The sequence below is a fragment of the Oceanicola sp. S124 genome (assembly GCF_000220565.1).
Lineage (GTDB): Bacteria > Pseudomonadota > Alphaproteobacteria > Rhodobacterales > Rhodobacteraceae > Pseudooceanicola.
Genome location: NZ_AFPM01000335.1, coordinates 1 through 55,450, shown reverse-complemented (window position 1 = coordinate 55,450; position 55,450 = coordinate 1). Strand labels below are relative to the sequence as shown.

General features: G+C 68.1%; 52 protein-coding genes and 2 pseudogenes. 23 read left to right on the top strand and 31 right to left on the bottom strand.

The window, feature by feature from the left end; all coding sequences use genetic code 11:
- Window positions 1-22: 22 nt before the first annotated feature.
- Window positions 23-1,192: an alpha-D-ribose 1-methylphosphonate 5-triphosphate diphosphatase gene (locus tag OS124_RS0123125; RefSeq protein WP_050900955.1), complete on the top strand. Its 1,170-nt coding sequence runs from the start codon at window positions 23-25 to the stop codon at window positions 1,190-1,192.
- A gap of 161 nt (window positions 1,193-1,353) precedes the next feature.
- Window positions 1,354-3,840: a heavy metal translocating P-type ATPase gene (locus OS124_RS0123120; RefSeq protein WP_010142431.1), complete on the top strand. Its 2,487-nt coding sequence runs from the start codon at window positions 1,354-1,356 to the stop codon at window positions 3,838-3,840.
- Between the two features lie 660 nt (window positions 3,841-4,500).
- Here the strand turns inward: OS124_RS0123120 and OS124_RS0123115 are convergent.
- The 8 genes from OS124_RS0123115 to OS124_RS0123075 form a co-directional block, all read right to left on the bottom strand.
- Window positions 4,501-5,070: a pseudouridine synthase gene (locus tag OS124_RS0123115; RefSeq protein ID WP_010142430.1), complete on the bottom strand. Its 570-nt coding sequence runs from the start codon at window positions 5,068-5,070 to the stop codon at window positions 4,501-4,503.
- A gap of 423 nt (window positions 5,071-5,493) precedes the next feature.
- Window positions 5,494-6,402 (bottom strand): hypothetical protein, encoded by a 909-nt coding sequence (locus tag OS124_RS0123105; RefSeq protein WP_010142429.1) that lies wholly within the window; start codon window positions 6,400-6,402, stop codon window positions 5,494-5,496.
- 432 nt (window positions 6,403-6,834) lie between these two features.
- Window positions 6,835-7,029 (bottom strand): hypothetical protein, encoded by a 195-nt coding sequence (locus tag OS124_RS0123100; protein WP_010142428.1) that lies wholly within the window; start codon window positions 7,027-7,029, stop codon window positions 6,835-6,837.
- A gap of 263 nt (window positions 7,030-7,292) precedes the next feature.
- Window positions 7,293-7,760 (bottom strand): NUDIX hydrolase, encoded by a 468-nt coding sequence (locus OS124_RS0123095; RefSeq protein WP_010142426.1) that lies wholly within the window; start codon window positions 7,758-7,760, stop codon window positions 7,293-7,295.
- Between the two features lie 99 nt (window positions 7,761-7,859).
- Complete coding sequence (locus OS124_RS0123090; protein WP_010142424.1) at window positions 7,860-9,086, bottom strand: PQQ-dependent sugar dehydrogenase; 1,227 nt, start codon at window positions 9,084-9,086, stop codon at window positions 7,860-7,862.
- Between the two features lie 135 nt (window positions 9,087-9,221).
- The gene (locus OS124_RS0123085; protein WP_010142423.1) at window positions 9,222-10,760 is read right to left on the bottom strand and encodes a tripartite tricarboxylate transporter permease; all 1,539 of its coding nucleotides are present in this window, start codon (window positions 10,758-10,760) and stop codon (window positions 9,222-9,224) included.
- Window positions 10,761-10,770: 10 nt separating this feature from the next.
- Complete coding sequence (locus OS124_RS0123080) at window positions 10,771-11,202, bottom strand: tripartite tricarboxylate transporter TctB family protein (RefSeq protein WP_010142422.1); 432 nt, start codon at window positions 11,200-11,202, stop codon at window positions 10,771-10,773.
- Between the two features lie 62 nt (window positions 11,203-11,264).
- On the bottom strand, window positions 11,265-12,251 hold the full coding sequence (locus OS124_RS0123075; RefSeq protein WP_010142421.1) for a Bug family tripartite tricarboxylate transporter substrate binding protein: 987 nt from the start codon (window positions 12,249-12,251) through the stop codon (window positions 11,265-11,267).
- Window positions 12,252-12,397: 146 nt separating this feature from the next.
- Between OS124_RS0123075 and OS124_RS0123070 the strand changes: the two genes are divergently transcribed.
- The 4 genes from OS124_RS0123070 (at window position 12,398) to OS124_RS0123055 (ending at window position 16,650) form a co-directional block, all read left to right on the top strand.
- Window positions 12,398-13,069 carry a response regulator transcription factor gene (locus OS124_RS0123070; protein WP_010142420.1) on the top strand — a complete coding sequence of 224 codons (672 nt, stop codon included), beginning with the start codon at window positions 12,398-12,400 and terminating at the stop codon, window positions 13,067-13,069.
- Window positions 13,047-14,477, top strand: a complete 1,431-nt coding sequence (locus tag OS124_RS0123065; RefSeq protein WP_010142419.1) for a sensor histidine kinase — start codon at window positions 13,047-13,049, stop codon at window positions 14,475-14,477. The genes OS124_RS0123070 and OS124_RS0123065 overlap by 23 nt, the downstream gene beginning before the upstream one ends.
- A gap of 146 nt (window positions 14,478-14,623) precedes the next feature.
- Window positions 14,624-15,631 carry an ABC transporter substrate-binding protein gene (locus tag OS124_RS0123060; protein WP_010142418.1) on the top strand — a complete coding sequence of 336 codons (1,008 nt, stop codon included), beginning with the start codon at window positions 14,624-14,626 and terminating at the stop codon, window positions 15,629-15,631.
- 89 nt (window positions 15,632-15,720) lie between these two features.
- On the top strand, window positions 15,721-16,650 hold the full coding sequence (locus tag OS124_RS0123055) for a LysR family transcriptional regulator (protein WP_010142417.1): 930 nt from the start codon (window positions 15,721-15,723) through the stop codon (window positions 16,648-16,650).
- Here OS124_RS0123055 and OS124_RS25785 read toward each other — a convergent pair.
- From OS124_RS25785 to OS124_RS0123025, 7 genes and pseudogenes are all read right to left on the bottom strand, one after another.
- Window positions 16,647-17,981, bottom strand: a complete 1,335-nt coding sequence (locus OS124_RS25785) for a lyase family protein (RefSeq protein WP_010142416.1) — start codon at window positions 17,979-17,981, stop codon at window positions 16,647-16,649. The genes OS124_RS0123055 and OS124_RS25785 overlap by 4 nt on opposite strands.
- Window positions 17,978-18,382: an ATP-binding cassette domain-containing protein gene (locus OS124_RS28240; protein WP_010142415.1), complete on the bottom strand. Its 405-nt coding sequence runs from the start codon at window positions 18,380-18,382 to the stop codon at window positions 17,978-17,980. Before OS124_RS28240 ends, OS124_RS25785 begins: the two co-directional genes overlap by 4 nt.
- On the bottom strand, window positions 18,352-19,119 hold the full coding sequence (locus OS124_RS28235; RefSeq protein WP_202799087.1) for an ATP-binding cassette domain-containing protein: 768 nt from the start codon (window positions 19,117-19,119) through the stop codon (window positions 18,352-18,354). The genes OS124_RS28240 and OS124_RS28235 overlap by 31 nt, the downstream gene beginning before the upstream one ends.
- Before the next feature lie 118 nt (window positions 19,120-19,237).
- Window positions 19,238-19,609: pseudogene (locus tag OS124_RS28130) on the bottom strand (ATP-binding cassette domain-containing protein); the annotation flags it as partial.
- Window positions 19,606-20,514, bottom strand: a complete 909-nt coding sequence (locus OS124_RS0123035) for an ABC transporter permease (RefSeq protein WP_010142411.1) — start codon at window positions 20,512-20,514, stop codon at window positions 19,606-19,608. The gene OS124_RS0123035 and the pseudogene OS124_RS28130, both read right to left, overlap by 4 nt.
- A complete protein-coding gene (locus OS124_RS0123030; RefSeq protein WP_010142410.1) occupies window positions 20,511-21,428 on the bottom strand; it encodes an ABC transporter permease in 918 nt (305 codons plus the stop codon). The genes OS124_RS0123035 and OS124_RS0123030 overlap by 4 nt, the downstream gene beginning before the upstream one ends.
- A 62-nt stretch (window positions 21,429-21,490) precedes the next feature.
- Window positions 21,491-23,020, bottom strand: a complete 1,530-nt coding sequence (locus tag OS124_RS0123025) for an ABC transporter substrate-binding protein (RefSeq protein ID WP_010142409.1) — start codon at window positions 23,018-23,020, stop codon at window positions 21,491-21,493.
- Between the two features lie 300 nt (window positions 23,021-23,320).
- On the opposite strand from OS124_RS0123025, the gene OS124_RS0123020 reads away from it, so the two are divergent.
- From OS124_RS0123020 to OS124_RS0123005, 4 genes are all read left to right on the top strand, one after another.
- Window positions 23,321-24,175, top strand: coding sequence for a metal ABC transporter substrate-binding protein (locus OS124_RS0123020; RefSeq protein WP_272941962.1), 855 nt, complete (start codon window positions 23,321-23,323; stop codon window positions 24,173-24,175).
- A 77-nt stretch (window positions 24,176-24,252) separates the two neighbouring features.
- Window positions 24,253-25,167: a manganese/iron ABC transporter ATP-binding protein gene (locus tag OS124_RS0123015; protein ID WP_010142407.1), complete on the top strand. Its 915-nt coding sequence runs from the start codon at window positions 24,253-24,255 to the stop codon at window positions 25,165-25,167.
- A complete protein-coding gene (locus OS124_RS0123010) occupies window positions 25,164-26,027 on the top strand; it encodes a metal ABC transporter permease (RefSeq protein ID WP_010142406.1) in 864 nt (287 codons plus the stop codon). Before OS124_RS0123015 ends, OS124_RS0123010 begins: the two co-directional genes overlap by 4 nt.
- Entirely contained in the window at window positions 26,024-26,866 is an 843-nt protein-coding gene (locus OS124_RS0123005) for a metal ABC transporter permease (RefSeq protein ID WP_010142405.1), read from the top strand. The genes OS124_RS0123010 and OS124_RS0123005 overlap by 4 nt, the downstream gene beginning before the upstream one ends.
- A 20-nt stretch (window positions 26,867-26,886) precedes the next feature.
- Here OS124_RS0123005 and guaD read toward each other — a convergent pair whose 3' ends face one another.
- Genes guaD through OS124_RS0122985 form a run of 4 tightly spaced genes read right to left on the bottom strand, consistent with a single transcriptional unit; the run spans window position 26,887 to window position 31,455 of the window.
- Window positions 26,887-28,251 carry a guanine deaminase gene (gene guaD / locus OS124_RS0123000; RefSeq protein ID WP_010142404.1) on the bottom strand — a complete coding sequence of 455 codons (1,365 nt, stop codon included), beginning with the start codon at window positions 28,249-28,251 and terminating at the stop codon, window positions 26,887-26,889.
- 3 nt (window positions 28,252-28,254) lie between these two features.
- The gene (locus OS124_RS0122995; protein WP_010142403.1) at window positions 28,255-28,893 is read right to left on the bottom strand and encodes a glutathione S-transferase family protein; all 639 of its coding nucleotides are present in this window, start codon (window positions 28,891-28,893) and stop codon (window positions 28,255-28,257) included.
- A 3-nt stretch (window positions 28,894-28,896) separates the two neighbouring features.
- Window positions 28,897-30,582, bottom strand: coding sequence for a Rieske 2Fe-2S domain-containing protein (locus tag OS124_RS0122990; RefSeq protein ID WP_010142402.1), 1,686 nt, complete (start codon window positions 30,580-30,582; stop codon window positions 28,897-28,899).
- A 15-nt stretch (window positions 30,583-30,597) separates the two neighbouring features.
- Entirely contained in the window at window positions 30,598-31,455 is an 858-nt protein-coding gene (locus tag OS124_RS0122985; protein ID WP_029375679.1) for an aromatic ring-hydroxylating oxygenase subunit alpha, read from the bottom strand.
- Window positions 31,456-31,600: 145 nt separating this feature from the next.
- Here OS124_RS0122985 and OS124_RS25770 point away from each other — a divergent pair, with 145 nt between their 5' ends.
- The 11 genes and pseudogenes from OS124_RS25770 (at window position 31,601) to OS124_RS0122935 (ending at window position 42,394) form a co-directional block, all read left to right on the top strand.
- Entirely contained in the window at window positions 31,601-32,299 is a 699-nt protein-coding gene (locus OS124_RS25770; protein WP_010142397.1) for a GntR family transcriptional regulator, read from the top strand.
- A 55-nt stretch (window positions 32,300-32,354) separates the two neighbouring features.
- The gene (locus tag OS124_RS0122975; protein WP_010142396.1) at window positions 32,355-33,437 is read left to right on the top strand and encodes a BMP family ABC transporter substrate-binding protein; all 1,083 of its coding nucleotides are present in this window, start codon (window positions 32,355-32,357) and stop codon (window positions 33,435-33,437) included.
- A 41-nt stretch (window positions 33,438-33,478) separates the two neighbouring features.
- The gene (locus OS124_RS0122970; protein ID WP_010142395.1) at window positions 33,479-34,990 is read left to right on the top strand and encodes an ABC transporter ATP-binding protein; all 1,512 of its coding nucleotides are present in this window, start codon (window positions 33,479-33,481) and stop codon (window positions 34,988-34,990) included.
- Between the two features lie 3 nt (window positions 34,991-34,993).
- Window positions 34,994-35,410 (top strand): annotated as a pseudogene (locus OS124_RS28400) (ABC transporter permease subunit); the annotation flags it as partial.
- A gap of 76 nt (window positions 35,411-35,486) precedes the next feature.
- Window positions 35,487-36,080 carry an ABC transporter permease subunit gene (locus tag OS124_RS28120; RefSeq protein ID WP_010142393.1) on the top strand — a complete coding sequence of 198 codons (594 nt, stop codon included), beginning with the start codon at window positions 35,487-35,489 and terminating at the stop codon, window positions 36,078-36,080.
- Complete coding sequence (locus OS124_RS28115; protein ID WP_010142392.1) at window positions 36,077-37,000, top strand: ABC transporter permease; 924 nt, start codon at window positions 36,077-36,079, stop codon at window positions 36,998-37,000. The genes OS124_RS28120 and OS124_RS28115 overlap by 4 nt, the downstream gene beginning before the upstream one ends.
- Window positions 37,001-37,564: 564 nt before the next feature.
- Entirely contained in the window at window positions 37,565-38,515 is a 951-nt protein-coding gene (locus OS124_RS0122955; RefSeq protein ID WP_029375678.1) for a Bug family tripartite tricarboxylate transporter substrate binding protein, read from the top strand.
- A complete protein-coding gene (locus OS124_RS0122950; protein WP_040607879.1) occupies window positions 38,512-38,973 on the top strand; it encodes a tripartite tricarboxylate transporter TctB family protein in 462 nt (153 codons plus the stop codon). The genes OS124_RS0122955 and OS124_RS0122950 overlap by 4 nt, the downstream gene beginning before the upstream one ends.
- A 39-nt stretch (window positions 38,974-39,012) precedes the next feature.
- Window positions 39,013-40,488, top strand: coding sequence for a tripartite tricarboxylate transporter permease (locus OS124_RS0122945; RefSeq protein WP_010142388.1), 1,476 nt, complete (start codon window positions 39,013-39,015; stop codon window positions 40,486-40,488).
- Entirely contained in the window at window positions 40,485-41,261 is a 777-nt protein-coding gene (locus OS124_RS0122940) for an amidohydrolase family protein (protein ID WP_010142387.1), read from the top strand. The genes OS124_RS0122945 and OS124_RS0122940 overlap by 4 nt, the downstream gene beginning before the upstream one ends.
- A complete protein-coding gene (locus OS124_RS0122935) occupies window positions 41,261-42,394 on the top strand; it encodes an alpha-hydroxy acid oxidase (RefSeq protein ID WP_010142386.1) in 1,134 nt (377 codons plus the stop codon). Before OS124_RS0122940 ends, OS124_RS0122935 begins: the two co-directional genes overlap by 1 nt.
- A gap of 13 nt (window positions 42,395-42,407) precedes the next feature.
- On the opposite strand, the gene OS124_RS0122930 is transcribed toward OS124_RS0122935, so the two are convergent.
- The 11 genes from OS124_RS0122930 to OS124_RS0122880 all read right to left on the bottom strand — a co-directional run bounded on the left by OS124_RS0122930 (window position 42,408) and on the right by OS124_RS0122880 (window position 52,926).
- Complete coding sequence (locus OS124_RS0122930; RefSeq protein ID WP_010142385.1) at window positions 42,408-43,358, bottom strand: SMP-30/gluconolactonase/LRE family protein; 951 nt, start codon at window positions 43,356-43,358, stop codon at window positions 42,408-42,410.
- Window positions 43,355-44,647 carry a TRAP transporter large permease gene (locus OS124_RS0122925; protein ID WP_010142384.1) on the bottom strand — a complete coding sequence of 431 codons (1,293 nt, stop codon included), beginning with the start codon at window positions 44,645-44,647 and terminating at the stop codon, window positions 43,355-43,357. Before OS124_RS0122925 ends, OS124_RS0122930 begins: the two co-directional genes overlap by 4 nt.
- Window positions 44,648-45,166 (bottom strand): TRAP transporter small permease, encoded by a 519-nt coding sequence (locus OS124_RS0122920; protein WP_010142383.1) that lies wholly within the window; start codon window positions 45,164-45,166, stop codon window positions 44,648-44,650.
- Window position 45,167: 1 nt separating this feature from the next.
- On the bottom strand, window positions 45,168-46,136 hold the full coding sequence (gene dctP, locus OS124_RS0122915; RefSeq protein ID WP_010142382.1) for a TRAP transporter substrate-binding protein DctP: 969 nt from the start codon (window positions 46,134-46,136) through the stop codon (window positions 45,168-45,170).
- Between the two features lie 80 nt (window positions 46,137-46,216).
- Window positions 46,217-47,158, bottom strand: a complete 942-nt coding sequence (locus tag OS124_RS0122910; RefSeq protein WP_010142381.1) for a tripartite tricarboxylate transporter substrate binding protein — start codon at window positions 47,156-47,158, stop codon at window positions 46,217-46,219.
- Window positions 47,155-48,195 carry an amidohydrolase family protein gene (locus tag OS124_RS0122905; RefSeq protein WP_010142380.1) on the bottom strand — a complete coding sequence of 347 codons (1,041 nt, stop codon included), beginning with the start codon at window positions 48,193-48,195 and terminating at the stop codon, window positions 47,155-47,157. The genes OS124_RS0122910 and OS124_RS0122905 overlap by 4 nt, the downstream gene beginning before the upstream one ends.
- Window positions 48,192-49,691, bottom strand: a complete 1,500-nt coding sequence (locus OS124_RS0122900) for a tripartite tricarboxylate transporter permease (RefSeq protein ID WP_010142379.1) — start codon at window positions 49,689-49,691, stop codon at window positions 48,192-48,194. The genes OS124_RS0122905 and OS124_RS0122900 overlap by 4 nt, the downstream gene beginning before the upstream one ends.
- Window positions 49,692-49,694: 3 nt before the next feature.
- Window positions 49,695-50,156, bottom strand: coding sequence for a tripartite tricarboxylate transporter TctB family protein (locus OS124_RS0122895; protein WP_010142378.1), 462 nt, complete (start codon window positions 50,154-50,156; stop codon window positions 49,695-49,697).
- Between the two features lie 94 nt (window positions 50,157-50,250).
- Window positions 50,251-51,204 carry a Bug family tripartite tricarboxylate transporter substrate binding protein gene (locus OS124_RS0122890; RefSeq protein ID WP_010142376.1) on the bottom strand — a complete coding sequence of 318 codons (954 nt, stop codon included), beginning with the start codon at window positions 51,202-51,204 and terminating at the stop codon, window positions 50,251-50,253.
- 27 nt (window positions 51,205-51,231) lie between these two features.
- Complete coding sequence (locus OS124_RS0122885) at window positions 51,232-51,912, bottom strand: RraA family protein (protein ID WP_010142375.1); 681 nt, start codon at window positions 51,910-51,912, stop codon at window positions 51,232-51,234.
- A 3-nt stretch (window positions 51,913-51,915) separates the two neighbouring features.
- A complete protein-coding gene (locus OS124_RS0122880) occupies window positions 51,916-52,926 on the bottom strand; it encodes a hydroxyacid dehydrogenase (RefSeq protein ID WP_010142374.1) in 1,011 nt (336 codons plus the stop codon).
- A gap of 188 nt (window positions 52,927-53,114) precedes the next feature.
- On the opposite strand from OS124_RS0122880, the gene OS124_RS0122875 reads away from it, so the two are divergent.
- Window positions 53,115-54,014 (top strand): LysR family transcriptional regulator, encoded by a 900-nt coding sequence (locus OS124_RS0122875; protein WP_029375676.1) that lies wholly within the window; start codon window positions 53,115-53,117, stop codon window positions 54,012-54,014.
- A gap of 201 nt (window positions 54,015-54,215) precedes the next feature.
- Window positions 54,216-55,223 carry a tRNA dihydrouridine(20/20a) synthase DusA gene (gene dusA / locus OS124_RS0122870; RefSeq protein WP_010142372.1) on the top strand — a complete coding sequence of 336 codons (1,008 nt, stop codon included), beginning with the start codon at window positions 54,216-54,218 and terminating at the stop codon, window positions 55,221-55,223.
- Here the strand turns inward: dusA and OS124_RS27700 are convergent.
- The coding region (locus OS124_RS27700) for a hypothetical protein (protein ID WP_010142371.1) at window positions 55,220-55,450 on the bottom strand (231 nt) is incomplete at its 5' end. The genes dusA and OS124_RS27700 overlap by 4 nt on opposite strands.

The window sequence follows — 55,450 nt, the reverse complement described above, 5'->3', positions numbered from 1 at the left end:
CGGAAGCGATGGGACAGGTGGAATGAAGGACGGAACGGGGGCTGCGGCCCAACAGGGTGAAATCGTGCTGGCCAATGCCCGGCTGGTGCTGCCGGACGAGACGCGCGAGGGCCATGTGGTGATCCGCGACGGGCAGATCGCCGAGCTGGGCAGTGGCGCCGTGCCGCGCGGCGCGGTGGACTGCGAGGGTGACTACCTCTCGCCCGGGCTGGTCGAGCTGCACACCGACAACCTCGAACGCCACATCACCCCGCGCCCGAAGGCGCACTGGCCGCATCATGCCGCCATCGTCGCCCATGACGCCGAACTCTGCGGCTGCGGCATCACCACGGTCTTCGACGCGATCCGCGTCGGCTCGATCGTCGAGGGCTCGAAGGGCGATTATCGCCGCTACGCCCGGCCCATGGCCGACGAGATCGCCGTGATGCGCCGGGCCGGGGCGCTGAAGATCAGCCACAAGCTGCACCTGCGCGCCGAGACCTGCTCCGAAACCCTGATCGAGGAGCTGTCCGAGTTCGGACCCGACGACAATGTCGGCATCGTGTCCCTGATGGATCACACGCCGGGGCAGCGACAGTTCAGCGATATCAGCAAGTTCGAGGACTATGTCTGCGGCAAGCATGGCCTGTCCAAGGAAGGTTTCGGCGAGTACTGCCAGTTCCTCTACGACCTTCACGACCGGCTGGGCGCACGCCACGAGGCGGCCTCGGTCGAGGCGGCGGCGCGCTATGGTGCGGTGCTTGCCAGCCATGACGACACCACCCGTGCCCAGGTCGAGACCTCGGCCGGGCATGGCATCCGCCTGGCCGAGTTCCCGACCACCGTCGAGGCGGCGCGGGCCTGCCACGACCATGGCATCAGGGTGATCATGGGCGCGCCCAACCTGATCCGGGGCGGATCGCACTCGGGCAATGTTTCGGCGCTGGAACTGGCAGACCTCGGCCTGCTGGACATCCTCAGCTCGGACTACGTGCCGGCGGCGCTGCTGCAGGCGGCGGTGATGCTGGGCGAGCATTGGGGCGACATGGCGCGCGGCCTCGCCACGGTGACGCTGGCGCCGGCACGGGCCTCGGGCCTTGCCGATCGCGGCGCGCTTGAGGTCGGTCAACGCGCCGACCTGATCCGCTTTGCCAAGCGCGGCAATGTCCCGGTGGTGCGCTCCGTCTTCGTCGAGGGCGCGCGGGTCGGCTGAGGTCGCAGGCACCGCGAAAGGGGGGGCATCCTGTCGCAGGCCCTCCCCGAAAGCGCCTTGCAGGCCCTGCAAGGCAGGGGGGCACCGGCCTGGCCGCCGGGCGCGCCCCTTGACCTTTCCGTCGGGGAAGGACCATCTGGCATCCTGAAAGGCGGTGCAAGATGGACCAGACAGTCGCAGGGGCTGAGCGCCCCGCCCCCCTCGATGCTTCCGAAACGCTGACGCTGGAAGTCACCGGCATGACCTGTGGCGGCTGTGTCCGCCGGGCCGAAGGCGCCCTTGCCGGGCTGCCCGGCACCGTCGCGGCGCGGGTCAACCTGGCGACGCGCAAGGCCGAGATCGACCACGACGGCAGCCTGACCCCTGCCGCCGCCGCGACACGCCTGGCCGAGGCGGGCTATCCCGCATCCGAAACCACCCTGGTCCTGCATGTCGAGGGGGCCACCTGCGGCTCTTGCGCGGCGCGGATCGAGGCGGCGCTGGCGGCGGTGCCGGGCGTGACCTCGGCCAGCTTCAACCTGGCGAACGGCACGGCGCGGGCCCGAGTGCTGACCGGCGCGGTGACCGTCGCGGCGCTGATCGCGGCGGTAGAGGCGGCGGGCTACGGCGCCAGCGAGGCGCTGACCGGCACCAGCGCCGCCGAACAGGCCGAGGCGCGCCAGGCCGCCGAGACCGCCGGGCTGCGCCGCGACACCCTGATCTCGGCCGCGCTCTCGCTGCCGGTGGTGATCCTGGCCATGGGCGCTCACCTCGTGCCGGGCTTCCATCACTGGATCGCCGGGACGATCGGCATGACCACCTCGAACGTCCTGCAGTGCGTGCTGACCACGCTGGTGCTGGCCTGGCCCGGGGCGCGGTTCTTCCGCCTCGGCCTGCCCACCCTGCGCCACCTGGCGCCCGACATGAACGCCCTCGTGGTGCTCGGCACCTCGGCGGCCTGGATCTATTCCACCGTCGCCACCTTCGCCCCCGCCGTCCTGCCCGAGGGCGCGGCCCATGTCTATTTCGAGGCGGCGGCGGTGATCGTCACGCTGATCCTCGCGGGGCGCTGGATGGAGGCACGCGCCCGCGGGCGGGCCTCGGCGGCGATCCGGAGGCTGGCCGGGCTGCAGGTGCGCGAGGCGCTTCTGGTGGCCCCGGACGGCAGCACCAGCGCGGTGCCGGTCTCGGCCCTGCAACCGGGCGACCTGATCGCGCTGCGCCCCGGTGACCGCCTGCCGGTGGACGGGGTGGTGACCGAAGGCGTTTCGGACATCGACGAGAGCATGGTCACCGGAGAGCCCATTCCCGCGACCCGTCGCCCTGGTGATGCGGTGATCGGCGGCACGGTGAACGGTGCTTCGGCGCTGGTGATGCGCGCCACGGCGACCGGCGCCGACACCATGCTGTCGCGGATCATGGCCGCGGTGGACGAGGCGCAGGGCGCCAAGTTGCCGGTGCAGAACCTGGTGGATCGGGTGGCGCAGGTCTTCGTGCCGGCGGTGATCGCCATCGCGGCGCTGACCTTCGCGCTCTGGCTGGCGCTTGGCGGAGGGCTTGGCGCGGCGGTGGTGGCGGCGGTCTCGGTGCTGGTGGTGGCCTGCCCCTGCGCCATGGGGCTGGCGGTGCCGGTGTCGATCATGGTCGGCACCGGGCGCGCCTCCGAGCTGGGGGTGCTGTTCCGGCGCGGCGATGCGCTGCAGCGCCTGCGCGAGGGGCAGGTGGTGGCCTTCGACAAGACCGGAACGCTGACCCTCGGCAAACCGCGGCTGACCGGGTTCCTGGCCCTTGTCGAAGAGGACCGTACCCTGGCCCGGCTGGCGGCGCTGGAAAGCCGGTCCGAGCATCCTCTGGGCCGTGCCGTTGTTGCGGCTGCCGCCGAACGCGGCCTGGATCTGCCCGAGATGGAGGGGGTGAAAGCTGTTGTTGGAGAGGGGCTTGCGGGTCGAAGTGAAGGTATTGCCTTACGCATCGGCAACCGCGGTTTCGTCACCGCAGAGCTGCCCGAAGCGCTGGCTCGCCAGGCCGAGGCATGGGAGGCGACCGGCGCCACGGTGCTCTTTGCCGAGGCCGACGGGGCGGCGCTGGCGGTCCTTGCGGTCTCGGATGTGATCCGCGACGAGGCGCCCGGCGTCATCGCCGCGTTGAAGGCCGAGGGGCTGCGACCGGCGATGATCACCGGCGACAGCCAGGCCGCCGCAGCCCATGTGGCGGGACAGCTGGGCATCGACCTGGTGCGCGCCGAGGTGCGCCCGACGGACAAGGCCGAGGCCGTGACCGCACTGCGTGGCGAGGGGCCGGTGATCTTCGTCGGCGACGGCATCAATGATGCGCCGGCGCTTGCGGCGGCGGATGTGGGCGTGGCCATGGGCTCGGGCACGGATGTGGCCATGGAGGCCGCCGACGTGGTGCTGATCGGTGGCGCGCTGCAGGGCGTTCCGACAGCTTTGACGCTGTCGCGGCGCACCATGGCCAACATCCGGCAGAACCTCTTCTGGGCCTTCGCCTACAATGTCGCCCTGATCCCCGTCGCGGCCGGAGTGCTGGCGATCTGGGGGGGGCCGATGCTCTCGCCGATGCTGGCATCTGCCGCCATGGCGGCCTCTTCGGTGCTGGTCGTGGGCAATGCGCTGCGCCTGCGACGGGTAGCTCATCACCAGGAGGCTTAAGATGCATGATGTTGGCAAAGTGAAGGCATGAAGACTTATCCACAGGTTTTCTGGGGGTCTCCTGTCTGAAATAGTCAAGTGTTCGGGGCCGTCCTTCCGCATGCCCCTTTGACCTGGCCGTGGGTTCTTTTTGCTCGCTCAGGCTGCGCTCTTGGGTCCTTGTTCCGATGATGACTGGTCACCCGGACGTTCCCAGTTGGCCTGGCGACGAGCTGCGAGAGCCGGGTCGGGGGCCCGACCTGGAGCTGTTGCCGAGGCGACCTCAGCGGAGTGAGACCTCGTGGCAATAGTCCCCCGGACGTGCCGGTCGGTCTCAAGTCGAAGGTGGTAGTCGCCGGACCCCGGCCCTGGCATGGCCGGATGGGGTACGGCATGATGTTCGCTGCGCTGAGTTAATTGCGTGGCGTAATAATTTGTAATTATTGTATTTTTGAGTCTCCCTGCGAGGCTTTGACGCTTGTGATCTCCATCCCGCCCTCGGGATCCGGCAGGGGCAGTGGCCTGCGGCTGGCGAAGAAAAGCCACGTGCGGAAAGTCACATCTGTTGAATCGCATCAACAAGCGCCCGGCGCGGACCGGCTCAGGGGCCTTGCCTGACTTTGGCTGCAGGCATTGTCCTGCACCGGCCCGGCCGAGCTGCGGCAACGCAGGCTATCGGGATCAACCGCGCAGGGGCCGGTCGGGGGCGTCGCGCCATTCGCCGGGTTGCAGACCGTCAAGGTGCCATGGCCCGATGGCGGCCCGGATCAGGCGCAGGCAGGGGTGCCCCACATGGGCGCACATCCGACGAACCTGGCGATTGCGCCCCTCGCGCAGCTCGAGAGCGATCCAGCTGTCAGGAACCGATTTGCGGACCCGGATCGGCGGGTCACGCTGCCAGAGCCCCTCCGGGGCGTCGATCCGCCGGGCTTCGGCGGGTCGGGTCGGGCCATCCTTCAAGGTCACCCCATTGCGCAGCGCCGCGAGTGCGGCATCGTCCGGAAGCCCCTCGACCTGGACCCAGTAGAGCTTGGCCAGCTTGTGCTTGGGGTCCGCGATCCGTGCCTGCAGTCGCCCGTCCGAGGTCAGCACCATCAGCCCCTCGCTGTCGCGGTCCAGTCGGCCGGCGGGGTAGACGCCCTTCACCTGAACGTGGTCCGAGAGGGTCGCCCGGGGACTGCCCTCTGTCCCGCGGTCGGTGAACTGGGGCAGGGTGCCGAAGGGTTTGTTGAAGAGAAGGGTGCGCGCCATGGCGCCTGCCTAGCTGTTGCCCGGACGGAAATCCAGTAGGCCCGTGCCGAACCAGGGCGGGGTAAGGCGGTCGCGGTTGGGGGGGCCGCCAGAGCGGGTGCATCGCCCGGCCGAAGGTCCGGGTGCATCGCCCGGCCGAAGGTCCGGGTGCGGCGGGCGAGGCCCTCCGTGGGCCGAGACCGGCGCTGCCGCCGGAAAGAGCGCCGACCCGTGGGTGGGCGCGTCACATCCCTGTCATCGCGCCAGGATAGGTCTGCGACCAGTCAGACCATGGATCGGGGGATACCATGACCGAACTTTCGCCGCTGCGCTTCGTCCTGCATTGCCTCATTGCGCCCAGAAAGGGCGGCTACACGGAATGGCTGCTGCTGCGGTCGGGCCTCCTGCGCGGCTGAGGCCGGGCTCAGACCCAAGGCGCGACGATCAGCGGGTGGCGATCTGTCGAGGTGTCGGCAGCTGTTGCGCCGACCAGGGAAGCGCGCAGCCGGGCTTCCCGTTGCCCAGGCTGCAGTGCAACACCCGCGCGCCGCGCCGCCCGGCGATCCGGCGGCCGTCCAGCACCGCACATCCCGCGCGGCGGGCCTCGGAAGACAGTCGGGTCTCGGCGCCCGGGCTCGCCAGGTCGATCAGCCAGAGCGGCGGCGCCAGCCCCGCGATCACGGGGATCCTGCGGTCAGGCGCTGGGGCATGGACGATGCCGTCGATCCAGCCGCGGGTCATGCCTGGGCGCGAGAACTCGTGGAAGATCCCGTCGGTCGAGGCCAGCAGCGCACAGCGAAGTCCCGTCCCCGCCTGCATCAGATTGGCCAGCGTGGCGGCGCGGCTCATGTCCGGGTCGTGAAAGGTCAGCCTGGTGATCCCCCGGGCCGCCAGCGCCAGGGCAGCCGAATGTGCCTCGGAGCCGGCGCCCAGGATCAGGACGTGATCCGCGGACCGGGCGCGCAGGAATTCCGGCAGGGCCGCAGCAAGGGACCAGGTGCCGGCGTCGCAGCCACGCAGAGGGTACTGGCTGTCCAGGAAAATCGTGTCGAACAGACCGCCGCTGGTCGCCTCGGGCGCGCTGTCGTTGATCATCTCTGTCAGTTCGCCAAGCAGGGGTGCGGTGACGTGCAGGGTGTCGAAGCGGGCCTTGCGGGCGGCGGCGATCAGCCGGGCGACATCGCCGGGCCGATAGGGGCCCTCCAGCTCGAAGCGCCGGATCCGCAAGGGCAGGTCGCACCGCTGCGCCTCCCGTTCGAGGGCTTCGGCCACCGGCACCAGCCGGTCATCCTCCCCGGCCAGCCCGATACGGGTCGCTTGCGGGGGCCCTGGTATCGCGTTCGCAATCGCCATTTCTGTAACTGGGGACACTCTTACAACAACAGATCACAGCGTAGCTGGCTGAGGCGGGACGCAAATGGGACCATGGAAGGGCTTGTGGGCCGAGCCTTCGCGTGGCTGTCTCGCGAAACTGCTCGGCGCCGCTACGAAGTGCGCGCATCTGATGCCGCGTAGCGTCAACTTCGAGCCCGGGGCCACCTGTCCCGCGTTCACCTTTTCGTCATGCCTTCCGGGCTGGCCCTTGGCCGGAGCAGTGCGTTCCCTGCCGCAGGAACGGCAAAAGGCAGCCCCGGAGGGCTGCCTTGTCCTGCCATCCCGAAGGTGGCAGGCAGGTCTTTCGGATGGGGGCCGGGCTTGCGTCCTTGCTGGCCTGCGGAACGCGACCGGGTCGCGATGGGATGTCCGCGGCTGGCTTGGGGGCGGGCTGGGACCCGTCCGGAAGGTTTATTCCGCCGGGAAGGCGTTGGCGAACTTGCCGCACCAGTCGCTGGACTGCACCACCGGCCAGAAGCCGCGGCTGTCGGCGTCCTTCTGGGTCACGGGCGGGTTGGCGCGGCACAGGCCGGCGTCAGAGAGCTGGCTGGCGGAGTTGGCTTTGTGGTCCTCGTAGAAGGCGCAAGAGCTGCAATGCGTGGACATGGGCTGATCCTGTCGAGCTGGCGTTTCACGGATAGCTGGCTGGCGGGTCGCTTGCTTGCTGTCTTGCACCCTGTATAGGCCGCTGGTTTCGGGGGTGCAATAAAAAAATAAATAAAAACAAATAGTTGAGTGATTCTCTCGGGTGTTGAAAGCCCAGTTTTTCGGTCGGATTTGGCCCCCCGACAGCAAGCATTTCGCTCGGGAACCCGCGCAGGCCCCCCAGAGAGGTGCATAAATTGCAGCAGGACAGGGGCTTGCCGGGATCAGTCGGTCGCGCGGCCAAGAGCCTGACGGGCCAGGGTCTCGACACCCTCGCTGCAGCTGAGGGCGGCGATCTCGTCCACGGCAACCCAGCGGGCCTCAAGCGCGTCGTCGGCGGCCTGAGGCGGCGGGGCATTTTCCGGCAACTCGCAACGCAGGGCGATCAGCACGTAGTGGAAAAGCGGAGGAGGCGGGGACGAGCCCTGCGACTCATCCGGCGAGCCGGTCAGCGCTTCGCCGGGAACGATCACGTCCTGCGCGCCCAGCACCGGCCCGGCAGAGAGCGCCGTCAGGCCGGTCTCTTCCTTCAACTCGCGCAGGGCGGCCTCTGCGAGGGTCTCTCCGAGGTCCAGCTTGCCGCCGGGAAAGCCCCAGAGCCCGGCATCGGGGGGATTGGCGCGACGGACCAGCAGCACCTCGTTGCCGCGCAGGGCGACGGACAGGACTGCGGGGCGGGGATGGGTCAGCATGGCGATCTCCGGTGGGGTTGCCGGGGACCCTAGCCAGATGGGCCGTTCTGCGGAAGCCTTCCCGCCCGCCCGCTGGCCCTGTCGGGGGCAGGCAGGGTGTCAGGGTGTCACGCGCACCAGCGCCCCGTTGCCGCTGTCGGTCAGCACCATGACAGCGCCGTCGCTGGCCACGGCGACGTCACGGATGCGTCCCTGTCCCTGCAGGTAGCGCGCCTCGCCGGTGACGCGCCCGTCTTCCAGCGTCAGCCGCACCAGCGCCTGGCCGGCCAGCCCGCCGATCAGCACCGAGCCGCGCCAGCCGGGGAACATCGCGCCGTCGTAGAAGGCCATGCCCGAGGGGGCGATCACCGGATCCCAGTAGTAGACCGGCTGCTCCATCCCCGGCGCCTCGGTGCGGCCCTCGCCGATGGGACGGCCCGAGTAGTCCTGGCCGTAGGTTATCACCGGCCAGCCGTAGTTCAGGCCCGCTTCGGGGCGGTTCAGCTCATCCCCGCCGCGCGGTCCGTGCTCGACCGTCCAGAGGCGGCCATCGGGCGCCAGGGCCGCGCCCTGGATATTGCGGTGACCCAGAGACCAGAGCTCGGGCACGGCGCCCTCGGGGCGGGGATTGCCCTGCGCCGGGCCGCCAAGGGGTGCGATGCGCAGCACCTTGCCGAGGTGCGTCGCGGGATCCTGGGCCAGCTGGCGCGGCTCGGGGTTCGAGCGTTCCCCGGTGGTGACGAATAGCGCGCCATCCCGGTCGAAGACCAGCCGCGAGCCATAGTGCAGCGTCGAGGCCCAGGCCGGGGTCTGGCGGAAGATCACCGCCACATCACTCATCTGGCTGGCGTCGTCCGAGAGCACTCCGGTGGCGACCGAGGTGCCGTTTCGGCCGCCCTCGCGGGGTTCGGCATAGCTCCACCACACCCGGCGGGTCTGGTCGAAGTCGGGCGCCACGGTGACATCCAGCAGCCCGCCCTGACGGCGGGCGTCGACCTCGGGCAGGCCACGGATCGGGGCCGAGACGGTTCCGTCGCGCGACACCAGCCGCATGCGGCCGGGGCGCTCGGTGACCAGCCAGTCACCGGAGGGCAGTTCCTCCATGCCCCAGGGATTTTCCAGCCCGCTGGCGATGACCTGGCGGGTCAGCGTCACGCCCCGGTCCACCACCGGGGCGCGTGTCTGATCGGGGAAGGCGGGGCGCTGGTCGGGCGCATTGGGCGGGTCGGCGTTGAAGTCCTGCGACAGGGCAGGGGTACTGAGCAGCAGGGCGGCTATGGCCGCCACCGCCGCGATGGCGGCAATGCGGTCGGCGTGTTTCATGATGGCTCCGGTCTGGTGTCTCATGTTACGTTTCCTCGCCTATAGGTAGATCACTCCGGCAGAGGTCCAAACCACAGTGGCGCAAGGCCGCCCATGCGCAAAGCAAAACGCCCGGCGCGGGGCCGGGCGTTCTGTAACCTTGTCGTCAGGCGCGCGTGATCAGTCCGAGGTCGAGCCCTCGGCGTCGCGGCGGGCGCGCATCCGGCCCTTGACCAGCTTGCCGACGAAGATCGGCAGGATGAACCCGACGATGGCGACGGTCCACAGGCCGATGGACAGGGGGCTGTCGATCAGGGTCATGTAGTCGCCGTTCGAGATGGTCACGGCGCGGCGCAGGTTGTTCTCCATCGTGTTGCCGAGCAGCGTGCCGAGGATGATCGGCACCAGCGGCACGTCGAGCTTGCGCAGCACCCAGCCACCGACGCCGAAGGCGATCATCACCAGCAGGTCGAACGAGCTGCCCGAGATGCCGTAGATGCCGACGAAGCTGACCATGGCCACGATGGGCATCAGGATCCGCGGCGGGATCATCAGCACGCGGGTGAACAGGCCCACCATGGGGATGTTCATCAGAAGCAGCATGATGTTGGCGATGAACAGCGCCGCGATCAGGCCCCAGACCACGTCGGGGTTGTTCTGGAACAGTAGCGGCCCCGGCGTGATGTTGAGCGCCAGCAGCACCGCCAGCAGCACGGCGGTCGTGCCCGACCCCGGCACCCCGAGCGAGAGCATGGGCACCAGCGCGCCACCTGCGGCCGCGTTGTTGCCGGCCTCGGGCGCCGCGACGCCGCGCGGATCGCCGGTGCCGAAGGTGCCCTTCTTGTCGACCAGCTTCTTCTCCATGGAGTACGAGATGAACGAGCCCAGAGAGGCCCCCGCACCGGGCAGCACGCCTGCCACGAAGCCCAGCACCGAGGTGCGCAGCATGGTCGGGGTGCAGTACTTCAGCATTGCCCAGGACGGGGTCAGGCGGCCGACCTCGATCTTCTTGCTGTCCGCATCGGCTTCGCCGTGGCGGTGTTCGAGGAAGATGAAGACCTCGGAGAGGGCGAAGAGGCCGACGATGGCGACGAGGAAGTCGAGACCGTCATAGAGGTGGACCTCGCCGAAGGTCAGGCGCGGCACGCCGGTCTGGGTGTCGACGCCGACGACGGCCAGGCCGAGGCCCAGCATGGCGGCAAAGGCCGATTTCGCCTGGTTGGTCGACGAGACCCCGCCGAGGGTGGCGAAGGCCAGGGCGAAGAGGGCGAAGTATTCCGCCGGGCCGAAGAGCAGGGCGAACTTGACCAGCTGCGGGGCCAGGAAGATCAGGCCCCAGGTGGCCAGGAAGGCGCCGACGAAGGAGGCAACGCCCGAGAGCGACAGCGCCTCGCCGGCGCGGCCCGCCTTGGCCATGGGGTGGCCGTCGAGCACGGTCATCATGGCGGGCTCATCGCCGGGAATGCCCAGCAGGATCGAGCTGATCCGCCCGCCGTACATCGCCCCGTAGTAGACCGAGGTCAGCAGGATCAGCGAGGGCGTGGCGCCCAGCCCCAGGGTGAAGGCCAGCGGGATCAGGATGGCGACGCCGTTGGACGGCCCGAGGCCGGGCAGGGCGCCCATGATGGTGCCGAGGAAGCAGCCCAGCACCGCAAGGCCGAGGTTCTGCCAGGTGAGGGCGATCAGGAAGCCGTCGCCGAGGGAAGACATGATGTCCATCGGGGTCTCCTCAGAAGCCGAGCGGGCCGCGGGCCAGCGAGAGCCCCAGCACGAGATGGAAGATGACGTAGATGCCGACCGAGGTGCAGACGCCGACCAGCAGCGATTGCAGCGGCCGGGTGCCGAGGCGCCAGGTCAGGTAGGCGGCGGCCAGCGCGGTGGCGATGACAAAGCCCACCTCGGGCAGGAATTCCGCGTAGAGGATCATCACCACGACCGCGGCGCCGATTTCGGCCAGGCGGCTCAGCGGCGGCCAGACGGGGTTCTCGTCGGGGCGCAGCGCGATGACGGCGGACGACAGGCCGAGGATCACCGCGATAACCAGCGGGAAGGTCTTGGGGCCGACCTCGTCCGACAGGAAGCTTTCCTCGATCTGCAGGGTGGCCCATGCGTAGAACAGGGCAAGAAGAAGCCCGAAGGCTCCGAAGATACGGTCGCTCATTCTGACCTCCCGGAAAGAAGCGCGCGCGGCAGGGGGATGCCCTCCGCGCGCGCGAGCCTGGTTTACTTGATGATGCCGATCTCGCGAGAGATGTCCTGGATCTGGGTCACGCTGTCCGACACGAAGGTCTCGAACTCGGCGCCCTGCAGGTTCAGCGGGGCCAGGCCGTTGGCGGCCATGATCTCTTTCCACTCGGGCGAGGCGTAGAGTTCGCCGATCATCGAGACCCATGCGTCATAGGCCTCATCGGTCATGCCGGCGGGGGCGTAGAAGCCGCGCCAGTTGGCACCGATGGCGTCGACGCCCTGTTCCTTGGCGGTCGGGAAGGCGGCGAATTCACCTTCCAGGCGCTCGGGGGCCAGCACGGCGATGACCTTGATGTCGCCGCTGTCGACAAAGCCCTTGGCTTCGGAAAGGTCGCCGGTGAAGGCCTGGACCGAGCCGGCCAGCAGCTGGGTCACGGCCTCGCCGCCGCCGTCGAAGGCGATGTACTTGACGGTGCGTACGTCCTCGACGCCATAGGCGTTGGCGGCGATCAGCACCTTCAGGTGATCCCAGCCACCCACGGCAGAGCCACCGGCCACCGAGACCGAGCGGGGGTCATTCTTGATCATGTCCAGCAGCTCGGGCAGGGTCTCGATATCGCTGTCGGCGGCGACGGCGATCACGCCGTAGTCGGCGCCGATCGAGGCCAGCCAGCGGACCTGGTCCATGGTGTTGCCCGGGTAGGCGCCCTGGGCGAGGCGCGTGGCGGTCGCGGTCGAGGCGGCGACGATCAGGTCGCTGCTGTCATTGCGCTTGTTGACCACCTCGGCATAGGCGACACCGCCACCGCCACCGGCCAGGTTGACGACCTGCATGGTCTTCGAGATCAGGCCGATGTCCTGCATGGTCTTGCCCACCTGGCGGCAGGTGAAGTCCCAGCCGCCGCCGGGGTTGGCGGGGGCGATGCACTCGGGCTGCTCGGGGGCGAACTGGGCCGAGGCGCCGGACGCGGTCAGGGCCAGGCCCGCAACGGCCAGCGCCGTGCGAAGATGTTTGAAAGCCATTCGATTTCCTCCTCATGGGTCGCGGGCCTTGCTGCCCTGCGACCGGTATCGCGTGATATAGCGGTTGAACCTGTCACCAAGCTGTCACAGGGTCGGGCCTTGCGGCCCCGCCGGACGGTGGCGAGTCAGCCGTTAAGGAGGCGTAAATGCGGATCTTGCTGGTCGAGGATACCCAGGACCTGGCCGATGCCACCCTGGCGCGCCTGCGCGCCGGCGGAATGGCCTGCGATTACGCGATGACCCTGGCCGAGGCGCGCGACTGCCTGCGGGTGCAGGCCTATGACGTGGTGGTGCTGGACATCACGCTGCCCGACGGCTCCGGCGTCGACCTGCTGAAGGAGATGCGGGCCGCGGGGCAGAAGATGCCGGTGCTGATGCTGACGGCGCATTTCTCTGTCGACGACAAGCTGTCGGCCTTCTCCTTCGGGGCCGACGACTACCTGGTGAAACCCTTCGATCAGCGCGAGCTGGAGGCGCGGTTGCATGTGCTGGCGCGCCGCGAGGCCGCCGAGCGGGCCGGAGAGATCAGCCTGGGCGGGCTGAGCTACGATCCGGTGGCGGGAATGGTCTCGGCCCATGGCCAGCGGCTGGACCTGACGCGGCGCGAGTTCGCGCTGCTGTCGATGCTGCTGCGCGGGCGCGGCCAGGTGCATTCCAAGGACCGGCTGCTGGAGGGGCTCTATTCCTTCGACGACACGGTGGTCGGGGTGAATGCCATCGAGCTTTACGTGGCGCGGCTGCGCAAGAAGATCGCCGGCTCCGGCGCGGTGATCCGCACGCTGAGGGGGCTGGGCTATGTCCTCGATTCCGAAGACTGAGGGCCCGAAGAGTGGGGGCCCGAAGAGTGGGGGGCCGCCGGCGGGGGACGCCGGGCTGCGGCCGACGCTGTCGCTGACGGCGCGGCTGGTGGCGGGGCTGGGGGCGCTGCTGCTGGTCGGTGGCGTGGTGCTGGCGCTGGCGGCCTTCGCCTACGGGCGCACCGCCGCGCGCGAGGCCTTCGACCGGCTGCTGGTCGGCGCCGCCAACGATATCGCCAGCACCGTGGCGATCCGCGACGGCCAGCCCGTGGTCGACCTGCCGGCCTCGGCCTTCCAGCTGCTGGCCCTGGCCCCGGAGGACCGGGTCGCCTACCGGATCAGCGGCCCCGGCGACCAGCTGCTGACCGGCTACGAGGGCCTACCCGCCCCGCCCGAGGGCGGCGACACCCGCTTTTACGACGCCGAGTTCATGGGGGAACCCGCGCGCTACATCCTTGTCTCGCGCCGCTTTGCCGAGCGCAGCTTCTCGGGGCAGGTCGACGTGGTGGTCGGCCAGACCCTGCGGGCGCGCAACGACCTGGCGCGCGACATCACCGGCAAGGCGCTGGTGGTGCTGGCCATCGGCGGGCTGGCGGTGCTGCTGCTGGCGGTGCTGATCGTGCGCGGTGCGCTCGGGCCGCTTGGCCGTCTTGCCGCGCGGCTCGAGGCGCGCGATCCGCAGGACCTGACGCCGCTCGACGGGCGCATCCCGCGCGAGGTGCTGCCCATGGTCGTCGGTCTCAACGGCTTCATGGGGCGGCTGGACCGGCAGTTCGGCACCATGCGGCGGCTGATCTCGGATACCGCGCACCAGCTCAGGAACCCCGTCGCCGCCCTGCGCGCCCAGGCCGATCTTGCCGGGCAAGAGAGCGACCCCGAACGCCAGCGCCTGCTGGTCGGCCGCATCCATGCCCGCACCAAGAGCCTTGGTCACCTGCTGGACCAGATGCTGTCGCGGGCGATGGTGGTGCACCGGGGCGATTCCGCCCGCCGCGCCCTGCTGGACCTGCGCGACGTCGCGCTTGAGGCGGTCGAGGCCGATGACCCGCAGCTCTTGGCCGGTGGCGCAGCGGTGGCGCTGGTGATCGGAGAAGACCCGGTGATGGTGCGCGGCGATGCGCTGTCGCTGACCGAGGCGGCGAAGAACCTGCTCTCGAACGCCCTGCGCCATGGCCGGGCGCCGGTGGTGGTCGGCGTCGGGGTCGGTGCAGAGGACGGGCTGGCGCGGCTCTGGGTCGAGGACGCGGGGCCGGGGCCTGCCGAGGAGGTGCGCGCGCAACTGGGCGACCGTTTCGTCGCCGGTGCCGCGCAGGGCAGCGGGCTTGGCCTGTCGATCGCCGGTGCCGTGGCCGAGGCCTTCGGCGGCCGGCTGGAAATGAGCGGAGGCCATCCCTTCCGCATGGCCCTGGTGCTGGAGGTGGCGCAATGAGGTGGTTCCCGCGACGCGCGCGCGCCGCGCGCCCGGCAGGGGCGTGCGAGCGGCAAGGGGCGGCCCTCGGCGGAGGGCTGCGGTCCGCGAGACAGGGGGGCGCTCGCGCTCTGCTGCTGGCGGCGGCGCTCTGCGGGATCGGCCCCGTGGCGGCCCGTGCCGAGCCCGCCCCCGAGGCCGTGCGCAGTTTCGGCGCGGGGCGCGAGATCGTCCTGCGCACCACCACCGATATCGACGTCATGGCCCCGGCCATCGCGCAGTTTCTCGACAGCCGCCCGGGGCTGGCGATCCGCTATGAGCAATGGGGCTCGAACAACCTCTATGACCTGACCCTGGCCGAATGCGCCTCCGGTCAGCCCGGCGCCGGGCTGGTGATCAGCTCGGCGGTGCATCACCTGGTCAAGCTGGTCAACGACGGCTGCGCCGCGCCCTGGGTCTCGGCGGCCACCGCGGCGGTGCCTGACGCCCTGACCTGGCGCAACGAGATCTGGGGCATCACCCGGGAACCCGCCGTCATCGTCTACAACCGCGCGCTCGTGCCCGCCTCCGAGGTGCCGCGCTCGCGCTTCGACCTGCTGGACCTGCTGCGCCCGGAACGCACGCCCTACGCGGGCCGCGTGGCAACCTACGACATCGAGGCCTCGGGGCTGGGCTTCCTCTTTGCCTTCATGGACAGCCAGGAGGCGACCACCTTCGGCGCCCTGATGGAGGCCTTCGCCCGCACCGAGGCCGTCGCCACCTGCTGTTCCGCCGAGATCATCGAGGGGGTGCAGCGCGGGCACTACCTGATCGCCTACAACGTGCTCGGCTCCTACGCCCAGACCCGCGCCGCCGAGGATCCCATGCTGGGGATCGTCGCGCCGTCGGATTACACGCTGGTGCTGAGCCGCGCGGCGATCCTGCCGGGTCGTCAGGCGGATGCGGATGCCGGGGCGCTGCTGGACTACCTGCTGGGTCCCGAGGGGCAGCTGGTCATGGCCCGCAACCGGCTGGTCGGGCTGGATCCGCTGGACGCCGACCCCGACGATGCCGAAGAGGCGGGCCGGCAGGTGCCCATCGGGCTGGGACTGCCGCTGCTGCTGGCCATGGACCGCGCCAAGGTGGCCCAGTTCACCGCCCGCTGGCGGGATGCCTTCGGCCCCGGACAGCCCTAGCTCTCTGTTGCTCTTTCCGCACTGAACGCGCAGAATGTTGCGGATCCGGCAGGGGAGAGCCGGCGGCCGGAGGGCTGGGGGAGGGACAGATGAACCTACGCGGATTGCGCCTGTTCCGGGCGGTGGTGGCGACCGGCTCGCTTGCCGAGGCGGCCGAGCGGCTGAACCTCTCGGCCTCGGCGGCCAGCCGCTTGCTGTCGCAGCTGGAAGGGCAGTTGCAGATTGCGCTCTTCTCGCGTGACCGGCGCAACCTTCAGCTGACGGAAGAGGGGGCGCTGTTCTACCAGCAGATCTCGAACACGCTGGACGGGCTGGAAGAAATCCCCCTGATCGCCCGTGACCTGCGCTCGCGCTCGCGCAGCTGGCTGTCGGTGGTGACGGCGGCGCCGATGGCGAACGGGCTGGTGGTGCCGACCATCGCCCGGCTGCGCCGCGAGGGGGTCGAGCTGGAATGCACCGTCCACGTCGAGAACCGCTTCGAGATTGAAAGCAAGGTGGCGGCGCGGGGCTACAACATCGGCCTGATCTCCCTGCCGGTGGAAAACGAGATCATCCCCATCGACATCATGCCCCTGCTGCGCTCGCGCCTGTCGGTGCTGATGCCCGAGGGCCATGCGCTGGCGGGCGTCGAGGAAGTGACACTGGCGCAGCTGGCCGAAGAGCCGCTGGTGACGCTGGCGACGGGGCAGCGCTGGCGCTACCGGCTGGAAGAGGTGATGGGCGAGGCGGGCCTGCGTCCGAAGATCGCCTTCGAGACCGGCTCGACGCTGGTGACGGTCGAGATGGTGCGGCAGGGGCTGGGGCTGACGCTGATCGACCCGGTGGTGCTGCCGGCCTCGGCGATGGCGGGGATGGTGATGCGCCCGATGGAGGGCGATCACTGGATCACCTATGCCAGCGTCCATGCCAAGGGGCCGCGTGCCGACCTGTCCGAACTGTTCCTTGATGGTCTTGCCGCCCATGTCGAGGCGCGGCGGCGGGACGAGCCCGGGGTGGCCGGGCTCGTCTACCTGATCTAGCCGGCGATGGCGCGGGCCGTCTCGCGTGCCAGCCCCGCCGCATCGCGCGAGATCCGGGCGCTGTCGCCGCAATAGGCGGCGGGGTCCAGCGCGTTGCGGATCTCGGTCTCGGACATATGCGCCAGCAGGGCGGGCGAGGCGACCAGCGCCTCGGTCGGGCTGTCGCCCGGGGCGCGGTGATCCAGCGCGTGGTGGATCAGGTCATGCGCCTCGGCCCGGCCGGTCAGCGGCGCGAGGCGCATCATCAGCCCCTCGGTGGCGATGGCCCCACCCGACAGCGCGGCATTCTCGGCCATCTTCGGCGCCTTCACCTCGATCCGGCCCAGCAGGGCGTCGAAGCCCTCGGCCATCTCCCATGCCAGGGGCACGGCGCGATCCAGCAGCGTGGACAGCATCTGGTTCTGCGCCGAATCCCCCTCATGGCTTGAGCGGCCCGTTTCCATCGCCGGGCCGGCGAGGCCGCGCAGCTCTCCGGTCTGGGCCAGTACCCGCACGACGTACTTGGGGTTGACCTTGTGCGGCATGGTGGACGAGCCGACGGTGCCCGCGTCCAGCCGCTCGGCGATCTCGCCGATCTCCTGCGTCATCAGCAGGTAAAGCTCTGCCGCCACCCGCTCAAGCGTCATCGCCAGCAGGGACAGCTGGGTGATGTAGTCGGCAAAGAGGTCGTTGATCGCCCGGCCCGGCACCAGCAGCGTGCCCAGCCCCATGCGGGCCGCGAGGCGGCGGTTCAGCTCGGCGCCCTCAGGGCCGAAGGCATGCATGGCACCGACCGCGCCGCCGAAGGGCAGCACGAATAGGCGACGCCCCCCGTCCGACAGGCGATCCAGCGCGCGGGTCAGTTCCTCGATCCAGCCCGCCACCTTGAAGCCGTAGCTGATCGGCAGGGCGTGCTGGCGGTTGGTGCGGCCCGGCATCAGGGTCTCGGCGTGGGTCTCGGCCATCTCGGCCAGCTTGAGCAGCGCCTGTCCCAGGGCCTTGCGGATCGCCCGGTCGGCCTCGCGGATCAGCAGGATACGCCCCGTCTGCATGACGTTCTGAGTGGTTGCCCCCCAATGCACATAGGCTCCGGCCTCGCCCGCCGCCGCCGCCAGCAGGCGGGTCAGCGACAGGATCGGCGCATGGGTGACACGGATGTCGGCCTGAAGTTCCTCGATGCCGATGCGCGCTAGGCTTGCGGCCTCCCGGATGCCTCTTGCCGCGTCGGCGGGGATGATCCCCATCTCGGCCTGTGTCTCGGCCAGGGCGGCCTCGACATCCAGCCAGCTTTGCCAGAGCGTTTCGCGGGCAAACAGCGTCGCGGGCGTCAGGGCGGTGGTCGAAAGCTTCACTGCACCGCCTCCATCTCTTGCGTGGCGCCAAAGCGCGGCGCAGCGGCCAGCAGGCGCGCGGTGTAGTCGTTGGACGGATTGCCCAGCACGTCGCGGGCGCTGCCTTCCTCGACCACGCGGCCCTGGTACATCACCGCGACACGGTCGGCGGTCTCATGCACCACGGCCATGTCATGGGTGATCAGCAGGCAGGTCAGGCCCATCTTGGCGCGCAGGTCGTCCAGCAGCTCGAGGATCTGCGCCTGGACCGAGACATCCAGCGCCGAGGTCGGCTCGTCGCAGATCAGCGCCTCGGGTTCGGTGATCAGGGCGCGGGCGATGGCCACCCGCTGGCGCTGTCCGCCCGACAGCTGGCTGGGGTAGGCGTGGATCAGGCGACCGGGCAGGCGCACCTTCTCCATGGCGTCCTTGACGGCAGCGAGGCGCGAGGCGCTGTCGCCCTCGCCACGCAGCACGAGGGGGCGGCGATGATCTCGCTCAGCCGGCGGCGCGGGTTCAGCGAGGTGTAGGGGTCCTGGAAGACCGGCTGCACGAGGCTGGCGCGTTCGGCGCCGGGCAGATCCAGCACCGGGCGGCCCAGCATCCGCACGTCGCCCGCATCAGGCAGGTCGAGCCCCAGCAGGATGCGCGCCAGCGTCGACTTGCCCGAGCCGCTTTCGCCGATCACCGCCAGCGTCTCTCCGCGCCGCAGTTCCAGCGAGACGTCATCCAGCGCCCGCACGGTCTTCTTCGGGCCGAACAGACCCTTGCGCGAGTGGAATTCGCGGCAGAGGTTGGTGGCCGAGATGACCTTTTCGACCTCTGGCGCGGCGGCGGCCTGGGCGGGCACGCGGGCCGGTCCGTCAAGGCGCGGGATCGCGGCCAGCAGGGCCTTGGTGTAGTCGTGCTGCGGGCGGTAGAGGACATCCTGCGCGGTGCCCTGTTCGACCAGCTCGCCCAGGTACATCACCGCCACGCGGTCGGTGCGTTCGGCGACCACGGCCAAGTCATGGCTGATCAGGATCAGGCCCATGCCGCGCTCGCGGCGCAGGTCGTCGAGCAGGTCGAGGATCTGCGCCTGCACCGTCACGTCCAGCGCGGTCGTCGGCTCGTCCGCGATCAGCAGTTCCGGGTCCAGCATCAGGGTCATGGCGATCATCACGCGCTGGCGCTGGCCGCCCGACATCTGGTGCGGGGAACTGGCTCATCCGGCCTTCGGGGTCGGGGATGCCGACGCGGTCCAGCAAGTCGATGGCCTTCTTGCGCGCCGCGGCTTCGCTCAGCAGGCCGCGGGCCACGGTGGCCTCGGTCATCTGCCGCCCGATGGTGTAGACCGGGTTCAGCGAGGTCATCGGCTCTTGGAAGATCATGCCGATGCGGGGGCCGGGGATCTGGCGGGCGAAGTCGGGATCGCTCAGGTCGCGCAGGTCCTGACCGGCAAAACGCAGCGCCGTGGCCTCGCAGGTGGCGGACCGGGGCAGCAGGCGCATCAGCGCCAGCGCGGTCATCGACTTGCCCGAGCCGCTTTCGCCCACGATGCCAAGGCTTTCGCCGGGCTCAAGCGTCAAGGTCACGTCGCGCACGGCCTTCAGCGGGCCATTGGGCAGCGCCAGGGTGACGTCGAGGTTCTGGATATCAAGCAGGCTCATTCGTTGCGCCCTTCCGGAGAGGTGATGTCGCGCAGGCCGTCGCCCATCAGGTTGGCGCCGATGACCAGCAGGAACAGGCAGATGCCGGGCAGGATGACCAGCCAGGGCCGGTAGAACATGGCCTGCTTGCCCTCGGCGATCATCAGACCCCAGGAGGGGGTCGGGGGCTGGATGCCCACGCCGAGGAAGCTCAGGGAGCTTTCGGCGAGGATGGCGATGCCCAGTTCGAAGGTGAAGATCACGATGATCGCCGAGGCGAGGTTGGGCAGGATCTCGTGCCAGATGATCTGGCGGGACGAGGCGCCCGAGGCCTTGGCGGCGGCGACGAAATCGAGGTTGCGGATGCGCTGCGTGGCGGCGCGGGTGACGACCAGGTAGTAGGTCCAGTGCAGCACGCCGACGATGCCGATCACGACCCAGATCGAGGGGCCGATGATGAACACCAGCGCCATGGCCAGCAGCAGGCCGGGCAGGGCCAGCTGGGCGGTCAGCAGGAAGCTGATGGCATGGTCGATCCAGCCGCCGAAATAGCCCGCCATGACGCCGAGCGTGACGCCGATCACCAGCCCGACCGAGGCGGCGCCGATGCCGATGGTGATCGACACGCGGGTGCCGTAGATCAGCCGGCTCAGGTAGTCGCGGCCGTTCTGGTCGGTGCCCAGGATGTGCTCCCATGTGCCGCCCTCGGACCAGACCGGGGGCAGCATGCGGGTCGAGAGCGACTGCACGTAGGGATCATGCGGCGCGATCAGCGGAGCGAAGATCGCCACCACGACGATAGCCAGGATGATCGAGGCGCCGATCAGGAAGCCGGTATGGCCGAACAGGCGCTTGCGGAAGATCTGGCCGGGGGTGAGGGGCGTTGCCTCTTCCACGGCCGTCAGGGTGATGTCTGTGGTGCTCATCCGATGCGGATCCTCGGGTCAAGCGCCGCATTCAGGATGTCGGCGAGCAGGTTCATGGCGACGAAGACGATGGCGAAGACGAAGATCAGCATCTGCACGGTGGGGATATCCATGCCGAGGATGCTTTCCAGCGCCAGCCGCCCGAGGCCGTTGATGGCAAAGATGCTTTCGGTGATGACCGAGCCGCCGAACTTCTGGCCCAGTTGCACGGCCAGCACCGAGATCACCGGCAGCAGGGCGTTGCGCAGGGCGTGGCGGCGCAGCAGCGACCAGCCGCGGAAGCCCTTGGAACGGGCGGTGCGGATGTAGTCGGCGCCCATCACCTCGATCAGGCCGGTGCGGGTCAGGCGCATCACGGCGGGCACCGAAGAGGCGCCAAGGACGAAGGCCGGCAGCACGAAGTGCTTCCAGGTGCTGTCGCCCGAGACCGGGAAGATCGGCATCATCACCCCGAAGAGGATGATCATGATCAGGCCCAGCCAGAAGTTTGGCACCGCCTGCGCCGAGACGGCGACGCCGAGGGCGAAGCGGTCGACCCAGGAATTCGGGTTCAGCGCGGCCAGCGCGCCCAGGGGAATGGCGATGAGGATGGTGACCGAGAGGGCCGAGAGCGCGAGGGCGATGGTCTCGTCGGCGCGGTCGATGACCAGGTCCGCCACCGGCTTGTGCCAGTAGTAGCTTTCGCCGAAGTCGCCCTGCAGCACGCCGCCGAGCCAGTCGAAGTAGCGCACCGTCAACGGCTGGTCGAGGCCGTAGCGGGCGCGGATCGCCTCGATCACCTCGGGGGTGGCGTCCTCGCCGGCGATGGCCTGGGCAGGGTCGCCGGCCACGTTCAGCAGCAGGAAGGCCGCGAGGGAGACAGTGAAGGCCACGGCCAGGGCAAGGGCCCCCCGCAGCGCGATGTATCTGAGCATTCTGGGTCCTCCAAGGGGCAGGGGCCGGAAGATCGGCCCCTGCCGTCAGCTGTCAGGCCGGCTTATTTCCAGCTGGAATTCTGCAGACGGGGCAGGCCGTCGGGATCCAGCGGGAAGTCCAGCTCGGGCGAGACGAGGTAGTTCGCCGAGTAGGTGAAGAGCGGGGCCCAGAGGGCTTCATCGGCGATCTTGCCGAGGGCGGAGGCATAGATCGCCTTGCGCTCGGCCTGGTCGTTGGTCTGCTCGGCCGAAAGGATTTCCTCGGCCAGGGCCTCGTCGCCGGTCATGTTGCGGTCGCTGGACATGTCGAAGTGGATCCGCGCGATGGCTGCCGTGTCGGCGGTGCCGCCAGAGCCCCAGGTGCCGATATAGGCGGGGATGTCGCGGGAGGCGCGGGCCTGGTTGAGGCTTTCCAGCTTGACGTAGCGCAGGTCCACGTCGATGCCGGCCGCCGTCAGGTCGGCGGCCACGGCCTCGGCCACGGGCTTCTCGCGGTAGGCCCAGAGCGGCAGGGTGAACCCGTCGGCGTAGCCGGCTTCGGCCAGCAGGGCCTTCGCCTTCTCGGGGTCGTACTCGTAGTTGGTGACCGAGGTGTCGCAGCCGAACTGCGCCGGGTGGCAGGCGGTGTGGATCGCCTCGGCAGAGCCGCCGATGAGATACTGCGCCATCTCGGGCTTGTTCAGGGCGTGGTTGATCGCCTGGCGCACCTTGACGTTGGTCAGCGGGCCCTCGGGATCGGTGTAGCCATGGCTGTCCAGCACGATGAAGGCGACGCGCAGGTCGGGACCGGCCAGGTGGGTGGCCATCGGCGTGGCGCCCAGGCTTTCGGCCAGGTCCAGCGGCACGTTGAACATCCAGTCGATGCCGCCCGACATCATTTCCGCCTGCTGGGTGCCGACATCGGGGATGTTGCGCACGACGATATGCTCGATGGCGGGCGCCTCGCCGAAGTAGTCCGCGTTGCGCTCGAGCACCAGCTCGGTGCCGGGCTCGAAGGAGACGACCTTGTAGGGGCCGGTGGCGTTCAGGTTCTGCGCCATGGCATCGCGGTCGACCTCGCCGCCGGCGTCATAGGTGCCGTCCTTGCGGATCATGATCCGGGCGGCCATGTCGCGGATCACCAGCGGATAGACCGAGTTCAGGTGGAAGCGGACGGTGTTCGGGCCGGTGACCTCGGCGTTGTCCAGCCAGCGGCGCACGACGCCGGCGGCGTTGCTCTCGCTGCGCTCGTCCTTGATCCAGTTGTAGGTATAGGCCACGTCGGCGGGGGTCAGGGTGCTGCCGTCGTGGAACTTCACGTCGTCGCGCAGGGTCACGTCCAGCGTGGTCTCGTCGAGAAACTCGTAGCCGGTCGCGATCGAAGGGTTCACTTCCTGCGTCTCGGGGTCGATATCGAAGAGCGTCGCATCCGTCAGCTGGGCGAGGATGATATATTCGCGCTTGGTGGTGTAGTTGTAGTCGAGGTTCAGGATCTCCTCGGACATGGCCGCCCGCAGCGTGTCGTCGGACGGGCCGGCAAAGGCCGGGGTGATCGCGGTGGCAAGCGCAAGCGCGCTCGCGGCGCCGAGATGGCGCCAACGGAATTGTTGCATGGTGTCCTCCCTTGGATCGTGCCTCACCTTAAGTTCCCGGCGGTGGCAACCAAAATTGCAAAGATCGGTCCTTCGATTGCAATTTTCGCAAGTCTTGACCGTGCAGATGCAGAAACCGGGGCTGTGGTGCCCGCCGGTCGGCATCTTTCCACGCAGAAACAGGGTTTTTGTTGAGAACGGTTCTCAGGAGTCTTGACTTGTCTCCGGCGCGCGCTCTTAGATGAGAATAACTCGCAACAAGGAGCTGCAGGAATGAAGATCGTGGCGAAATCGCTGCTGGCGGGGACGGCAGTGGCGCTGATGCTGGGGCAGGGCGCGCTGGCCGGGGACAAGCTGAAGGTGGTGACCACCTTCACCGTCCTGGCGGACATGGCGCAGCAGGTGGCGGGCGATGCCGCCGAGGTCGCCTCGATCACCAAGCCGGGGGCCGAGATCCACGGCTACGAGCCGACGCCGCGCGACATCGTGCGTGCCCAGGGCGCCGACCTGATCCTGTGGAACGGCCTGAACCTCGAACTGTGGTTCGAACAGTTCCTTGCCAACCTCAAGGACGTGCCCTCGGCGACCCTGACCGAAGGCATCGACCCGATCCCGATCGCCCAGGGCGCCTATGAGGGCAAGCCCAATCCCCATGCCTGGATGGGGCTGGATAACGCGCTGATCTACATCGACAATATCGAGAAGGCGCTGAGCGCTCAGGACTCGGGGAATGCCGAGGTCTACGCCGCCAATGCCGAAGCTTACGCCGAGCGGCTGAAGGCCACGCTGGAACCGCTGCGCGACGAGATCGCGACGATTCCCGAGGCGCAACGCTGGCTGGTGACCTGCGAAGGCGCCTTCAGCTACCTGGCGCGCGATTTCGGCATGAAAGAGCTGTACCTCTGGCCGATGAACGCCGACCAGATGGGCACGCCGCAGCAGGTGCGTGCGGTGATCGACGGGGTGCGCGATAACGAGATTCCCGTGGTCTTCTGCGAGAGCACGGTCAACACCGCCCCCGCCGAACAGGTCGCGCGCGAGACGGGTGCCCATTACGGCGGCGTTCTCTACGTCGACAGCCTGTCGAAAGAGGGCGGCCCGGTGCCCTCCTATCTCGATCTTCTGCGCGTCACCGCGGAAACCATTGCAAACGGGCTGGAAGACGGTCTGAAGTAAGCGCGGCGCGGCCGCCTCGGGCGGCCCGTCGCAGGCCGTCCCGCCCCCGTTGGCGGTGTCGGCGGAAAGCGAATGAGATGAAAGACGAACAGCAAGCTCCGGTCACCATCCCGGGCCAGCACGAAGATCCCGAGGGCGGTATCTGCGCCCGTGACGTCACGGTCACCTACCGCAACGGCCACACCGCGCTGCGGCACGCCAGCTTCGAGATCCCGCGCGGCACCGTGACCGCCCTCGTCGGGGTCAACGGGGCCGGGAAATCCACCCTGTTCAAGGCGATCATGGGCTTCGTGCCGGTGGCAGGCGGAGAGATCCGGCTGCTGGGCATGAGCGTGAAGGACGCCCTGCGCAAGAACCTCGTGGCCTATGTGCCGCAGAGCGAGGAGGTCGACTGGTCCTTCCCGGTGCTGGTCGAGGACGTGGTGATGATGGGGCGCTACGGCCACATGGGCTTCCTGCGCCGTCCGAAGGCGGCGGACCATGCGGCGGTGGAACAGGCGCTGAGCCGGGTCAACATGCTGGATTTCCGCAAACGCCAGATCGGCGAGCTGTCGGGCGGCCAGAAGAAGCGCGTCTTCCTGGCGCGCGCACTGGCCCAGGAAGGGCAGGTGATCCTGCTGGACGAGCCCTTCACCGGCGTCGACGTCAAGACCGAAGACCAGATCATCGCCCTGCTGCGCGAGCTGCGCGACGAGGGCCGGGTGATGCTGGTCTCGACCCACAACCTGGGCACCGTGCCTGAATTCTGCGACCGCACCGTGCTGGTCAAGGGCACCGTGCTGGGCTACGGGCCCACCGAGACCACCTTCACCCACGAGAACCTGGCCCGCGCCTTCGGCGGCGTGCTGAGGCATTTCACCCTCGGCGGCTCGGACCTGCATGACGACGAGGACGAGCGCCACGTCACCATCCTGACCGACGACGAACGCCCCTTCGTGCAATACGGAGAGCCCGCCCGGCTGCCTATCCGGACGAAGGAGCGCGACGAATGAGCCAGCTGCTCGATCCGTTCACCTACGGCTACATGCTGAACGCCATGTGGGTCTCGGCCCTGGTCGGCGGAGTCTGCGCCTTCCTGTCTTCCTACCTGATGCTGAAGGGCTGGTCGCTGATCGGCGATGCACTCAGCCATTCGGTGGTGCCCGGCGTGGCGGGGGCCTACATGCTGGGCCTGCCCTTCGCGCTTGGCGCCTTCCTGTCGGGCGGGCTGGCGGCGGCGGCGATGCTGTTCCTGTCGGACCGCTCGGGGCTGAAGGTCGACGTGATCATCGGCCTGATCTTCACCTCGTTCTTCGGGCTGGGGCTGTTCATGGCCTCGGTCAATCCGATCGCGGTGTCGATCCAGACCATCACCATGGGCAATATCCTGGCCATCGCCCCGGATGACACGCTGCAACTGGTGATCATCGGGGTGGTCTCCCTCGTGGTGCTGCTGGCGAAGTGGAAGGACCTCGTGGTGGTCTTCTTCGACGAGAACCACGCCCGCTCCATCGGGTTGCGCCCGGGGCTGCTGAAGGCGGTGTTCTTCGTGCTGCTCTCGGCCTCGGTGGTGGCGGCGATGCAGACCGTCGGCGCCTTCCTGGTGATCGCCATGGTGGTGACGCCGGGGGCCACGGCCTACCTGCTCTGCGACCGCTTCTCGCGGCTGATCATGACCTCGGTTGCCATCGGCACGCTGACCAGCTTTGCCGGGGCCTATCTCTCGTATTTCCTCGACGGGGCGACGGGCGGGGTGATCGTGATCCTGCAGACGCTGGTCTTCCTCACCACCTTCGTGCTGGCGCCCAAGCACGGCATGCTGGCGGCCCGCCGCCGCGCCGCCGAGGCCCTGGCCGGGGAGATCGGGGCATGATCGACACCCTGCTGATGCCGCTGCAATTCCCCTTCATGCAGAACGCCTTCCTGATCGGCATGATCGTCGCCGTGCCGACCGGGCTGCTGTCGTGCTTCCTCGTCCTCAAGGGCTGGGCGTTGATGGGAGACGCGATTTCCCACGCCATCCTGCCCGGCGTCGTACTGGCCTATATCCTCGGCGTGCCGCTGATCCTCGGCGCCTTCCTGGCGGGGATGACCACGGCGCTGGCCACCGGCTACCTTGCCGAGAACAGCCGGGTGAAGCAGGACACCGTGATGGGCGTCGTCTTTTCGGGCATGTTCGGGCTGGGCATCGTGCTTTACACCTCGATCCATACCAACGTGCATCTCGACCACATCCTCTTCGGCAACATGCTGGGCGTGGGGCCGGGGGATCTGTGGACGGCGGGGCTGATCGCCCTGGCGGTCTCGGGCGTGTTGCTGCTGAAGTGGCGCGACCTCCTGCTGCATGCCTTCGATCCGGCGCAGGCCCGGGCCTCGGGTCTGCGGGTCGGGCTGCTGCACTACGGGTTGCTGACCGTGCTGTCGCTGACCATCGTGGCCACGCTCAGCGCCACGGGGCTGATCCTGGCGGTGGCGCTGCTGATCGCGCCGGGGGCCATCGCCTTCCTGCTGACGCGCAGCTTCGGACGCATGATGGCGCTTTCTGTGGCGGTCTGCATGCTCTCGATGCTGGGTGGCAGCTATGCCAGCTTCTGGCTCGACAGCTCTCCGGCGGCGACGGTGGTGCTGGTGCTGACGGCGATCTTCCTCGCCGCCTTCCTGTGGCGCAACTTGAGCACCCGACGCGCCTCGCGGCGGGTCGACGCCACCTAGGCCCGCGCAACGGCGCCGCGTCAGTCGAGGCGGCGTTTCCCGTCGACCCAGACCTCTGCGATGGCGCCCCGGTCGGCGGTGAGCACGAGTTTCTCGAACAGCTCTTCCAGCGGGTCCAGCGCGGGGTAGTAGCGCAGGCTCGAGCCGGGGGCATTGGTCGCAATCGCCAGTGCATCAAAGCGGTAGCCCTCGCGGAATTGCCCGATGGGCAGTCGCAGCGCTTCCCCGCCCGAGGCGGTTGCCAGCCAGAAGGTCTCGACGGTGCCGAGCGGCCGCGTGCCGGGGCCGCGCGTCTCGGGCGGCAGCGCGGGATCGGTGCCCGAGGCGGCGTGGCGCGAGGCCATCAGCGCGTGGCGCGCCGCATCAAACAGCGAGGGGCTGAACCCGCCCGAGATATCGGTGCCCAGCCCCACCTTCACGCCCCGCTCGATTGCGGCGCGCAGGGGGAAGACCGCATTGGCGAAATAGGCGTTGGACATCGGGCAATGGGCCACGGCAGAGCCATGGGCGCAGATGATCTCCATGTCGCCCCCGGTGACGAAGTTCGAATGTGCCAGCACCGTGCGGTCGGTCAGCAGACCGTGCCCCGAGAGCGCCTCGCAATCGGTCTGGCCGAGGCGGGCGGCGACATGGCCGACCTCCCAGTCGCTTTCCGAGCAATGGGTCTGGACATGGCAATCCAGCTCGCGCGCCATGGCGCCCAGACCCGCCAGCAGCTCGTCCGAGCACGAGGGGATGAAGCGCGGCGTGATGACGGGCAGCACCAGCGGGTCGTCGCCGGCCAGTGCGCGCAACTCGGTGACGAAACGGCGCGTCTCGGCCAGCCCCTCCTCGGCACTGGCGTCACGGTAGTAGGGGGGGCAGTTGTCGGGATCGTCCATGGCGACCTTGCCGATCAGCGCCCGCTGGCCGTGGCGCAGGCAGGCCTCGGCGAGAACGAGGTTGGGCGCCACCTCGACCGAGCCGAAGTAGACCGCCGTCGTCGTGCCATGGGCCAGCAGGGTGGCGACCATCTCGTCGTAGACCTCGGCGGCGAAGGCAGTATCGGCAAAGCGCGCCTCCATCGGGAAGGTGTACTTTTGCAGCCAGGCCTCCAGCGGCGCATCCAGCGCCTTGCCAAGCTGGGGCCATTGGGGTGCGTGGATATGCAGGTCGATCAGGCCGGGGATCAGGACGCTGCCCTCGGGCAGTTCGCTCAGCACGCCCCGCTGGCGGGCGGCCTCGATCAGGGCGGGGCGCTCGGGGTGATCGGGGGGCAACAGGCGGGTTATGGTGCCCGAGGTGTCCAGCACGAAGGCGTGGTCTTCCAGCACCTCCAGACGATCCCGGGCAGGGGTGTGGAAGGCGGTGCCCGTGACGACACGGGCGAAATCTTGGGTCTTCATGCGTCAGGCGCCGATCTTTGCAGGGAAAATGCCGGGCATCACCTCGAAACCCGGGATGCGCTTCACGCGGTCGCTCCAGCGGCGCAGGGCGGGGTAGTCCTCGCGCGCGATGCCGCCCTCTTCGGAAAGCATCACGTCGGGGAAGCAGGCGATCTCGGCCAGGGTTGGCTGGAGGGTGCGGCACAGCCAGTTGCCGCCCTCGCGCTCGCGGAACCACAGGTGTTCGTCCATCCGCTCGAAGAGCTGATGCGCCCGGGCCTGCGCGGCCGCGAGATCGAGGTCGAACTCCATGCCGGCGGCCAGCCGCGCCGCGCCTGCCGAGGTCGCGAGACCCTCGGCAAAGCCCAGCCAGTGCTGCACCTCGCCCGCCAGTGCGGGGTCGCGCGGCAGCCAGGGCCCGCCCGGCGCGTGGCGTTCGGCGAGGTAGACGAGGATTGCATGGGCCGAGCAGAGCCGCAGGTCGCCTTCGTCCCAGACCGGCAGGGTGCCGAGCGGGTTCACCGCCAGGAAGGCGGGCGAGAGGTGCTTCATCCCGGGGAAGAAATCCACGTTATGGCGGTCATAGGGGATGCCGAGGATCGCCGCCAGCAGGCGCACCTTGTAGCAATCCGCCGAGAGGTCGAAGTCGTAAAGTGTTGGCATGGCTCAGAGATCCAGGATGAGGCGGTCGGACTTGGCGCGGCTGACGCAGGTCAGGATCTTCTCTCCGGCGGCCTTCTCGGCGCCGGTCAGGTAGACGTCCTGATGATCCGGCTCGCCCTCCAGCAGGCGCACCATGCAGGTGCCGCAGGCGCCCTGGCTGCAGGACGAGGGCGGCGCCACCCCGGCCTCTTGCAGCACCGAGAGGATCGAGCGCCCGGCGGGCACCTCCAGCGACAGGGCCGAACGCGCCAGTTCGATGCGGAAGCTCGACGAGGTGTCAATCTCGCGGGTGTTGGCGAAATACTCGAAGTGGACGGCGGCCTCGGGCCAGCCCGCTTCGGCGGCCGTGGCGCGGGCGGCGTCCAGCATCGGGGCGGGGCCGCAGACATAGACCTGACGGTCGGCGCCAGGACCCTTCAGGATGCCTTGCAGCGCCAGGGTGGTCTGGGCCGCGTCCAGCCCGAGGTAGGGCACCATCCGCTCGCCCAGCAGGGCCAGCCGCTCGCCGAAGGCGAGGGTCTCGGCACTGGCGGCGAAGTAGTGCAGGGTGAAGGGCAGCCCCTCGTCCCGCAGCGCGGCGGCCATGGACAGCAGGGGCGTCACGCCGATGCCCCCGGCGATCAGCACGGTCTCTTCGGCGTCGCGGCGCAGGGTGAAGTTGTTGCGCGGCTCGGAGATCGCCAGCAGGTCGCCCTCGGCCAGGCTGTCGTGGATCGCGGCAGAGCCGCCGGTGCTTTGGGCCTCGCGCTTGATGCCGATGACGTAGCGGTCGGTCTCGCCCGGGGCATTGACCAGCGAATACTGGCGCAGCAGCCCGTTGGGCAGCGCGACGTCGATATGGGCGCCGGGCTGGGAGGCGGGCAGGGTGCCGCGCAGCCCGGCCAGCTCCAGTGCGACGATGTCCTCTCCGACGATCTGCTTCTTCGCCACGCGCACCCGGATGCGGGCGGGGCCCGAGACCATCTCGGGCATCTCGGCCAGTTCGGGCGCAACCCGTTCCGAGCGGTGCGGGATCGGCGCGGGCACGGGCAGGGTCGCGGCGCGGCGCTCGATCTCGTCCCGCGCCAGCCGCAGGACCAGCGAGAGGCGGCGCAGCAGGGGCAGGGGCGCCTCGTCCGACAGCACCAGCCCGCGCAGCACCGCGCGGCCGGCATCGGCGGCCTGCACCATCAGGCGCAGGCGGCCCGCGGGGCCGCTGGCGACCAGATCCTGCCCGAGCGGTCCGAAGCCCTCGGGTGACAGCCCGGCCAGCACCGCGCGCGCCAGTTCGGGCGCGGCGGCGACGGGCTGGGGCCGCAGGGCCAGGGCCCCGGCGCCGAGGCTTTCGGGGCGCGGTGGATCGACGGGGGCGAAATGGGTCCAGATCAGCCCGTCCTGTTCCAGCGCCGGCCAGGTCCGGTTGCAGATGGTGTGCGGCGGGGCGTCGGCAGGATGGGCGGGGATGTAGGTGCAGCCGGCATTGCGGTTTGCATAGCGCCAGCCGTGGTACTGGCAGACCAGCTCGCTGCCGGTGTTGACGCCGATCGACAGGCGCACGCCCCTGTGCAGGCAGCGGTTTTCCCAGACGTTGACATTGCCGTCGTCGGCCCGCCAAATCGCCAGCTCCTGCCCCAGAAGGCGGCCCTGGAAGACATGGCGCGGCGCCAGGTCCGATGCATTGGCCACGGGGACCCAGGTCATATCGCTCATTGGCTTGGTCCTTCCTCAGCCCTGTGCCGGGATCACGCCGTAGGTCGCGCCATGGCGCGTCAGCCAGCGGCGATACATGATCGAGGTCTTGTCCGCCCGGATCGGCGTTTCCGCCCGGGGATCCAGCGGCAGCCGCTTGGGCATCTGGTTTTCCAGGATCGGCTTGTCCTGGCCGAAGATGTGCAGCTGGAAGTAGCTGATGAAATCGTCGGTGTTCACGTCATCGAGGATCGACAGCACCATGTGGCCGCGAAAGCTCTCCTCGCCCGTGGGCTGGCCGAAGAGGGCGATCACATCCAGCCGCTTCTCGTCCAGCGGCGAGGACTTGTAGAGCACCGAGCAGGTCGGATGCGGCACCCGGTAGATGTATTCGACATCCGCGCCCGAGGTCGAGACGGTCGAGGCCATGGGCTGGTAGAACAGGCATTCGGTGGCGATGATCTCGCGCCCGTCGGGGGTCTCTTCGACGTTGTACTCCTTGACCTCCGTATGGGGCAGGGCGCCGAGGATGCCGGTATGGACATAGGGAAAGTGCCCCATGTCGAGGAAGTTCTCGATGCCGCGCTGCGCCGAGACCTGCACGGCGACGGTGCCGGCAGCCACGTTGCGCCGGTCGGCCTCGGTGTATTCGGGAATCTCGAACAACTCGCCGGGGGTGCCGAGCGAAGTCCAGAGGCAGCCGTATCGCTGCAGGACGGGCAGGGCGCGGTCCTCGGTGCTTGCGGAACAGGCACCATCGGCCTCGCGGCGGTAGCTCACCCGCTGGCCGAAGAGTTTCGTCACCCGTGGCGTGCCGGCTGCGATATCCTGCAGGGCAGAGACCGGATACCACTGGTCCCGCATGAAGGGGTCGGGCTGTGTCTGGGGGCTCACCTAGCGCTCCGTTCATCATTTCAGCAGATTGCATAGCAATTCTTCAATTTAGCTATGACAAGGCTTGCTCTGGCTTGACAAGAGGAGAAAGCCGCTCGCTTTGTCGGATCGATACGGATGCACAGGCAATAGGCAGAGCGACCCGATGACAGACCGACCCAGACAGATCGCCGAGGCGGTGATCGCGGCCATCGTCGCCCAGGCGTTGCCCCCCGGCACCAAGCTGGGGGAACGCGAGCTGGCCGAGGTCTGGGGCACCTCCCGCGCGGTGATCAAGCAGGCGCTGATCATCGTCGGGGAAAGCGGGCTGGTCGAGACGCGGGTCAACCGGGGCGCCTCGGTCGCACAGCTTGGGCACCGCGAGGCGCAGGAGCTGTTCGAGGCGCTCAGCGCGCTGGAACAGGGCGTGGCCTTCCAGTTGATGCAGCGGCTTTCGGGGCGCGAGTGGGACGTGATGCAGGCCAATGTCGACGAGGTCGAGGCCAGCATGGCGGCGGGCGACAACGAGAACGCGGATATCATCGGCCCCGTCTTCCATGACCACATGATCGCGCTGTCGGGCAACCGCGCCGTGCAGGAGATCCACGCCCGGCTGGTGCGCCGGATGCAGCTGCTGCGCCAGCTCTACGTCAACCGCGATTACCACCGCTGCCGCCTGAACGACGATCACCGCGACCTGCTGGAGCACCTGCGCGCGGCCCGTGTGCCCGAGGCGCTGGCGCTGATCCAGAACCATTACCAGTCCATCGCCCGGGGCTACGACGTCGAGGCCCCGGTCACCGAACCAGAGAGCCTCGCCAGGGCGCTTGCCCCCTGGCTGGACAGCCATTCCCAGACCGCCTGACAGGCGGCACGACCAGACGCCCGGCTCCCCCCGGGTCAGCAACAGGAGAGTGAAAATGACGATCAACCGCCGCACGCTGCTGCAGGGCTCCGCTGCCCTTGCGGGCACCCTGGCCCTGCCGCGCCTTGCCAGCGCCGAGGGTGTCCTGAAGATCGGCCAGGTGAATGCCTCGCCCGCCGCCGAAATCGGCTGGGCCAAGCAGCACGCCCTTGGCATCGAGGCGATCAAGGCCGAGTTCGGCGACCGCGTCGAAGTGACCGTCGTCGACAATACCTTCCTGCCGCAGGACGCCGAGCGCGTCTTCCGCGAGATGGCCGCCACCGGCCACGGGCTGGTCTTCGGCACCTCCTTCTCGCTCGGCGCACCGATGCAGAAGGTGGCCCCCCGCTTCCCCGACGTGGCCTGGGAGCATTGCTCGGGCATCGTCCACTTCGACAACCTGGCGACCTTCGAGGCCAAGTACTACGAGGGCATGTATGTCGCCGGCGTCGCGGCAGGCCACATGAGCAAGACCGGCAAGCTGGGCTTCATCGGCGGCTTCCCGATCCCCGACATCGTCGGCCCCGGCAATGCCTTCCTGCTGGGCGCGCAGTCGGTGAACCCGGATATCACCTGCAACGTGGTCTTCCTGAACTCGTGGTTCGACCCGGGCAAGGAGAAGGAGGCCGCCGCCGCCCTGATCGCCCAGGGCGCCGACGTGCTGCTTGGCATGACCGACACCGGCGTCGCGGTGCAGACCGCGCAGGAGCAGGGCATCTACTCGGTGGGTTACGCCTCCGACCTGATCTCGTTCGGGCCCGACAGCCAGCTGACCTCGGTGGTGCTGGACTGGTCCAAGGACTATGTCGGTGCCGCCCGCGCGGTGCTGGACGGCGCCTGGGAAACCGAAGAGGCCTGGGACGGGCTGGCCGCCGGTGTCGTCACCATGGCGCCCTTCCACGAGGCCATTCCGGCCGAGGTCCGCGCCGAGCTTGACGCCCTGGTCGTCGCCATCGGTGCTGGCGAGGTGCAGCCCTACGCCGGACCGATCTCGGACAACCAGGGCAACGTGATCGTGCCCGAGGGCGAGGTCATGGCCGATGGCGCGGTGCGCGGCATCGACTGGCTGGCCGCCGGGATGATCGGCCAGCTCGGTTGATCCACGCGAAGACCGGAGATGCCGGCGGAAAGGATCCCTGCATGAGCGCAAGGTTGCAACTGGCCGGTATCTCCAAGGCCTATCCCGGCGTGGTGGCCAATGACGATATCTCTCTCTCGGTCGCCGGGGGAGAGATCCACGCCATCCTCGGCGAGAACGGGGCGGGCAAGTCGACGCTGATGAAGATCATCTACGGCGTCACCAGTCCCGATGCGGGCGAAATCCGCTATGACGGCACGCTGCTTGAGGCGCACAGTCCCGGCCAGTCCCGCGCCCTGGGCATCGAAATGGTCTACCAGCACTTCTCGCTGTTCGAGACAGTCTCGGTGGCCGAGAACGTGGCGCTCTGCCTGGAAGGCCGCCTGGACCTGCCCGCCCTGCGCCTGCGCATCCGCGAGACGGCGGCGCGCTACGGGCTGGCGGTGGATCCCGACCGCACGGTCATGGACCTGTCGATGGGCGAGCGCCAGCAGCTGGAAATCCTGCGCTGCCTGATGCGCGCCCCCCGCCTGCTGATCCTGGACGAGCCGACCTCGGTGCTGGCGCCGCAGGCGGTCGAACAGCTGTTCACCGTGCTGCGCCGGATCGCCGCCGAGGGCTGCTCGATCATCTACATCTCGCACAAGCTGGACGAGGTGCGGGCGCTCTGCCACGCGGCCACGGTGCTGCGCGGCGGACGGGTGACGGGCAAGGTCGACCCGCGCCAGGCCACCAGCCACGAACTTGCGGTGATGATGGTGGGCCGCGACCTGCCGATCCCCGAACGCCCCGCCAGCATGCCCTCGCCGGCGCCGCGCCTGTCGGTGCGGGCGCTCACGGGGGCGCCGCTCGGGCCGGCCGGGCGCCGGTTGCACGACATCTCGCTGGACCTGCATGGCGGAGAGGTGGTCGGCATCGCCGGTGTGTCCGGGAATGGCCAGTCCGAACTGGCCGCCTGCCTCAGCGGCGAGGCCCTGTCGCCTGCCGGCTGCCTGCTGCTGGACGGCGCCCCCGTCGGACAGATGCGCCCCGACCGGCGCCGCCGCGCCGGGATGGCCTATGTGCCCGAGGAACGGCTGGGGCGCGGTGCCGTTCCGGGCCATTCGCTGACCGCCAATACAGTGCTGACCGGCTATGCCTCGGGGCTGGTGCGGCACGGCATGGTGCGCTTCGGCGAGGCCCGCCGCCGCGCCGCCGGGATCATCGGGGGGTTCTCGGTCAAGGCCGACGGGCCGGGGGCGCTGGCCTCGTCATTGTCCGGGGGCAACCTGCAGAAATTCATCCTGGGCCGCGAGCTGGCGCTGGCACCGCAGGTGCTGATCGTCGCCCAGCCCACCTGGGGCGTCGACGTCGGCGCCGCCGCCTTCATCCGCCAGCGCCTGATCGACCTGTCGCGGCAGGGGGCCGCGGTGCTGGTCTTCTCCGAGGAACTCGACGAGCTGATCGAGATCTGCGACCGGATCCATGTGCTCTCGGACGGGCGCCTGTCGCATCCCTTGGCGCGAGACGAGGCCACCAAGGACCGCCTCGGCGCGCTGATGACCGGCGTGCGGGCCCCCGAGGCAGCGGAGTAAGCCATGAGATATCGCATCGAACCCCGCCGCAGCGTCTCAGGCCTCGCCAACCTGCTGGCCCCGCTGGTCGCCGTCGCGCTGACGCTGCTCTGTGGCGGGGCGCTGTTCGCCGCGCTCGGCCTGCCGCCACTCGAGACCCTGCACGCCTTCTTCATCCGGCCGGTCTCGAGCCTTTACGGCGTGACCGAGCTGCTGGTGAAGGCGGTGCCGCTGATCCTCATCGCCGCCGGGCTGGCGGTCGGCTTCCGGGCCAATGTCTGGAACATCGGTGCCGAGGGGCAGCTGACCATGGGCGCCATTGCGGCGACCGGGGTGGGGCTGTTCGCCCCCGCGGCGCTGCACCCGGTACTGCTGCCGCTTATGTGCGCCGCCGGGCTGGCGGGGGGCGCGGCCTGGGCCGCCATCGCGGCGCTGCTGCGCACCCGGGCCAATACCAACGAGATCCTCGTCACCCTGATGCTGACCTATATCGCCGGGCTGTTCCCTGTCCTTCCTGGTGCGCGGCCCGTGGCGCGACCCGAACGGCTACAACTTCCCCCAGACCGCGCTGCTGCCACCGGCGGGCATGTTGCAGCCGCTGGACCCGATGTATCGCGTCACCGCCTCGGTCTTCGTTGCGCTGCTGGCGCTCGCGGCGCTGTGGGTCTTCACCGGGCGCAGCTTTGCGGGCTATCGCCTCTCGGTCGGCGGCGCGGCACCACGCGCGGCGCGCTACGCCGGCTTTTCCGAGCGGGGCGCGATCTGGATCGGCCTGCTGACCGGGGGCGCCGCCGCCGGGGTCGCCGGGTTCTACGAGGCGGCGGGGCCGCTCGGCCAGCTTTCGGCAGTGATCTCGCCGGGCTATGGCTTCGCGGCGATCATCGTCGCCTTCGTCGGCCGCCTCTCGGCGCCGGGGATCCTGCTGGCAGGGCTGTTCCTGGCCCTGACCTATGTCGGCGGCGAGAGCGTGCAGATGACCCATGGCATTCCCTCGCCGATCACCCGCGTCTTCCAGGGCCTGCTGCTGTTCCTGCTGCTGGCCTCCGAGTTCTTCGTCAGCTACCGGCTGGTCCGCCACACCGGCGCCCGCCGCAGGGGGAGGCCCGCATGAGTCCGCTTCTCATCGCCATCTTCACCGGCACCGTCATCGCTGCCACGCCGCTGCTGCTCGCCGCCCTGGGAGAGCTGGTGGTCGAGAAATCCGGCGTCCTCAACCTCGGGATCGAGGGCATGATGCTGATCGGCGCGGCGGCGGGGTTCCTCGTCGCGGTGCAGGGCGGGGGGCTGCTGGCGGCCTTTGCCGTGGCGGCGCTGGCGGGCGCTCTGGCGGCGGGTCTCTTCGCCGTGCTGACGCTGATCTTCCTGACCAACCAATATGCCGCCGGGCTGGCACTGGCGATCTTCGGCTCGGGCGTCTCGGCGACGCTGGGGGCGGGCTTCGGCTCGCGCCCGATCGAGGCGCTGTCGCCGCTGGCCCTCGGGCCGCTGGCCGAGCTGCCGGTGGCGGGGCCGCTGCTGTTCCGCTTCGACGCGATGGTCTACCTGGCGCTGGCGCTGGTGCCGGCCACCTGGTGGTGGCTCAACCGGACCCGGGCCGGGCTGGTGCTGCGGGTGGTGGGCGAGGCCCCGGGCAATGCCCATGCCCTTGGCTACGACGTGCTGCGCATCCGCTTCCTGGCCGTCCTCTGGGGCGGCGCCCTGGCCGGCCTGGCGGGGGGCTACCTGTCGCTGGCCTATACCGGCATCTGGGTCGAGAACATGACCGCCGGGCGCGGCTGGATCGCCCTGTCGCTGGTGGTCTTCGCCACCTGGCGCCCGGTGCGGGTGCTGGCCGGTGCGGTGCTCTTCGGCGGCGTGACGATCCTGCAGCTGCACGGCCAGATCCTTGGCCTTCCGGTGCCCTCCGAGGCGCTTTCGGCGGCGCCCTACCTGGCGACCATCCTCGTGCTGGTGCTGATCTCGCAGAACCGCACCCGCATGGCGCTGGATGTGCCGCTGTCGCTGGGCCAGCCCTTCCGCGCCCGGGACTGAGCGCCCGGCGCGCGGTTCATCCCCCCGGCGGCATGGACCCCGGCGGCATGGCCCCCGGACGACGCCACCGGCGGATGGCCGGCAGGCAGGGTGACCTTCGGACGGGGGAGCCACGGGGCAGGGGATGCGCGCCCTCTCGCGGGTTCTTCCGAGCCGCTTCTACTGCTGCGAGGGCAGGCGGGACTGGTCGGGACCGCTCATCCGCCGTGCCCGGTGCGAGCGGCAGCCATGCGCGTTGGCGAATGCGAGGCCCCCCGGGGAGTCTCTGAAAATCAGGGCAAGATGCTCCCGACCGGCGGGCCTACCGTCGTTTTCGTGCTCGGCTAATTGGGGAAAAAGCCCGTGGGAGCAGGTGGGGCGAAGGGCAGAGCGTCACTTGGGAAGTTAAGGGATGCTGTACAAATCCTTAAGTATATCGCGCTTTGAATAAGGAATAATAAATGTCATGCTCTGACTCCCGGCGGGAGGTCGGGACCAGAACCGCACGCTCGGACGCGTTCGGACAAGGTTTTTTACGCGAATACAGTGGCCATTGGTCAGTGTTTCGACGCTTGGGAGGACAACATGAAGTTCACACGCCGTTTGAGCTTGGCGCTTTTGGGGGGCATGTCTCTTGTACCCTCTGCGACCCTCGCGCAGCAAGACTATCCCGACCGAGCAATCACGCTGGTCGTGCCCTACGGGGCAGGCGGGACGACCGACATTTCGGCCCGGCAGATCGCCAGCATGGCGGAAGAACTGCTGGGACAGCCCATTGTGGTGGAGAACCAGCCCGGCGCCAGCGGGACAAACGCCATGCGTGCGGTCGCCGGGGCCGATCCCGATGGCTACACGCTGATCGCGACCACGTCGTCGCCGTCGTTTGTGACCCCGGCGCTGCGCGACGTGGGCTATGATACGCTTGAGGACCTGGTGCCGATCCTGAACTACTCCGGCCCCTATCACGGCGTCGTTGTGCAGGTGGACTCTCCGTATGAGAGCCTCGATGCACTGATCGCGGGGGGCAAGTCCGACGGTGTGACATACGGCACCGCGGGAGCCATGGGCGGCGCGCACCTGGCCTTTGCCGCGGTCGCGACGCAAACTGGCGCCAGGCTGCAGCATGTTCCCTTTGACGGCGCCGCCAAGGCGACGGCTGCGGTGCTGGGGGGGCATGTCGACGCGGCCCTGGTCCCGGCCTATCGCGATCTCGTGCGGGATGGCCAGCTGCGCCTGCTGGGAGTGCTCGACGGCAGCAATGATCCGGACTTCCCCGATGTGCCGACCTTGAAGGAAGCGGGCCTGTCCGCGGAATTCCCGTCGATCGTGGGCATCATGGCACCGGCCGGCACCGATCCGGTGATTATCCAAAAGCTCGAAGCGACTTTTACCGAGGTCGCCTCCTCAGACGAATTCAAATCCTTCATGACCGATCTCAGTCAGCCGGTTCGGATCATGCCGGGGGCCGAACTGGCCAAAACCATAGAGGAAAATCTTGTCGCCTACCGCGAGATCGCCAAGGATCTCGGGAATTGAGTGCGAAGTCTTCGGGGGGCGGGGTCTCCCGCCCCGGCTTCCGGACATTGACCGCCAGCTTGTTGCTGGCGGCGGCGCTCTGGGCGCTGCAGGCGCTCGACAGTCAGATCCAGGTCTTTTCCTTCGGGGAAAGCGGCCCGGATGCGCGCAGCTTTCCGCGCGGTGTGCTGTGGCTTCTGGTAGCGGTTGTCGCGCTGCGCCTTGTCCTGTCGCTGCGCCGTGAAGATGCCGCCCTCCGCGCCGGTCCGCTTCTGCGGGTGCTGGCGGTGGTCGCGGTCTGCATCCTGGCGCTCTGGTCGATGCCGACCGTTGGCTTCCTCGCCGGAGCTGCGGGCGCGGGCGTCATTGTCTCGCTGGTGCTGGGCGAGCGAAAGCCCCTCATGCTGGGGCTGCCGCTATTGGTTTCGGCGGTCGTCGCCTATGGGGGGCAGCACGGATTGAACATCCCGCTGCCCTGACCATCGTCTTTCCATTCAAGACATGAAGGAGCGCAAGCCGTGCTTGTCGACGCCTTTTTCGAACTTTTGAACCTCTGGGTGCTGGTTGCCGCGCTGGCCGGTATCGCCTCGGGGATCATTATCGGTGCGATCCCCGGGCTGGGACCGACCATGGCGATCGCCCTGCTGATCCCCGTCACCTTCTCGATGGAGCCGATCCCGGCCATCATCCTGCTTCTGGGCGTCTACCAGGGGGCGATTTTCGGCGGGTCGATCTCGGCGGTGCTGCTGAACGTGCCGGGCACGCCCTCGTCGGCGGCAACGGCCATCGACGGCTTCGCCATGGCGCGGCGGGGCGAGGGCGGTCGCGCGCTGCGCATCGCGCTCTACGCCAGCGTCGCCGGCAATATCTTCAGTTGTCTCGTCCTGATGGCCCTGGCCCAGCCGCTGGCCCGCTTCGCGCTGGACTTCGGACCGGCCGAGATGGCCATGCTGATGCTCTTCGCGCTGCTGGTGATCGTGCTCTTCGGGGGCGGGTCGAAACTGGACGCGCTTCTGATGGTTCTGGTCGGAGCCTGCGCGGGCATCGTCGGGCTGGACCCGATCAGCGGGACGCCGCGGTTCACCTTCGGCTCCTTCGCCTTCGACAACGGGTTCCAGTTGATCCCGGTGCTGATCGGCCTCTTCGCCATGTCCGAGGTCCTGCTTCAGGCCTTCGACCGTGCGGACGAGGTCAGCGATGCCGAGATGCCGCCGCTGAAACGCTCGGTGGTAAGCCTGGTCGAGCTGTGGCGCATGCGGGTGACCTTGCTGCTGTCCTCGGTCATCGGCACCTTCGTGGGCATCCTGCCGGGCATTGGCTCTACCGTGCCGGCCTTCATGAGCTACAACCTGGCCCGTGCCCGGTCGTCCGAGGCCGGGCAGTTCGGCCAGGGCGCGCCCGAAGGCGTCGCTGCACCCGAGGCCGCCAACAACGCAGTCACTGGCGGGGCACTGGTGCCGACGCTTGCGCTTGGCATTCCCGGCGATGCGGTCACGGCGGTGATCCTGGGCGCCTTCATGCTGCATGGCCTGGCGCCGGGGCCGTTCCTGTTCCGCGACCACGGGCTGGAGGTCTATGCCATTTTCGAAGCGCTGTTGCTGTCCTCGATCCCGACGGTGATCCTGGGCCTGCTGTTCTTCCGCGTGGCGATCCATGTCACCCGCGTCCAGCCGCGCCACCTGCTGCCGGCGATCACCATCCTGGCGATCTTCGGCGCTTTCTCGGTCAACAACAGCCTGTTCGACGTCTGGGTGATGCTGGGCGCCGGTGTGCTGGGCTTCCTGTTCCGGAGCTCGGGCTTCCCGCTGCCGCCGCTGCTGATCGGCCTGATTCTGGGCGCGCCCTTCGAACAGAGCCTGCGGCAGGCGCTGCTGACCTCGGGCGGTGGCTTCGATATCTTCGTGGGTTCACCTATCACCATCGGGCTCGTGGCGCTGATTGCCGTGTCGCTGGCCCTCAGCCTTGTTCTTGGTCTGCGAAAGGCACGCACATGATCACCGATTGCCATATCCACTCGTTCTCGCGCAGCCGCGGGGCCGATACGCCGCAGACCGGCGCCTATGTCCCGCCTGCGCGCGATGTGCTGGACTTCATGAACGAGGCCGCGCCCCACGGGGTGCGCCGAGCGGTTGTGGTGCAGGCCTCGGTCGACGGCACCGACAACAGCCGCCTGGTCGAAACGCTTGGCGCCGAGGGTCCGGTTGCGCTGCGTGGTGTGGCAGTGATCGACGAAGGCGCCGACCTGCCGGCCCTGCAGGCCGCAGGCGTGCGTGCCATCCGCATCCAGGACCGCACCCGGCTGGGCGCCAGTGCGCTGGACCAGCTGCCCGATCTCGCCGGGCGCGTGGCCGAAGTGGGCTGGCATATCGAGCTGAACTCGGAACCTCGCAGCTTCGAGCGGGTTGCCGAGATGGCAGCTGGTCTGCCCCGAGGGATGCGGCTGATCCTGGACCACGTGGGCCATGTCGATCCGGCTGCGCCCGATCCGGTGATGCGGCTGCTTGAGAATGAGCGTGTCTGGGTCAAGCTCTCGCCGACACGGATCAGCAATGACATCGGGCGCTACGGCGACCTCGTGGCAATGATCGAACGTATTGGCGCGGCCTTCCCCGAACAGATAATCTGGGGTAGTGACTGGCCACATGTGATGACCCCCGACCCCGTCCCCGAGATCCCGCCGATGCTGGCGCTCTGCCGCGAGGCCCTGAGCACGGACAGCTTCCGGCGCTGCATGTGGGACAACCCAGAAGGGCTTTACGGTTTCTGATGCTGCTGACGCTGGACGATTTCGAACCTGCCGCAAGGCGCCGCCTGCCGCGCCCGCTGTTCGCCTATGTGTCGGGCGCGACCGAGACGGGGGCGGCCTGGCAGGACAACCGCGATGCGCTGCAGGAATGGCGGCTGCTGCCCAAGGTGCTGCGCAGCGTCGAGGAGCGCTCCAGTGCCTGCACCCTGATGGGCAAAAGCTATGAGGCGCCCTTCGGGATCGCGCCCATGGGGCTGTCGGCGCTGATGGCGCGTGACGGCGACCGGGTACTGGCAAGGGCGGCAGGGGCGGCGGGCATTCCCTTCGTGCTGTCGGGCTCTTCGCTGACCCGGCTCGAAGACGTGGTGCAGGCCAACCCCGATGCCTGGTTCCAGGCATATCTGCCCGGTGAGGAAGAGCGCATCCGCCCGCTGATCGCGCGCGTGCTGAGGGCTGGGTTCGGCACCCTCGTGCTGACCGCCGACACGGCGGTGTTGGCGAACCGCGAAAACAACCTGCGGGCGGGGTTCTCGACCCCGCTCAGGATCCGGCCCCGGCTGATCTGGGATTTCGCTATCCGGCCCCGCTGGGTCTTAGGGACCTTTCTGCCGACGCTGAGTCAGGGCATGCCGCATTTCGAGAACTCCTTCGCTGAACGCGGCGCTCCGATCATCTCGAAGCAGGCGGCGCGAGACTTCGGGCGCAAGGACCACCTGAACTGGGACCACCTGGCATTGATGCGGGAGATCTGGCCGGGCAAGCTGGTGCTGAAAGGCGTGATCCACCCCGAGGACGTGGCGAAGGCGCGCGCGCTCGGCTGCGACGCGGTGGTCCTGTCAAACCACGGTGGGCGCCAGCTGGATCATGCGATCTCGCCCCTGCGCATCCTGCCCGAGGCCCGCGCGCAGGCCGGGGACATGGCGTTGCTGATCGACGGCGGCATCCGGCGCGGTACCGACGTGATCAAGGCGCTGGCGCTTGGCGCGGACATGGTGCTGGTCGGGCGTCCTTTCCTTTACGCGGCGACGCTCGGCGGGCAGGCGATGGCGGAACAGGCCGCCGGGATCCTGAAAAGCGAGGTGCATCGCAACCTCGGCCTGATGGGGCTGCGGGCGCCGTCCGAGATCACCCCCGCAGTCCTGCACCGGATCTGACCCCGCATCGGGGTCAGGGCGCGCCCGAGAACATCGGCGCGCCCGAGATGCCCAGCTCAGGCGGGAACTCGGCCTTCAGGATGCTGCCGCTGTCGCTTTCGGTGATGTAGAGGGTGCGCCCCCCGGGCCCGCCGAAGGCGCAGTTGGTCGTGCCCAGCCCGCGCGGAGAGCGGACCACGGCCACGGGGCGGCCCAGCACGTCATGCACCCAGACCAGTCCCATGCCGGTCTGGCAGACCACCACGCCACCGTCGGCGGTCAGGGCCAGCCCGTCAGGTCCCGCGCGTCCGCCCGAGAACTGGAGGAAGAGCCCGGCCTTGTTGACCCGGCCCGAGGGCGACATCGGCAGCCGCCAGACGGCGTTTGCCCGGGTCACGGCCAGGAACAGCACGTGCTCGGCCAGGTCCAGTACCAGCCCGTTGGGGCTGGGTACCCTGTCGATCAGGCAGGTGAGCGCGCCTGTCTCCATCTGCCATTTCCAGACCCGACCCGAGGGATCCTGAAGCCCGGTCTGCCCCTGGTCAGTGAAGTAGAGCGCGCCGTCGCGTCCGAAATGCAGGTCGTTGCACCCCTTGAAGCTTTCGGTGTCCGCATCGGCCAGGGCCTTGGTCACGGTGCCTGTCGCCGGGTCCAGCTGCATGATGCCGTTCTGGTAGTCGGCCAGGAAGATCCGCCCGTCGCGATGGATCTTCAACCCGTTTGGCTGGCCGTCATATTCGGCGATCTGGCTGATTTCGCCCCGGGGGGTGGCGCGGAACACCCGCCCAAAGGGGATGTCCACGAACCACAGGTTGCCCTCGCGGTCGAAGGACGGCCCTTCGAGGAAGCTGTCGGCGGGCGCGCCGCGCCGGTTCTTCTCGGCCCAGTAGGAGGGCTGCCCGGTGCGGCGCAGCGCCCCGGGCAGTTCTGTGAAGACCTCGGCGCCGAGGACCACGGGGTCGGGGAAGGGATAGGTGGGCGTCATCCGAACGTGACCTCCGGCAGGAACAGCGCAATCTGCGGCGAGGCGATCAGCAGCAGCATGAAGGCGACGATGATCAGGAAGAAGGGCAGGGTGCCCATGATCACGTCCTCGACCTTCACCTCGTCCGAGGAACTGGCGACCACGAAGAGGATCACCCCCAACGGCGGCGTCAGCTGGCCCAGCTCCACAAGGATCACTACGAAGACGCCGAACCAGATCGGATCGACACCGAGCGCCAGCAGCGCCGGGAAGATCACCGGCACGATAATCGCGATCATCCCCAGCCCTTCCATGAAGCAACCCAGGATGGCGAAGACCACCATGATGATCAGCAGGAAGGTCAGGCGCGAGACATTGGCGTCCTCCAGCATCCCCACCAGGTCCTCGCCGATCCCCGACAGGGCGGTGGCATAGGCGAAGATCATCGAGGTGAAGACGATGAACAGGATATTTCCGCTCATCGAGGCGGTGCGCATCAGGGCGTTCCTGAGCAGCGACAGCGAGAGCTTGCGGTAAAGGGTGGCGATCAGGATCGCTCCCACGGTGCCGACGGCGCCGGCCTCTGTGGGCGTTGCAAAGCCGCCGTAGATGCTGCCCAGGACGATGATGATCAGCATCAGGAAGGGCAGGATGTCCAGCAGCGCGCGGCCCAGGTCACCTGCGGTCGCCTTGGTTTCGGACTTGGGGGCCAGGCTTGGGTTCAGCAGTGCGCGGGTGATGATGAAGCCCATGTAGCACAGCGCCAACAGGATGCCCGGCACCAGGCCGGCGGCGAAAAGGCGTGCGATCGAGGTCTCGGTGAAGGTGGCGTAGATGATCATGGTGATCGAGGGCGGGATCAGGATGCCCAGGGTGCCGCCCGCGGCGAGGGAGCCGGCGACCAGACGCTTGTTGTAGCCGCGCTTGGACAGTTCGGGCAGGGCGACGGTGGACATGGCGGCGGCGGTTGGGGCCGAGCCGCCGGAGATCGCGGCGAAGATGCCGCTGCCTGCGATATTGGTGTGCAGCAAGCCGCCGGGCAGGCGCCGCATGAAGGGCGCCACGCCGTTGTAGAGACGGTTCGACAGGCCTGATCCCAGCAGGATCTCGGCCATCAGCACGAAAAGCGGGATGGCGGCCAGGGTAAAGCTGTTGGCGGCGCCCCAGCTGACCAGGCCCAGGGCCTTCCAGCCGCCAAAGCCCTTGAGCAGCCAGATATAGGTCAGGCCGGCGCCGGCCACGGCGAATTGCACCCACATGCCGCCGACGATCAGGCCGATCAGCAGGCCGAAGGCAAGGATCGCTTCCATTTACTCGTCCTCGGTTTTTCGGAAGGTCAGCAGCAGCTGCTCGACCAGGAAGAACGCCAGCACGGCAAAGCCGGCAGGCAGGATGATCTGCGGGATCCACATCGGGGTGCGCAGGACGGTGGGCGCGAACTTGCCGCGGCTGAAGGACGAAAGGGGCAGGTCCTTGGTCTTCCACGCCAGGATCACGCAGAGGATCAGCGCGATCACGACAAAGCTGCGGACCACCCAGCGGCGGGTGGCCGCGGGCCAGGCGTCCAGCAGGAAATGCACCTGGAACATGGAGCCGCCGCGTAGCGACAGGGCAGCGCCGAAGAAGGTCATGAAGACCACGCCGTAGCCGGTCAGTTCCTCGGCAAAGCCCAGGGAATGGTTGAGGGCGCCACGCAGGAAGGCCTCGAGACAGACCAGGGTGACCAACCCGGCCAGCACCGTGCCAGTTGCCACGGCAATGGCGCGGGCGGCGAAATCGAAGAGGGGGCCGGCGGTGGCCGGCCCCAGTTTGGTGTTGTCGCGCCGCATGTTACTTGCCAATGGCCTCACGCACCGCTGCCAGGGCAGCTTCATACTCCGGGCCGTTCTCGGCAGCCCAGGATTCCCAGTAGGGGGCCAGCTGCTCGGTCGCCATTGCCATGTCCCCTTCGGCGGCCTCGACCAGGGCCATCCCGGCCGCCGCCTGAGAGGCCTTCTGCGCCTCTTCGTCCTCGAGGAAGGCGGCGGTCGTGTTCGGGCCTTCCTCGGCCACGATCGCCCGCAGCTTGGCCTGGGTGTCTTCGGACAGCGCGTCGAAACTGTCGGCATTGGCGATGATCATCGAGTTGCCGTAGTTCACCGAGAAGCGGTAGTTGTAGGGCAGGAACTCATGCCAGTTCTTGGCGCCGCCGGCGGAGGCGGTCAGCACGCCCTCGATCACGCCGCGCTCCAGCGAGGTCGGCACTTCGGAACCCGACAAGGTGATCGGCGCGCCGCCGAATTGCTCGATGAAATGGCCCTGCTCGGGCGAGGTGACGCGGATCTTGTGGCCTTCGAGGTCGGCCAGGCTGTTGATCTCGAAGGTGGTGAAAATGGTCTGTTCCGGGTAGCGGTAGCCGCCCAGCAGCACCACGCCCTGCTGTGCGAAGGCCTCGACCAGGGTCGGCTCCATGGCGGCATAGGCCTTGTCCCATTCCTCGTCGTTTTCGATCAGCATCGGCAGATTCAGCACCCGCGCCAGCGGCACCGAGCCCGAGAAGAAGAAGTCGGCGGCCATGTCGATGATGCCGTCACCCACGGCCTGGGTGATGTCGGCCGAGGCGATCTGCAAGGTCTTGCCCAGGTGCAGGTCGATCGACAGGTCGGTGTCGGCACCGACCCGATCGACGATGCGGTTCATGCCCTTGACGGCAGCGGTCGTCGACACGGACGAATAGGTGTAGGCCGTCCAGTCGTCGGCCTGGGTGACGGTGGCGGATGCGGCGATCAGCGCAGCGGCGCCGAGAGTCTTGAACGTCATGGTACTCCTCCAGTTTTAAAACGTTTGCCCGGGGGGCGTTGCAGCCCCCGGGGGCGGGGTGTTGGCAGGGACGGGCGGGGTTACTTCCAAGGGCTCTCGGCCCAGATCCGGGCCGCGACGGCATCCTGTTCGGCGGCGGTGGCCGCGAAAGCCTCGCCCAGCATGAAGGCGATCGGGTTGCCCTGTTCGGCCATCGTCGCCTGAAAATCGGGGTTCTCGTTCACCGCGCTCAGGGCCGCGCGCAGTGTTTCGGCGGTGGCCGCATCAAGGCCCGCGGGCGCTACGAAGCCGCGAAGCGAGGACATCTTCACGTCATAGCCCAGCTCCTTCGCGGTCGGCACCTCGGGCCGGAAGCTGGAGCGTTCGTCGGCCAGCACCGCCAGCACCCGCAGCTCATCGGGGAAGGCGGTGGTCTGGCCCAGGGTCATGGTGCCGGCGGCCACATGACCGCCCATGATCGCGGTCCGCGCCATAGAGGCGCCCTTGAAGGGCACCAGGGTGAATTCCGCCCCTGCGGCTGCTGCCATCATGTTGGCGCCGAAGTGGTCGTTGCCGCCAAGCGCCGACAGGCCGACGGTGATCGCGCCGGGATCGGTGCGGGCCGCCTCCAGCAACTCGTCCAGGGTCTGGTAGGGCGAGTTCGCGGCGACGGTAATGGTGTTGGGATCCTCGACGAAGTTGGCGAGGTAGGTATAGCTGTTCAAGCCGTAGTCGGCGTCACGGTCGTGTGTCAGGGCCAGGGCGGCGGGCAGATTGAAGGTGCCCAGCGTATAGCCGTCTGCATCGGCCTGCGCGACTTCGGTAAAGCCGATCTGGCCGCCCGCTCCGGGCATGTTCTTTACCACCACTGATGCGCCGTCGCCGAGTTCCTGTTCAAGGAACTGTGCCACGGTGCGCGCCATCACGTCGGTGCCGCCGCCGGCGGAATAGCCGACGACGACCTCGATCGGTTTCTCCGGGTAGTCAGCCAGGGCGGTGGTGGCAGTCAGTGCCAGGGCCAGCGCGGTGAGGGTTTTCTTCATGACGGTGTCCTCCCGTTGTCATGTGCGAAAATCTGAGGGTCGATGCCGTAGGTCCGCGCGGCGCTGCCCCAGAAGAGCGCGTCCTGCTCTTGCCCTGAAAGGGGGGCGGCCAGGCGTTTGAAGGCGTTCCAAAGGGTGCGGTATCCGACCTGCCCCTTGTCGACGGGGAAGTTGCTTTCGAACATCGCACGCTTGGGCCCGAAGAGGTCCAGGCAGCTGTCCACCCAGGGGTGCCAGTCGCGGGCGAGCGTCTCGGACTGCGGCGGGGTGGGGCCTTCGGCATAGCGCCAGCCGAAGACGCCGAGCCCGAAGCCGCCGATCTTGACGCGGGTGTTGGGCAGCTCTGCCACACCGGCCAGGGCGCTGCGCCAGGCGGCGAAATTCTCGGGATCGAACCGGTCATGCGGGCCGACGCCCAGCGGGCCGCCGCAGTGATCGACCACCACTGTCAGATCGGGCACCGCCTGCGCCAGGGCGCGGACCTCGTCCAGCTGGGTCTGATAAGCCCAGATATCGAGGGCGAGACCCCGCGCCGCCAGCGCCCGCGCGCCATCGCGCAAGGCGTCCGAGCGCAGCAGCCCGTCGGGCGGCGGCTTGGGGTTGGAGCGCACGGCGGAATCGGCGTGCCAGGCGGTGGTGTTTCGGATGCCGGTGACACGGCCTCCGCCGGCCTCGATCAGCGCCTCCAGCACGGGGGCCACGGCGGCGCCCAGTTGCAGGTCGGCCATGGCGATGATTGCGCCGGGGAAATGGGGCTGCCCACGGGTCCAGTCCAGCACCGTCTCGACCTCGCCCACCGGGCGCAAGGCTTCGGATCCATGGGCGCGATAGCCGGTGCGGCACTGCACGTAGACCGAGGCGCGAATGTCATGACCCGTACCGACATCCGCCATCAGCTCATCAGCGCGGTAGCGCCCCTCGGGGCGGTCCCAGAGGTGGTGATGGGCATCAAGAACGGGTTGCCCCGGCGCAAGAACCTCTTCCTGCGCCAGGGCGAGCCAGTCCTCGCGGACGGTATGGTGCGGGCTGGCCGTCACTGCGCCTTGCCCTTGCCGGTGAAGCGCTTCTTCAGCGAGGGGCCGACGATCACGGCGATGGTCAGGGCCACGAGGATCAGGCTGGTGGTGTTCTGGAACAGCACCATCGGGTCGCCACGGCCGATCCTCAGGGCCAGGCGCAGGTTCTCCTCAGCGAAACCGCCCAGGATCAGGCCCAGCACCACCGGCGGCAGCGGGAACTTCAGCCGGTCCATGACCCAGCCGATCGCGCCGAAGCCCAGCATCAGGTAGACGTCGAACATCCGGCCGTGGATCGAATAGACCCCGATCAGCATCAGCACGATGATCACCGATCCCAGCAGCGGCCGCGGCAGGTTCAGCAGCCGGGCAAAGCTGTTGGTGGCCAGAGAGCCGCCCAGCACCACCAGCAGGATTGCCCCGAAGAGGAACTGCCACATGAAGCCGAAAACGATATCGGGGTTGTCGCGGAACAGCATGGGGCCCGGCTGCAGACCGTGCACCAGCAGACCGCCCAGCATGACGGCGGCCACGGCGGTGCCGGGGATGCCCAGGGTCAGCGCCGGGATCAGCGCCGAGGCGGTATCGGCATTGTTGGCCACTTCTGCGGCGGCCACGCCCTCGGGCTCGCCCTCACCCCAGGTCTCGGGGGTGTTTGAGGCGCGGCGCGCCTCGTTGTAGGACATGAAGGCCGCCATGGAGCCGCCGGCGCCCGGCAGGATGCCGATCCAGATGCCGATGAAGGAACCGCGTACCCAGGTTTTCCAGTAGGACTTCATCCGGGGCAGGGCCTTCCAGATCGGCTCGGTCCCCAGTTTGGAGCTTTTCACGCCATCGGTCTTCAGCGGCGTTTCCAGCAGGTCGATCACTGGGGGCAGGGCGTACAGCCCGACCAGCAGGATGACGATGTTGATGCCGTCCAGCATTTCCAGCTGGCCGAAGGTGAAACGGTCGTTGCCGTAGATCGGATCGGACCCCACGACCGAGACGAAGACCCCGAAGCAGGCGGAGATCAGGCCTTTCACCGGGTTGCCGCCCAGCAGGAAGATGATCGAGGCGAGGCCGAAGATCGCCACCCAGAAGACCTCGGAGGGGCCAAACAGCAGAGTGACCTTGGACAGCGGCGGGGCCAGCAGCATCAGCGCGAAGGCCGAGGCGACACCGCCGAAGGCCGAGGAGACCACCGCGACCTGCAGCGCGAAGCCGCCTTCGCCCTTCTGGGCCATCGGATAGCCGTCGAAGGTGGTGGCCACGGCCGCCGGCGTGCCCGGGATACGCAGCAGCACTGCCGGGATGGCGCCGCCGTACATGGCGCCGTTGTAGATGCCGGCCATCAGGCCGAGGGCGACCAGCGGCTCCAGCCCGAAGGTGAAGGGCACCAGGACCGAGATCGCCATGGTGGCCGACAGGCCCGGCATGGCGCCAACCACGATGCCGGCGATCACGCCGATCACCACTGCGGCGAAATTGGCCAGCGAAAAGACGTCGGGCAGGGCGTTCAGAAGATCAGCGTACATGTCTCAGCTCTCCCAGAAGCGGCCGGTAGGGAAGTCCTGGGACATCCCGAAATCGAAGATCGCCCAGATGGTGCCGGTGACGATCACGGTGGCGATCAGCAGGCCCAGCGGGTTGCGGTAGCCGAAGATCCAGGCGACCAGAGGGATGGTCGCGGCGGTGCTGACGTAGAAGCCGATGAAGTCAGTCGCCAGGGCATAGGCGACGATCAGAAGAAAGGCCCCGATCACCCGCTTGGGCGAGCCGGTCATCGGCTTTGCCTCTTCTCCTGCGCCGGCCTTGCGCTGATCCGAGAGCAGCAGCAACAGGGACAGCAGGATCAGGCCGATCAGCATGGTGGCGGGCAGCAGCGCCGAGATGGCGCGCATGTCGAACGTGGGGATCAGGAAGCCGGCTGCGACCAGGATGATGCCGATCGCGGTCAGGGTCTCGGGCCGGGCCAAGCGGTGGTTCTTGCTTGCGGGCATGGGTCTGCTCTTGCTGTCAGGAATGGGTGGCGTGAGGGGGCAGCCCCCTCACGCGCGGCTCCTTGGGCCCGAGGAGGGCCTCAGGTCCGAGGGCTCAGTTCCAGGGGGTGGTGTCCCAGACGCCCTTGGCAAGGTCGTAGAGATCCGAGGTCAGCTGGCGGAACTCCTCGCCGGCGACCACTTCGACCGGGTTGGCGGTCGCGGCCATGGCGTCTAGGAACTCCTGATCGCTTGCCATCTGGGTGAAGGCGTCGATCAGCTTGGCCTGGACATCCTCGGGCAGACCGGCCGGGGCGATGAAGCCGCGCATGGAGCCGTTGACCAGCTCGAGCCCCTGTTCCTTGAAGGTCGGCAGCTCGGGGGCGAACTGGGACCGTTCGTTGGTGGCGACACCCAGGACGTTCAGCTGGTCCTGGAACTCGGCCACTTCCGAAATGTTCAGGATGCCCATGGCCACATGGCCGCCCAGCAGCGCGGTGCGGGCCGGGGCAGAGCCCTTGAAGGGCACGATGGTGAACTCGGTCTCGGTGGCGTTCTGCAGCTTGATCAGGGCGAAGTGGTCGTCGCCGCCGAGGCTCGACATGCCGACTGTGATCGCGCCGGGATTGGCCTTGGCCTCTGCCAGCAGCGCGTCGAGGGTGTCGAGGCCGCTTGACTTGGAGGTGACGATGACGTTGGGATCGTTCACCACGTTGGCCAGGTAGCTGAAGCTGTCGCGGTCATAGTCGGCTTCGCGGTCGATGGTGCGGGCCATCATGCCGGGCAGGTTGAAGGTGCCCAGGGTATAGCCGTCGGGGTCGGCATTGGCCGCCTCGGTCACGCCGATCTGGCCGGAGGCGCCGGGCATGTTCTTGACCACGATGCTGGCGCCGTCGCCCAGGTACTTCTCGATGAAGGGGGCGGCGGTGCGGGCCATCACGTCGGTGCCGCCACCTGCGGAATAGCCGACGATCACCTCGATCGGCTTCTCGGGGTACTCGGCCAGCGCGGCACCTGCGGATAGGATCAGCGCGCCTGCGAGGGCGGTCTTCTTGACGATATTGAGCATGTTTCTCCTCCTGTACATGCGTGTGTTTCAGTCTTCCGGCAGGGTGCAGCCTCGCTCCTTCAGAGCGCGGTCGACCCAGGTACGGTCGTTGGTGCCGGCGTCGATGTCGGCCATCTGCTTGATCTCGGCGGCGGATTTCATCTGGGTTGCCTTCAGGATCGTCTCGGCTTCGTCGAGGGGCACGCAGAGCACGCCGTCGCTGTCGCCGATGATGATATCGCCGGGGTGGATCACCATGCCGTCGATGGCGATCGGTACGTTCAGCTCGCCGGGGCCGTCCTTGTAGGGGCCGCGGTGGGTGACGCCGGCGGCCCAAGTCGGCAGGTTGGTTTCGCGGAAGTTGTCGAGGTCGCGGATGGCGCCGTTGATAACGAAGCCGACAACGCCCTTCTTGATGGCGTAGGCCAGCATCAGCTCGCCCATCAGGGCGTTGTCCAGCGCGCCGCCAGCGTCGACGACGATCACGTCACCAGGCACGGCGCGGTCGATGGCGGCGTGAAGCATCAGGTTGTCGCCAGGGCGCGCCTTCACGGTCAGTGCCACGCCGGCCATGCCGCCGGAGGTATGCATCGGGCGCAGGGTCGGGCCGGCGGCGGTCATTCGCGACATGCTGTCAGAGACATTGGCCACTGGCAGTTTGGCGAATTCGTCAACAAGGTCTTTCGACGCGGAGCGTTCGCGTTTCAGGATACGGAAACCCACAGTCATGGATCAGTCCTCGACTTTGGCCGGTTCTGCCTTTGCAGCAGCCAGCAGTTTGCGATTGATGATGCGGTGCTCTGGCACGGTCTCACCGGCCAAGACCTGCACGATGCCAGTTACGGCCTCGACGCCGACACGAGCGCCGGCCTGAGCGGTGACCCCGCCAATGTGGGGCGTCAGGACGATGGTCGGCTCAGCGAAGAACGGATGGTCAGCTGCAGGCGGCTCCACCGCAAAGGTGTCCAGTCCAGCGCCTGCCAGATGGCCGGACCGGATCGCCGCAACCAGGGCCTCCTCGTCGATCAGGCCACCTCTCGCGGTGTTCACTACGTAGGATCCATGAGGCATCAACGCGATGGTTTCCGCGTTCAGGATCTTGCGGGTCTGAGCGGTCAGCGGGCAATGCAGGCTGAGGATGTTGGATTTGGACGCCAGCTCCTCGAAGGACGCACAGCGTTTCACGTCGTGTTCCTCAAACAGGTGGTCCGGGGCGTAGGGGTCGAAACCGATGACGTTCAGGCCGAGGCCATGTGCCATCCGGCATGTGGCCTGCGCGATGGACCCCATGCCCATCAGCCCGATCGTTTCCCCTGCGATTTCGCGACCCGAGAAGCCAGGCTTCTCCCAACGCCCAGCGCGCAGACCCGCACCCAGGGGCAGGATGCGCTTCACGGTCGCCAGCAGCAACGCGATGGCATGTTCTGCCACGGAAACAGCATTGGCACCGGTGGCGACCAGCACCGGAATGCCGCGTTCGGCGGCGGCCTGGATGTCGATGTTGTCGACGCCCACACCGTGTTTTGAAATGACCTTTAGCCTAGGGGCGGCATCCATGACCTCGGCGTCCAGACGGCCCATGCGTGACACGATGCCCTCAGCGCCGGTCTGCTGCAGGTACTCGGAGATCACCGCGCTGTCGGCATAGGCGGGGGTGTGTACCGTCTCATAGCCATGTTCGGCCAGCAGACGGGCCGCCGCCTGATCGAGGTCAGGCCCTGTAACGAGGATTTTCTTGCTCATGGCGCGTGTCTCCATAGCGTCCCGAACCGTCGGGACGCGTCTCTTCATTTCTCTGGGTGTCGATAGGTCCGCGCCGATCCCCTCAACCGAACCGCGGGTCTCCTCCTGATCTGGCAAACTAACGTCAAGAATGGCTTCACAAAAGCGCGTAATTCTGGTTATTAGATTTAGAAATATTGGATTTGATGATGGAAACGCGACAACTGAAAACCCTCCTGGCCATTCAATCCCATGGCACCTTTGCCCACGCGGCGGAGGTCGTCGGGCTGACACCCTCGGCGGTTAGTCAGCAGGTTCAGGCCTTGGAGGAGGAACTGCGCGTGACCATCTTCGACCGCAGTACACGGCCGCCGACGGTCACGCCGGAAGGACTTCAAGTTCTTGAGATGGCGAGTGATATTCTTCGCCGCGCCGAGGATACCAAAGCCAGCCTGAGCGGACTTCACATCGCGGGAACCCTGATGTTGGGCTCAGTCAGAACAAGTGCTCTCAACCTTTTGCCTCGGGCCCTGGTGCAGATGCGCCAGCGCTATCCGGCGCTGAAGCCGAGCCTGCGCGTGTCGTTGTCCTCGCCCCTGATAGCGGATGTGGCGGCAGGTCGCCTCGATGCCGCGATCGTCGCTGAACACCTGGGCTTTCCCAGTGCTCTACGTTGGAGCCCTTTCCTGCGCGAGCCGCTCTGGTTGATCGGGCCAGCTGAAATGGACGCCAGCGATCCTATCAAGTTGTTGAACACGTGGCCCTACGTCCGCTTCCGAAGCCCTGTTCCTCTGGCCAACTTGATCGACACCGAACTGTCCCGTCTGGGCGTCGTCACGAACGACGTGGCTGAAATAGACACTGTCGGCTCGATCGTCACCTGTGTTCGTCAGGGGCTGGGCATTTCGGTGGTTCCGCACGTCGCATTGCAGTACCCGGAGGATCTTGGCCTGATGCGTCTTCCGTTTGGCTCGCCGCAAGTGACACGGCAGATTGGGATTGTCGAAAGAACGTCGTCGCCACGCGCTGAAATCATTTCATTGCTGCACGGCGCACTGTCGGAACTATGCGGTGAATATGGGGTTGCTCGCGATCAAAAGTCCGAGTGAAGGTGTGGCGCCTGCCATCTCGACGCATGACGACCGCTGCACGATATGCTATCGAGCCGTTTCCTCGGCGCCTTTCGGTGATGCTTCCCCTGTGGTGTGCATCATGAGCCAATCCTGTACACCATTTGGTGTACGCCATGCGAAAAATGGCGCGCAACAGAAATAATGATGCTCAATCGTGTGTTGGTGAAGGTCTCGTAAGTGGCTGAAAAAGAAAAGAATGTAGATCTTTCAACGGCCGCCCGCCTGTCCGTCGCCCCGATGATGGATTGGACCGACCGCCATTGCCGCTACCTGCACCGGCTGCTGTCGCCGCGGGCGCTTCTCTATACCGAGATGGTCACCTCTCCGGCGCTGGTGCGGGGCGGGGCCCTGCACCTGCTGGCCTATAATCCCGAGGAACATCCCGTCGCGCTGCAACTCGGCGGGTCTGATCCCGAGGAACTGGCGGCGGCAGCCCGGCTGGGCGCCGAGGCTGGCTACGACGAGATCAACCTCAATTGTGGCTGCCCGTCGGACCGGGTGCAGTCGGGCACCTTCGGCGCCGTGCTGATGAAACACCCCGAGCTGGTTGCCGACTGTGTTGCCGCCATGCGCGCCGCGGTGACTGTCGAGGTGACCGTGAAATGCCGCATCGGCGTCGATGACCAGGATCCCGAAGAGGTCCTGCCGGACTTCCTCGACAAGATCTCCGCGGCGGGCTGCCGCCGGGTGACCGTGCATGCCCGCAAGGCCTGGCTGCAGGGCCTCAGCCCGAAGGAGAACCGCGATATCCCGCCGCTCGACTATCCGCTGGTGCTGCGGATGCGGCAGGCCTTCCCCGACCTCCACCTGTCGATCAACGGGGGGATCACCTCTCTTGATCAGGCCGAGGCGCTGCTGGCGCAGGGGCTCGACGGGGTGATGGTGGGGCGGGCCGCCTACCATGAGCCGGGCAATATGCTCTGCGGGGCCGATGCGCGGATCTGGGGCCAGCCGGGCGGGCTGGATGCGGAGGCGGCAGCGCTGGCGATGCTGCCCTATATCGAGCGTCACGTCAGCGCCGGTGGCAAGCTGGGCCAGGTCACGCGGCACATGCTGGGATTGTTCCAGGGGCGTGCCGGGGCCCGGGCCTGGCGGCGCCACCTGTCCGAGAATGCACATCGCCCCGGCGCCGGTCCCGAGGTGGTGCGCGAGGCCCTGGCGCTGCTGGCCCCCGAGGCGGCCTAGGACGGCGGTTCCGTCAGGAAGGCGATGGTGCGGGCGATCAGGGTATCAAGCTCTTTCGGACCGGCGCCGATGTCGAAGGCATGGTCGAAGGGGCGGCGGTAAGCCACCCCGGCACCGCGATGCGCCGCGAGAAGCTTTTCGGCAGAGCTTTCCGGCACAAGGGGATCGGCGCTGCCCCAGGCGACCATCACCGGGCCGGGGTAACGGGCGATCCCCTCGACCGGGTC

Bases quoted from the DNA above. Each gene is read 5' to 3' on its own strand.
- OS124_RS28240 (WP_010142415.1), bottom strand. From the start codon at position 18,382: ATGGAGAAGGTGCGCCTGCCCGGTCGCCTGATCCACGCCTACCCCAGC.
- OS124_RS0122930 (WP_010142385.1), bottom strand. From the start codon at position 43,358: ATGACGCCCACCTATCCCTTCCCCGACCCCGTGGTCCTCGGCGCCGAG.
- OS124_RS0122940 (WP_010142387.1), top strand. From the start codon at position 40,485: ATGATCACCGATTGCCATATCCACTCGTTCTCGCGCAGCCGCGGGGCC.
- OS124_RS0122900 (WP_010142379.1), bottom strand. From the start codon at position 49,691: ATGTACGCTGATCTTCTGAACGCCCTGCCCGACGTCTTTTCGCTGGCC.
- OS124_RS0123120 (WP_010142431.1), top strand. From the start codon at position 1,354: ATGGACCAGACAGTCGCAGGGGCTGAGCGCCCCGCCCCCCTCGATGCT.
- OS124_RS0122885 (WP_010142375.1), bottom strand. From the start codon at position 51,912: ATGACTGTGGGTTTCCGTATCCTGAAACGCGAACGCTCCGCGTCGAAA.
- OS124_RS0123105 (WP_010142429.1), bottom strand. From the start codon at position 6,402: ATGGCGATTGCGAACGCGATACCAGGGCCCCCGCAAGCGACCCGTATC.
- OS124_RS0122935 (WP_010142386.1), top strand. From the start codon at position 41,261: ATGCTGCTGACGCTGGACGATTTCGAACCTGCCGCAAGGCGCCGCCTG.
- OS124_RS0123125 (WP_050900955.1), top strand. From the start codon at position 23: ATGAAGGACGGAACGGGGGCTGCGGCCCAACAGGGTGAAATCGTGCTG.
- dctP (WP_010142382.1), bottom strand. From the start codon at position 46,136: ATGACGTTCAAGACTCTCGGCGCCGCTGCGCTGATCGCCGCATCCGCC.
- OS124_RS0122990 (WP_010142402.1), bottom strand. From the start codon at position 30,582: ATGAGCGATATGACCTGGGTCCCCGTGGCCAATGCATCGGACCTGGCG.
- OS124_RS0122995 (WP_010142403.1), bottom strand. From the start codon at position 28,893: ATGCCAACACTTTACGACTTCGACCTCTCGGCGGATTGCTACAAGGTG.
- OS124_RS28115 (WP_010142392.1), top strand. From the start codon at position 36,077: ATGAGTCCGCTTCTCATCGCCATCTTCACCGGCACCGTCATCGCTGCC.
- OS124_RS0123115 (WP_010142430.1), bottom strand. From the start codon at position 5,070: ATGGCGCGCACCCTTCTCTTCAACAAACCCTTCGGCACCCTGCCCCAG.
- OS124_RS0123095 (WP_010142426.1), bottom strand. From the start codon at position 7,760: ATGCTGACCCATCCCCGCCCCGCAGTCCTGTCCGTCGCCCTGCGCGGC.
- OS124_RS0123020 (WP_272941962.1), top strand. From the start codon at position 23,321: ATGCTGGGGCAGGGCGCGCTGGCCGGGGACAAGCTGAAGGTGGTGACC.
- OS124_RS0122895 (WP_010142378.1), bottom strand. From the start codon at position 50,156: ATGCCCGCAAGCAAGAACCACCGCTTGGCCCGGCCCGAGACCCTGACC.
- OS124_RS0123080 (WP_010142422.1), bottom strand. From the start codon at position 11,202: ATGAGCGACCGTATCTTCGGAGCCTTCGGGCTTCTTCTTGCCCTGTTC.
- OS124_RS0122955 (WP_029375678.1), top strand. From the start codon at position 37,565: ATGAAGTTCACACGCCGTTTGAGCTTGGCGCTTTTGGGGGGCATGTCT.
- OS124_RS0123070 (WP_010142420.1), top strand. From the start codon at position 12,398: ATGCGGATCTTGCTGGTCGAGGATACCCAGGACCTGGCCGATGCCACC.
- OS124_RS0123055 (WP_010142417.1), top strand. From the start codon at position 15,721: ATGAACCTACGCGGATTGCGCCTGTTCCGGGCGGTGGTGGCGACCGGC.
- OS124_RS0123035 (WP_010142411.1), bottom strand. From the start codon at position 20,514: ATGAGCACCACAGACATCACCCTGACGGCCGTGGAAGAGGCAACGCCC.
- OS124_RS0122975 (WP_010142396.1), top strand. From the start codon at position 32,355: ATGACGATCAACCGCCGCACGCTGCTGCAGGGCTCCGCTGCCCTTGCG.
- OS124_RS0123085 (WP_010142423.1), bottom strand. From the start codon at position 10,760: ATGGACATCATGTCTTCCCTCGGCGACGGCTTCCTGATCGCCCTCACC.
- OS124_RS0122890 (WP_010142376.1), bottom strand. From the start codon at position 51,204: ATGCTCAATATCGTCAAGAAGACCGCCCTCGCAGGCGCGCTGATCCTA.
- OS124_RS0123010 (WP_010142406.1), top strand. From the start codon at position 25,164: ATGAGCCAGCTGCTCGATCCGTTCACCTACGGCTACATGCTGAACGCC.
- OS124_RS0122970 (WP_010142395.1), top strand. From the start codon at position 33,479: ATGAGCGCAAGGTTGCAACTGGCCGGTATCTCCAAGGCCTATCCCGGC.
- OS124_RS0123025 (WP_010142409.1), bottom strand. From the start codon at position 23,020: ATGCAACAATTCCGTTGGCGCCATCTCGGCGCCGCGAGCGCGCTTGCG.
- guaD (WP_010142404.1), bottom strand. From the start codon at position 28,251: ATGAAGACCCAAGATTTCGCCCGTGTCGTCACGGGCACCGCCTTCCAC.
- OS124_RS0123015 (WP_010142407.1), top strand. From the start codon at position 24,253: ATGAAAGACGAACAGCAAGCTCCGGTCACCATCCCGGGCCAGCACGAA.
- OS124_RS28235 (WP_202799087.1), bottom strand. From the start codon at position 19,119: ATGATCGCCATGACCCTGATGCTGGACCCGGAACTGCTGATCGCGGAC.
- OS124_RS0122910 (WP_010142381.1), bottom strand. From the start codon at position 47,158: ATGAAGAAAACCCTCACCGCGCTGGCCCTGGCACTGACTGCCACCACC.
- OS124_RS0123005 (WP_010142405.1), top strand. From the start codon at position 26,024: ATGATCGACACCCTGCTGATGCCGCTGCAATTCCCCTTCATGCAGAAC.
- OS124_RS0123065 (WP_010142419.1), top strand. From the start codon at position 13,047: ATGTCCTCGATTCCGAAGACTGAGGGCCCGAAGAGTGGGGGCCCGAAG.
- OS124_RS0122875 (WP_029375676.1), top strand. From the start codon at position 53,115: ATGGAAACGCGACAACTGAAAACCCTCCTGGCCATTCAATCCCATGGC.
- OS124_RS0122920 (WP_010142383.1), bottom strand. From the start codon at position 45,166: ATGCGGCGCGACAACACCAAACTGGGGCCGGCCACCGCCGGCCCCCTC.
- OS124_RS0123075 (WP_010142421.1), bottom strand. From the start codon at position 12,251: ATGGCTTTCAAACATCTTCGCACGGCGCTGGCCGTTGCGGGCCTGGCC.
- OS124_RS0122925 (WP_010142384.1), bottom strand. From the start codon at position 44,647: ATGGAAGCGATCCTTGCCTTCGGCCTGCTGATCGGCCTGATCGTCGGC.
- OS124_RS0123100 (WP_010142428.1), bottom strand. From the start codon at position 7,029: ATGTCCACGCATTGCAGCTCTTGCGCCTTCTACGAGGACCACAAAGCC.
- OS124_RS25770 (WP_010142397.1), top strand. From the start codon at position 31,601: ATGACAGACCGACCCAGACAGATCGCCGAGGCGGTGATCGCGGCCATC.
- OS124_RS0122880 (WP_010142374.1), bottom strand. From the start codon at position 52,926: ATGAGCAAGAAAATCCTCGTTACAGGGCCTGACCTCGATCAGGCGGCG.
- OS124_RS0123090 (WP_010142424.1), bottom strand. From the start codon at position 9,086: ATGAGACACCAGACCGGAGCCATCATGAAACACGCCGACCGCATTGCC.
- OS124_RS0123030 (WP_010142410.1), bottom strand. From the start codon at position 21,428: ATGCTCAGATACATCGCGCTGCGGGGGGCCCTTGCCCTGGCCGTGGCC.